The sequence below is a fragment of the Sphingobium terrigena genome, from assembly GCF_003591655.1.
GTDB lineage: Bacteria > Pseudomonadota > Alphaproteobacteria > Sphingomonadales > Sphingomonadaceae > Sphingobium > Sphingobium terrigena.
Window position 1 is genome coordinate 1 of record NZ_QVRA01000027.1, and the last position, 52,488, is coordinate 52,488.

Annotated in this window: 50 protein-coding genes; 38 read left to right on the top strand and 12 right to left on the bottom strand. The window is 62.1% G+C overall.

What is annotated here, in order from left to right:
- The first annotated feature begins 107 nt into the window (after positions 1 to 107).
- From D0Z70_RS25530 to D0Z70_RS20090, 3 genes are all read left to right on the top strand, one after another.
- A complete protein-coding gene (locus D0Z70_RS25530; protein WP_239019046.1) occupies positions 108 to 656 on the top strand; it encodes a hypothetical protein in 549 nt (182 codons plus the stop codon).
- Between the two features lie 167 nt (positions 657 to 823).
- Positions 824 to 1,285, top strand: coding sequence for a hypothetical protein (locus tag D0Z70_RS20085; RefSeq protein ID WP_119749553.1), 462 nt, complete (start codon positions 824 to 826; stop codon positions 1,283 to 1,285).
- A gap of 58 nt (positions 1,286 to 1,343) precedes the next feature.
- The gene (locus D0Z70_RS20090; RefSeq protein WP_239019047.1) at positions 1,344 to 2,381 is read left to right on the top strand and encodes a DUF5983 family protein; all 1,038 of its coding nucleotides are present in this window, start codon (positions 1,344 to 1,346) and stop codon (positions 2,379 to 2,381) included.
- Between the two features lie 45 nt (positions 2,382 to 2,426).
- On the opposite strand, the gene D0Z70_RS20095 is transcribed toward D0Z70_RS20090, so the two are convergent.
- Positions 2,427 to 3,815 carry a DUF6880 family protein gene (locus D0Z70_RS20095; RefSeq protein ID WP_119749557.1) on the bottom strand — a complete coding sequence of 463 codons (1,389 nt, stop codon included), beginning with the start codon at positions 3,813 to 3,815 and terminating at the stop codon, positions 2,427 to 2,429.
- Entirely contained in the window at positions 3,815 to 3,991 is a 177-nt protein-coding gene (locus D0Z70_RS25040; RefSeq protein ID WP_182914052.1) for a hypothetical protein, read from the bottom strand. Before D0Z70_RS25040 ends, D0Z70_RS20095 begins: the two co-directional genes overlap by 1 nt.
- A gap of 195 nt (positions 3,992 to 4,186) precedes the next feature.
- On the opposite strand from D0Z70_RS25040, the gene D0Z70_RS20105 reads away from it, so the two are divergent.
- The 9 genes from D0Z70_RS20105 (at position 4,187) to D0Z70_RS20150 (ending at position 13,193) form a co-directional block, all read left to right on the top strand.
- Positions 4,187 to 5,389 (top strand): ATP-binding protein, encoded by a 1,203-nt coding sequence (locus D0Z70_RS20105; protein ID WP_119749562.1) that lies wholly within the window; start codon positions 4,187 to 4,189, stop codon positions 5,387 to 5,389.
- A 12-nt stretch (positions 5,390 to 5,401) separates the two neighbouring features.
- Entirely contained in the window at positions 5,402 to 6,700 is a 1,299-nt protein-coding gene (locus tag D0Z70_RS20110; RefSeq protein ID WP_119749641.1) for a hypothetical protein, read from the top strand.
- A gap of 226 nt (positions 6,701 to 6,926) precedes the next feature.
- Complete coding sequence (locus D0Z70_RS20120; protein ID WP_239019048.1) at positions 6,927 to 7,907, top strand: hypothetical protein; 981 nt, start codon at positions 6,927 to 6,929, stop codon at positions 7,905 to 7,907.
- A gap of 416 nt (positions 7,908 to 8,323) precedes the next feature.
- A complete protein-coding gene (locus D0Z70_RS20125; protein ID WP_239019049.1) occupies positions 8,324 to 8,761 on the top strand; it encodes a hypothetical protein in 438 nt (145 codons plus the stop codon).
- A 325-nt stretch (positions 8,762 to 9,086) separates the two neighbouring features.
- A complete protein-coding gene (locus D0Z70_RS20130; RefSeq protein WP_119749566.1) occupies positions 9,087 to 9,557 on the top strand; it encodes a DUF736 domain-containing protein in 471 nt (156 codons plus the stop codon).
- Between the two features lie 88 nt (positions 9,558 to 9,645).
- On the top strand, positions 9,646 to 9,927 hold the full coding sequence (locus tag D0Z70_RS20135) for a hypothetical protein (protein ID WP_119749568.1): 282 nt from the start codon (positions 9,646 to 9,648) through the stop codon (positions 9,925 to 9,927).
- A 75-nt stretch (positions 9,928 to 10,002) separates the two neighbouring features.
- Positions 10,003 to 11,013, top strand: coding sequence for a DUF2493 domain-containing protein (locus tag D0Z70_RS20140; protein ID WP_119749570.1), 1,011 nt, complete (start codon positions 10,003 to 10,005; stop codon positions 11,011 to 11,013).
- 413 nt (positions 11,014 to 11,426) lie between these two features.
- Positions 11,427 to 12,407 (top strand): DUF2493 domain-containing protein, encoded by a 981-nt coding sequence (locus D0Z70_RS20145; protein WP_119749572.1) that lies wholly within the window; start codon positions 11,427 to 11,429, stop codon positions 12,405 to 12,407.
- 282 nt (positions 12,408 to 12,689) lie between these two features.
- Complete coding sequence (locus tag D0Z70_RS20150) at positions 12,690 to 13,193, top strand: hypothetical protein (protein ID WP_119749574.1); 504 nt, start codon at positions 12,690 to 12,692, stop codon at positions 13,191 to 13,193.
- Positions 13,194 to 13,210: 17 nt separating this feature from the next.
- Here the strand turns inward: D0Z70_RS20150 and D0Z70_RS20155 are convergent, their stop codons facing one another.
- Positions 13,211 to 13,447, bottom strand: coding sequence for a hypothetical protein (locus D0Z70_RS20155; RefSeq protein ID WP_239019050.1), 237 nt, complete (start codon positions 13,445 to 13,447; stop codon positions 13,211 to 13,213).
- A gap of 184 nt (positions 13,448 to 13,631) precedes the next feature.
- Here D0Z70_RS20155 and D0Z70_RS20160 point away from each other — a divergent pair, with 184 nt between their 5' ends.
- From D0Z70_RS20160 to mobF, 5 genes are all read left to right on the top strand, one after another.
- Positions 13,632 to 14,003: a hypothetical protein gene (locus D0Z70_RS20160; RefSeq protein ID WP_119749576.1), complete on the top strand. Its 372-nt coding sequence runs from the start codon at positions 13,632 to 13,634 to the stop codon at positions 14,001 to 14,003.
- 483 nt (positions 14,004 to 14,486) lie between these two features.
- Complete coding sequence (locus tag D0Z70_RS20165) at positions 14,487 to 14,813, top strand: hypothetical protein (protein WP_147418803.1); 327 nt, start codon at positions 14,487 to 14,489, stop codon at positions 14,811 to 14,813.
- 160 nt (positions 14,814 to 14,973) lie between these two features.
- On the top strand, positions 14,974 to 15,273 hold the full coding sequence (locus tag D0Z70_RS20170) for a CopG family transcriptional regulator (RefSeq protein WP_119749580.1): 300 nt from the start codon (positions 14,974 to 14,976) through the stop codon (positions 15,271 to 15,273).
- Positions 15,270 to 17,360, top strand: coding sequence for a type IV secretion system DNA-binding domain-containing protein (locus D0Z70_RS20175; protein WP_119749582.1), 2,091 nt, complete (start codon positions 15,270 to 15,272; stop codon positions 17,358 to 17,360). The genes D0Z70_RS20170 and D0Z70_RS20175 overlap by 4 nt, the downstream gene beginning before the upstream one ends.
- Complete coding sequence (gene mobF / locus D0Z70_RS20180) at positions 17,357 to 20,311, top strand: MobF family relaxase (RefSeq protein ID WP_119749584.1); 2,955 nt, start codon at positions 17,357 to 17,359, stop codon at positions 20,309 to 20,311. Before D0Z70_RS20175 ends, mobF begins: the two co-directional genes overlap by 4 nt.
- A gap of 1,458 nt (positions 20,312 to 21,769) precedes the next feature.
- Here mobF and D0Z70_RS20190 read toward each other — a convergent pair.
- The 6 genes from D0Z70_RS20190 to D0Z70_RS20220 form a co-directional block, all read right to left on the bottom strand.
- Positions 21,770 to 22,891: a hypothetical protein gene (locus D0Z70_RS20190; RefSeq protein ID WP_119749586.1), complete on the bottom strand. Its 1,122-nt coding sequence runs from the start codon at positions 22,889 to 22,891 to the stop codon at positions 21,770 to 21,772.
- Between the two features lie 237 nt (positions 22,892 to 23,128).
- Entirely contained in the window at positions 23,129 to 23,911 is a 783-nt protein-coding gene (gene istB / locus D0Z70_RS20200; RefSeq protein ID WP_119749590.1) for an IS21-like element helper ATPase IstB, read from the bottom strand.
- Positions 23,901 to 25,427, bottom strand: a complete 1,527-nt coding sequence (gene istA / locus D0Z70_RS20205; RefSeq protein ID WP_119749647.1) for an IS21 family transposase — start codon at positions 25,425 to 25,427, stop codon at positions 23,901 to 23,903. Before istA ends, istB begins: the two co-directional genes overlap by 11 nt.
- A gap of 89 nt (positions 25,428 to 25,516) precedes the next feature.
- On the bottom strand, positions 25,517 to 25,795 hold the full coding sequence (locus D0Z70_RS20210) for an FAD-dependent oxidoreductase (RefSeq protein ID WP_119749592.1): 279 nt from the start codon (positions 25,793 to 25,795) through the stop codon (positions 25,517 to 25,519).
- An 88-nt stretch (positions 25,796 to 25,883) separates the two neighbouring features.
- Complete coding sequence (locus D0Z70_RS20215; protein ID WP_119749594.1) at positions 25,884 to 26,831, bottom strand: LysR family transcriptional regulator; 948 nt, start codon at positions 26,829 to 26,831, stop codon at positions 25,884 to 25,886.
- Between the two features lie 96 nt (positions 26,832 to 26,927).
- Positions 26,928 to 27,911: an isopenicillin N synthase family dioxygenase gene (locus D0Z70_RS20220; protein ID WP_119749596.1), complete on the bottom strand. Its 984-nt coding sequence runs from the start codon at positions 27,909 to 27,911 to the stop codon at positions 26,928 to 26,930.
- Between the two features lie 247 nt (positions 27,912 to 28,158).
- Between D0Z70_RS20220 and D0Z70_RS20225 the strand changes: the two genes are divergently transcribed.
- Together D0Z70_RS20225 and D0Z70_RS20230 are read left to right on the top strand one after the other, a co-directional pair.
- A complete protein-coding gene (locus D0Z70_RS20225) occupies positions 28,159 to 28,701 on the top strand; it encodes a phosphoribosyltransferase (RefSeq protein WP_119749598.1) in 543 nt (180 codons plus the stop codon).
- Between the two features lie 141 nt (positions 28,702 to 28,842).
- Positions 28,843 to 30,456, top strand: a complete 1,614-nt coding sequence (locus tag D0Z70_RS20230; protein WP_275402229.1) for a gamma-glutamyltransferase family protein — start codon at positions 28,843 to 28,845, stop codon at positions 30,454 to 30,456.
- Here the strand turns inward: D0Z70_RS20230 and D0Z70_RS20235 are convergent.
- Complete coding sequence (locus D0Z70_RS20235) at positions 30,450 to 31,007, bottom strand: TetR/AcrR family transcriptional regulator (protein ID WP_147418804.1); 558 nt, start codon at positions 31,005 to 31,007, stop codon at positions 30,450 to 30,452. The genes D0Z70_RS20230 and D0Z70_RS20235 overlap by 7 nt on opposite strands.
- 63 nt (positions 31,008 to 31,070) lie before the next feature.
- On the bottom strand, positions 31,071 to 31,982 hold the full coding sequence (locus D0Z70_RS20240) for a LysR family transcriptional regulator (protein WP_119749602.1): 912 nt from the start codon (positions 31,980 to 31,982) through the stop codon (positions 31,071 to 31,073).
- Positions 31,983 to 32,210: 228 nt separating this feature from the next.
- Between D0Z70_RS20240 and D0Z70_RS20245 the strand changes: the two genes are divergently transcribed.
- The 6 genes from D0Z70_RS20245 to D0Z70_RS20270 are packed head-to-tail and all read left to right on the top strand — an operon-like array spanning position 32,211 to position 39,325.
- Positions 32,211 to 34,433, top strand: a complete 2,223-nt coding sequence (locus tag D0Z70_RS20245; RefSeq protein WP_182914054.1) for a TonB-dependent receptor — start codon at positions 32,211 to 32,213, stop codon at positions 34,431 to 34,433.
- A complete protein-coding gene (locus tag D0Z70_RS20250; protein WP_119749606.1) occupies positions 34,423 to 35,817 on the top strand; it encodes a nucleobase:cation symporter-2 family protein in 1,395 nt (464 codons plus the stop codon). The genes D0Z70_RS20245 and D0Z70_RS20250 overlap by 11 nt, the downstream gene beginning before the upstream one ends.
- A complete protein-coding gene (locus tag D0Z70_RS20255; protein ID WP_119749608.1) occupies positions 35,814 to 36,839 on the top strand; it encodes an isopenicillin N synthase family dioxygenase in 1,026 nt (341 codons plus the stop codon). The genes D0Z70_RS20250 and D0Z70_RS20255 overlap by 4 nt, the downstream gene beginning before the upstream one ends.
- 23 nt (positions 36,840 to 36,862) lie before the next feature.
- The gene (locus D0Z70_RS20260) at positions 36,863 to 37,846 is read left to right on the top strand and encodes an isopenicillin N synthase family dioxygenase (protein ID WP_119749610.1); all 984 of its coding nucleotides are present in this window, start codon (positions 36,863 to 36,865) and stop codon (positions 37,844 to 37,846) included.
- Between the two features lie 10 nt (positions 37,847 to 37,856).
- Complete coding sequence (locus D0Z70_RS20265; protein WP_119749612.1) at positions 37,857 to 38,249, top strand: VOC family protein; 393 nt, start codon at positions 37,857 to 37,859, stop codon at positions 38,247 to 38,249.
- On the top strand, positions 38,246 to 39,325 hold the full coding sequence (locus D0Z70_RS20270) for an aromatic ring-hydroxylating oxygenase subunit alpha (protein WP_220475676.1): 1,080 nt from the start codon (positions 38,246 to 38,248) through the stop codon (positions 39,323 to 39,325). Before D0Z70_RS20265 ends, D0Z70_RS20270 begins: the two co-directional genes overlap by 4 nt.
- An 86-nt stretch (positions 39,326 to 39,411) precedes the next feature.
- Here D0Z70_RS20270 and D0Z70_RS20275 read toward each other — a convergent pair whose 3' ends face one another.
- Positions 39,412 to 40,311: a LysR family transcriptional regulator gene (locus D0Z70_RS20275; RefSeq protein ID WP_239019052.1), complete on the bottom strand. Its 900-nt coding sequence runs from the start codon at positions 40,309 to 40,311 to the stop codon at positions 39,412 to 39,414.
- A 6-nt stretch (positions 40,312 to 40,317) separates the two neighbouring features.
- Here D0Z70_RS20275 and D0Z70_RS20280 point away from each other — a divergent pair, with 6 nt between their 5' ends.
- The 13 genes from D0Z70_RS20280 to D0Z70_RS20340 all read left to right on the top strand — a co-directional run bounded on the left by D0Z70_RS20280 (position 40,318) and on the right by D0Z70_RS20340 (position 52,369).
- Complete coding sequence (locus tag D0Z70_RS20280; RefSeq protein ID WP_239019053.1) at positions 40,318 to 41,436, top strand: isopenicillin N synthase family dioxygenase; 1,119 nt, start codon at positions 40,318 to 40,320, stop codon at positions 41,434 to 41,436.
- Positions 41,437 to 41,539: 103 nt separating this feature from the next.
- A complete protein-coding gene (locus D0Z70_RS20285) occupies positions 41,540 to 41,719 on the top strand; it encodes a hypothetical protein (protein WP_119749618.1) in 180 nt (59 codons plus the stop codon).
- Complete coding sequence (locus D0Z70_RS20290) at positions 41,716 to 43,083, top strand: AtzE family amidohydrolase (protein WP_119749620.1); 1,368 nt, start codon at positions 41,716 to 41,718, stop codon at positions 43,081 to 43,083. The genes D0Z70_RS20285 and D0Z70_RS20290 overlap by 4 nt, the downstream gene beginning before the upstream one ends.
- Positions 43,062 to 44,327 (top strand): allantoate amidohydrolase, encoded by a 1,266-nt coding sequence (locus tag D0Z70_RS20295; RefSeq protein ID WP_338054926.1) that lies wholly within the window; start codon positions 43,062 to 43,064, stop codon positions 44,325 to 44,327. The genes D0Z70_RS20290 and D0Z70_RS20295 overlap by 22 nt, the downstream gene beginning before the upstream one ends.
- Before the next feature lie 37 nt (positions 44,328 to 44,364).
- The gene (locus tag D0Z70_RS20300; RefSeq protein WP_119749653.1) at positions 44,365 to 45,552 is read left to right on the top strand and encodes a pyridoxal-phosphate-dependent aminotransferase family protein; all 1,188 of its coding nucleotides are present in this window, start codon (positions 44,365 to 44,367) and stop codon (positions 45,550 to 45,552) included.
- A complete protein-coding gene (gene puuE, locus D0Z70_RS20305; RefSeq protein WP_119749624.1) occupies positions 45,549 to 46,430 on the top strand; it encodes an allantoinase PuuE in 882 nt (293 codons plus the stop codon). The genes D0Z70_RS20300 and puuE overlap by 4 nt, the downstream gene beginning before the upstream one ends.
- An 8-nt stretch (positions 46,431 to 46,438) precedes the next feature.
- Positions 46,439 to 46,819 (top strand): oxalurate catabolism protein HpxZ, encoded by a 381-nt coding sequence (gene hpxZ / locus D0Z70_RS20310; protein WP_119749655.1) that lies wholly within the window; start codon positions 46,439 to 46,441, stop codon positions 46,817 to 46,819.
- Entirely contained in the window at positions 46,819 to 47,286 is a 468-nt protein-coding gene (gene uraD, locus D0Z70_RS20315; RefSeq protein WP_119749626.1) for a 2-oxo-4-hydroxy-4-carboxy-5-ureidoimidazoline decarboxylase, read from the top strand. Before hpxZ ends, uraD begins: the two co-directional genes overlap by 1 nt.
- Entirely contained in the window at positions 47,283 to 48,698 is a 1,416-nt protein-coding gene (locus D0Z70_RS20320) for an FAD/NAD(P)-binding protein (RefSeq protein WP_119749628.1), read from the top strand. The genes uraD and D0Z70_RS20320 overlap by 4 nt, the downstream gene beginning before the upstream one ends.
- Positions 48,695 to 49,027, top strand: a complete 333-nt coding sequence (uraH, locus tag D0Z70_RS20325; RefSeq protein ID WP_119749630.1) for a hydroxyisourate hydrolase — start codon at positions 48,695 to 48,697, stop codon at positions 49,025 to 49,027. Before D0Z70_RS20320 ends, uraH begins: the two co-directional genes overlap by 4 nt.
- A gap of 4 nt (positions 49,028 to 49,031) precedes the next feature.
- The gene (locus D0Z70_RS20330; RefSeq protein ID WP_119749632.1) at positions 49,032 to 50,036 is read left to right on the top strand and encodes a bile acid:sodium symporter family protein; all 1,005 of its coding nucleotides are present in this window, start codon (positions 49,032 to 49,034) and stop codon (positions 50,034 to 50,036) included.
- A gap of 33 nt (positions 50,037 to 50,069) precedes the next feature.
- Complete coding sequence (locus D0Z70_RS20335) at positions 50,070 to 51,182, top strand: S-(hydroxymethyl)glutathione dehydrogenase/class III alcohol dehydrogenase (protein WP_119749634.1); 1,113 nt, start codon at positions 50,070 to 50,072, stop codon at positions 51,180 to 51,182.
- A gap of 20 nt (positions 51,183 to 51,202) precedes the next feature.
- Complete coding sequence (locus tag D0Z70_RS20340; RefSeq protein ID WP_119749637.1) at positions 51,203 to 52,369, top strand: NAD(P)/FAD-dependent oxidoreductase; 1,167 nt, start codon at positions 51,203 to 51,205, stop codon at positions 52,367 to 52,369.
- Positions 52,370 to 52,488: the final 119 nt, after the last annotated feature.

The following is a 52,488-nucleotide window of genomic DNA, read 5'->3' on the forward strand; positions in this document are numbered from 1 at the left end:
ACGGACGGACCCGCTCCCACTGCTCGTCGCTTAATCCGTGTCGATCCAAGATGGCGCTCCCTTCGCCAGTCTTGAATCCGATCTGCGCGGAAAAGGGAATCCCCTAATTGTCCACAGGCCTTAATCCAGCCGGGAATGAAGGGGACGGGCTCAGATCGAACCGGACCGAAGTCCGCAATCCTGTCCTGGCCCTTCCAACTGCCCGTATCCTCGCCGCTATCGATCCCGATACACGGACAGTCCTTGCATGGCTGCTTCGTGATCTTCAGCAGGACGCACGGTCGAAATCCCGGCAAAGCTGGGATCGGCGCAAGGCGTTCACGGCTGCTTACTGGGCAGCGGTTGCGACTTATGCGGGCCACATCCGGCGCGCCCTTGGCGGAGCAGGCAGCGATCGCGTCAGGATGTTGCTGCTGGTGCGCCAGCCGGGATTTCCGGATGTTCCGGCACACGATTGGGCCGACGCCTCGCGCTGCTATTGCGACCGGCGCGATCGCTATGGTCTGGGCGTCAGCGAATTCCCCGAGGGCGAACTCGCCATCGGCGACAGGGTTATCGCCCGGATCAGCTATAATGGCCGGATCTGGCTGGCGGGACCGTGGCACCCTGGCGACAAGCCGCTCTACGACAATTGGAGCGCGGCATCCGCCCCATGATCCCGGCTAACCAGCGCTCCAGCCTCTAGCTATCCGGCACCGCGTTGGGCCCGCGCCCGTCACAGGGTGGGATCTCTCAGGGACATGGCCGCAAAAGGAGAGGGGGAATTGGTGAGGAAGCCGGGCGGCAGAATGCCGCCATCCCCTCACCAACAGGAGATTCTCCGATGGACATCATCGCTTCACGGACGCGTATAACCGGGTCGACTCCTCGCTATTCCTATCGCGCGCTGGTCCTGTTGGACGAGATCGATCCCGCGCGCCGGCATCGTGTCGCCATCCTGCATGTCCAGACCCCGGCCGTCCGTCTGCCCTGTACCCGGATCGCCGACACGATCGCGCCTGATCGCTGGTTCGAGCGGAACCTTGCCGTCCCCTGCGGTCTTGCCGCCCGGCTCAATCTCGTCGGCAGGCGCGTCGAAGCCATAATCCTGCAATCTATCTTCCCCGAGATGGTGACCCACTTGGCACCGCTCGCGCTTCTGCTCGACCACGATCCGGGAAGTGCCGTTCATCGGATCGCTACCATCGACCTCAATGCCGCCTTCGATGCCATCGCTCCCCGTCTCGACATGCTGATGGCCGCCGATCTCGGTCTCTACCAGGGCGCCAACCGCCATGCCGCCTGACACGGGAACTCTATCCACGAACCATTACACGCTATCCCATCTCGAAGCGGCTGCTTGTTTGTGGGACGCGGTCCTTGAGTTGCGCGACCGGCCCGATGCCGAACCGCGCGCGATCGAACGAGCACTGGCGATCCGCAAATCCTTCGACACCCTGGGGGCCGCCGCGCTTCGCCTCATCGTCGTGGGCTGGACCGATGCGGTCGATGCGGCCTGGTACAGGGAGCAGGAAAGCCGACCGTTCTCCTTCGACTGGGGCTTCGTTCCACAGTGGCTATCGGAGAAGATCGACTGGTCGGATCCGCGCCAGCCTGTCATCCGGATGCATCACCCTTCCCAGCATATCCGCGAAGGAGAGAGCGGTGTCGTTCACGAGGGATCACGCGCGCAGCCCCCTGTTTCCGATCCTTGGCACGACCATCGCGCGCTCTTGGCACGCGCCCGCGCTGCGCTGGAAAAGCCGGCCGACCTCACTGTCGACAACTGCGATGCCCTGATCAAGGACATCGGCCATGCCGAGAAGCGGCTGTCGGCCTCTCCCTTGCTCTGGCCGATCGATGTCCACGTCGCGGTCATCGAACACCGGCACGGCACGAACCTGCATGTCGCTCTCGATGCAAATGCGCTTGATACACAAGTCGCTGCCTATTGCCGTGAATGGTGGAGGGAGATCGGCGACGACGGGGATCCGCACAGTCTTTCAGACAGGGATATCATCGAGACCTATTTCGACGATCATCCCCATGAGAGCTGTTCCATCGATCGCGTCATGTTGGAACCGCCGATAATCCCCGATCGCATCCCGGAACACCCCGAGACCGGAACCTATTGTGTCCTGTCGACCGCGCATCTGACCTTTCAGACCGCCGACCGCCTCGACAAATGGGCGTCCTGGCCGCCAAGCGAGCGTCCGATCGATATCGCCGCCTCGGTTTATGGCTGGTTCGTGCCGACGCGCGAGCTGGCCGACGATCGCCGCGCGCAATTGCCGGAGGATCTGCTCAGCCTGATCGCATTCGGCCGGGATCGGGGCTTTCGTTTCGTGCTGCTCGATTGTGACGCATGCAGTGTCGATGACCTGCCGGTCCATGACTGGTAGAGCATAGGATACCCGTTTCTGCGCCGCGCCATGGGCACCGTGCCGTTAGAAAGGAATCTGGCTCCAGAAGCCCACCTTCCTTCCGTGGCTCTTGCGCAGTTGATCGACCCAGTCGGCATGGCGCACGATCTCCGCTGTGCCATCTATGCGGTCAGCAAGTTTGCCCGCGGCCACGAAATCCCGCACGGCATAAGGATAATATTTTGAAGCGCCCCGATCGAGGACGCCAGTGACCAGTCGGCGGTAGAGAAGGGCGGCACCGACCGGATCGCTCGACGCCAAGGTTTCGGCGCAGGGCCGCAGGACGTCATATGCCCGCCCATCCAGCCGATCGATCCGATCCCGGATCAGCTTGCCGGCTCGTTGCAGATCCGGCCACTCCACGAGAAAGGCGAGCGCGCTGATGCCCGCTTCGAACGCCATTGCTTGGTTGAGCGCCTGCTGCTCCGCGTCCAGATCCTCGAAATCGGGCAGGTACTTAAGCCAGTCGCGCAGCGCTGTGCCATCAAGCCAGCGATCGAAAATCGCCTTGCGCTGCGCCTGCGCGTCTTCCCTGCGGCCCAGGGCCATGAAAGCTCGCAGCTTGAGGTCGGCAAGCTCACGCTCGATATGCCCGCGCTCGGTAGGTGCGTCGATCCAGCCGAGTGCTTCCTCGACGCGTCCATGCGCGATCAGCCGCTCAGCGACCTTCGCGTTGAGCAACGCATTCCGCCGCTCAGGATCGACTGTGGCGATATAGGCATCGACATCGTCATCGAGGTCGGCGAGTTTTGGCAGCAGCCAGCCGGCCTTATAGTCGAAGCTGCGCCGTTCCGTCCCTGCTAGCGATGCCTGACGCTCCAATAGCATGTGCCGCAATGCCGCCCGGCCCTCCTTGCCCAGCGCAGGGGAGGCGGCCTCGGGCAACGCATCGAACACGCCGTAGCCGTCGCTCTCGATCAGCCCGAGAATGACAGCAGCAAGGATTTGTGGTTCCGGCGCTCCAGGGCGGCACCAGAGTTTCCCCAGATCTTCACCGCCCTGCCGAAACACATCGCCGAGCGCACCGCTGCTGTCATCCGCGCGTTCGAACACCGGCTCGGCGAGGCTGAGAAACAGGCGCATCAACTCGACCGCCTCCACCGGCGAGGCTTCAGCAAGCGGCCCTGTTATGCTGGCGCGCAACTGGTCGAGTTCCTGGGCGAGCGGCCGCACCTTGTCCCATTCGATGAAACTGCGCGACCGGCGGATGGCCTTAAGGCGCTTCCCGATCTCATGTGCCAGCGCGCCGCTGTCGTCCTTTGCTGCCATCTCCATGCGCGCGGCACGCGCAAAGATCGGATCGGCCTCGGCCTGGTTCAGCACCAGCCGCGCCAGCCGGGCCGCACCCAGGCTTTCTAGATTTTCGAGCGTCAGTTTGGTCGAACTGCGCGAGGCCTTCCCTTTTCCTGCCATCAACCGTCGTCTCTCCCCGCCGCGCGCTCGACGGCGATCAGCGGCAACAGCATTGCGTGCAGCGAGTCTTCCGCACGCGCCCGGCGTGAAGCGTCTGTGGAAGCGAGATCGCGGCGTATCCAGTCAGGCAAGCGGCGAAGCAATTGGGTCAGTTTCGAATCCGTGGAAGCAGTCATGCCCGTCTCTTTGCCGCAACGACATGCGTGTGAAAACCGGAACGTAAATCTGTCCGCCATGCAGTCCGACCGGAGGGAAGGGGGTGAATGGAAGCGAGGGCCCAGTCGGACAGCCCGGAAGGAGATCATCATGATGCTTCCCGCCACACTCAACATGAACTGCCGTCTTGGGCGGCGGGCGAAGGAGCACGCCCGATGAACATCGCTACCAGCAATTTCACGCGCGACGCCCGCGTCCCGCTCGGCCATTGCTCGACGGGCCAACTCGAACTCGACCTTGGCAAGCTCATGTCCGGGCGCTGCCTGATCCAGGGATCGTCCGGCGCCGGTAAGAGCCAGACGCTGCGCCGGATCGTCGAGGAAGCCTTCGATTATCTGACCACGATTATCATCGATCCGGAAGGCGAGTTCGCCAACCTTGCGGCTCATATCGGTGCCATAACGGTGATTGCTCGCGACTATGCCAATGATGGGCTGACCGCATTGGCGCTTCGGACCCGCCAGCACCGTATCGCGCTGCATCTCGATCTCACCGATCTCGAACCCGATCATCGCATCGAGAAGTCCGCCGCCTTTTTCGCCGGCCTGCTTTCGGCGCCGCGCGAGCATTGGGGCAATACGGTGCTGGTCTGCATCGACGAGGCGCATCTGCTCGCGCCGCATATGGCCGCCTCGGCGCGCGATGCCGAAACTCGCCGCCTCGGCGTCGCCACGCTCACCGACATGTGCGCGCGCGGCCGCAAACGCGGGATCGGCACGATCGTCGCCACCCAGCGATTGGCCAAACTCGCCAGTTCCGTCGTCTCCGAACTGCACAACCATCTGATCGGGCTGAATGTCTTCGACCGTGATGTCGCGCGGGCCGCCGATCTGCTCGGCTTCGGGAGCGACCAGGCTGCGCTGCTGCGCCAGCTTCCACCCGGCGAGTTTTTCGCCTTCGGGCCTGCGCTGGCGGCAACACCTGTGCTGGCAAAAATCGATCCCACTATCACCCCGCATATCGGGCGAACGCCCGACCTGGTCGCCGCTGCCGATCTCGATCCCGACGAAAGCCGCAGCCTGCTTGACCTCGATGCCTTGCGCGAGGTGGCGCCGGCACGAACGAGCGCGATAGCGATGCGCGGCCAGCGTGCGCTCGACGCCTTTCTCCTCGATCCGGCCGCGCCTGCCGCCGCACGGATCATTGGCGCACTTGGTAACATAGCGCCCAACGCCACCACGGCCGACGATCTTGCCCGCCATCTGGCGCTGTCGGCCAACGACATCGACGCTGGGCTTGACCTGCTTGCTGCGATCGGCGCCTCCGACACAATGCCGCGCGGGGATACGCGGATCGCGCGTCTGTCAGCACGGCTGCGGCTGCGTGTCGTCGACACGCCCGTTGTTGGCCTTGTGTGAATGGAGATCGCCATGGACCAGCCGTTTTTCGATCTCGACGCGGATATCGTCGAACTCGTTCCCTTCGTACCCCTACCTATGGCGCTCGACACCGCGCCGCTTGCCGAACTGGCCTTCCGCGCGGACGCATGGCTTCCCGATGAGACAAAGCGATTGCGCGAAGCCTTCGCCGAAGATCGCTCGATCGACGAGATTGCGGCCATGCTTGGCAGGCCCTGGGCAGGTGTCGCCACGCGTATCCATGATCTTGGCCTGCGCCGTCATTCGCGGCGGTCCTGGACCGATTGGGACGACGAGGAGATGGCACGCTGCTATGCGCACGAACCGACGGCAACGCTGGCCGCCCGGCTAGGCCGTGGTGTAAGTGCCCTCTATGCCCGCGCACGGCTGCTGGACCTGTCGGAGCCCGGATCCCCACCCTATAGTGGATGGGAAGATGCGCAATTGCGCGCCGGCTACGAGAAGGGCGTTCCTGTCGCCCAGGTCGCGAGCCTGATCGGCCGCCCGTTCACCGGCATCATTTCCCGCGCATCGACATTGGGCCTGCGCCACGCCTGTCAGCCGGACGACTGGAGCGACGCGGAAATGATCCGTGCGCTCGAACTTGCATCGACCGGCGCACGCTATGTCGCCATCGCGCAGCTTCTGACGGCCGAAGGCTTTCCAGCCCGCAACGGTCGCAGCCTTGGCCAGCGCCTGCGCAAACTGGGCTATGGTCGAGGCTGGGGCCGTCCCTGGATTGCTGAGGAAGACGAGCTTCTGCACCATGCCTATACGACAGGCGCAAGCCTGACGCCGCTGCGTGAGCGCTTAGGACGCAGCCCGCATTCCATTCGCTGGCGTGCGGAAGCGTTGGGTTTGCGTGGTACCCATGTCCATCGGGATGGTTTCCGGCAGGGCCCTGTCTGGACGGCCGAGGAAGAAGCCCGGTTGAGAGCGGACTATGGCAAGGTGCCCACACGCGCAATTGCCGAAAACCTGGGTCGCGGTGTGCGCGCCGTCCTGTACCATGCCAATCGGATGGGCCTCACGCACGGCTTCATGCGCGCGTTCATCCCCGCGGAGGATAGGGCAATTCGTAATGCCTGGACTTATGGCGTGTCGATGGTCGACGTCGCCCAGGCGCTTGGCCGCGATCCTGCCGTCATCGGCAAGCACGCCGCGCGTATCGGCTGCCGGTTCAACGATCCGGCGAGGCCCGCCCGAGGCCCCAGGACCCGGCGGGCAAAGCGAACGCCTGTGACGCTTGAGAGCCTGCTTGCGCTCGAGCCCGCTGCAGCGGTCGATGCCCATCTTCCGTTCGCCGCCTGACCCTGTCTCGCATGGAGGCCATGATGCCGCTGCCCGATCTGCCCGCCCGATTGTCGCCTTGTCGTGGCCGTTTATGCTCGTTCGATCACGCCTATAAAATCGCCCTGAATCTTCGCGGGGACACGGGCGTCCCCCATTATGTCGTCCGGGGGATCCTGCCCCTGCAGGCCTATCGGGTAACGACAAGGCCGCCGGCCTGGCCGGACCGCTGGCTGGCGATGGTTGCATGAGCGCGGGCAAGTGTGCGCCCGTCGTCGCGGCATGGGGCGCGGGCACCAACTCCACTGCGATGATCATCGAACTTGTCCGCCGCGGCGAAATCCCTGACATGACCTTGCTGGCGGCGATGCCGGAACAGCCACATACCCGCCGGCTCATCCCCGTCTTCCGTCAGTGGATGGACGATCACGGCGTTTCCAACGAGATCGTCGAATATCAGGCCCGGTTTTTCAAACATTGGCCGCCTTACACTTCGCTGCTCGATGCCTGTTTGACGAATGGCACCTTACCGTCGATCAGCTTCGGCCAGCATAGCTGCAGTGCCCGTCATAAAATCTCGCCCCAGGATAAATGGGTCAAGGCCTGGCCGCCGGCACAGCATGCCTGGGCCAGCGGCCACAAGGTTGTTCGCTTGATCGGCTATGACTGCTCAACGCGTGACAATCAGCGCTACGCCCATCGCGAAGAGCATATCTCGGACCTCTATGAGTACAGATATCCGCTTCGAGAGTGGGGTTTCACCCGCGAGGATTGCGAGCGCATCATAGCTGAAGAGGGCTTGCCTCCGTTCCATAAATCTTCCTGCTTCTTTTGCGGAGCCATGCAGATTTCAGAGGTCCGCGCGCTTCCGCGCGAGGAGTTGCGCCTCATCGTTCTGCTTGAAGCGCGGGCCGCACCGCGGCTTCGAACCGTCGAAGGTCTATGGCGCAAATCGACGAAAAAGCGTCCCGGATCGATGTCCCCGAGATCGATGCGATCATTGCCAACGCTCCCCTCGATCTTCTCGAGTTCCAGCGGGCTGCCGCGGCCGTGCCCATCGAACAGCGATCACATATCCAGACATGGATCGAACGCTTCAACGCGGGGCTGGCATATTCTTCAGATACTGCCAACGATCCGGACGACGTCAGAGATGCAGGTTGATGTTTCGGCCTTCATCTTTGGAGGGCGGGAAAGGGCGCATTCCAATGACATAGACCATGCCTGATCCCTGGCCTGATCGGCTTGAAGGCTGTCATTTGTGTTGAATCATTGTATCCGGTAACCTGGCAGCATTCGGACGCGCCGACTGCACTATCTCGATAGAGGGAACAGGCTGGAACATGGGAATGACCCCCGATGTCTGACGCGCGGCAAGCCAGCCTTTTTCCCGAGGATGATCTGCCGTCTACCCGCCGAGGTACGTCCGCCCGCCACGCCGGCGAATTTCAAGCAGAACCGGAAAGCCGGCCCGCCTCGATTCAGCTTGTGCTTCGACGCCATGGGAGACTTGGGATCTGGGTCAAGAGCATGCGGCAAAGGCTTTCCCGCTGGTTATGAGTTGTCCATCCCCCGATGCGTCTTTCTGACGATCTCGCGATAAACCGACATTTTTATGCACGGGCTATCGCGACCCTGCCCGATGTGCTGCTGATCGATGTTTCCCCGGCCTTTGCGTCTACCAGCCTGCCACTCGGGCGCTATTATCCCGTAATCCTGGAGACCATCGAGGAGCGGCAGGAGTTCGAGGTTTTCCTCGAGGCAGATCGACCCGGGCCGATCGTGCCCGATCTGCTCGATCGCAGAGCGTCCGCGCTCACCACCATCGATATCGTCTTCGCGCTCTTCGATCCCGCCATTACGGGCTGGCCCTGGCTTCTGCTCTGCCATTGGCCCGCCGATCATGTCGCGCTGGCGGCAGATCAGGGCGATATGTTCGCGCGCGGCGCCTACACCATCGAGATATTCCCAGATTCCGCCGCGCGGGCCGCCGCCATCAGCCAGTTGCTCGCGATACTGAGGACGCACCAGTGTGTGCAGGTGGTTCAGGTCACACCCACAACGCCGGCCGGAACCGCCTGATCCTGCGACGCGCCCCGCTACAGGCACTCCCGCGACCGTAGCGCCGGCGCGGCTACCGCCGCGGCTCCAGCCTCGCTCCCCAACCCATCTTCGGCCCCGCACCTTCCACCCCGGCTCCGCGCCATGCCGTGGTGGTCACGCAGAGTTGTGGGCGGGGCGCGGCGTTGCGTGTGGGGCAGGCGGGGCGGCGTCGCGCCAGCGGGAACGGGAGCGCCGGGCCGCGAACGGGCGGCGCGCGGGGCGAGGGCGGGATACAGAGGAGAGAAGGGCCGGGGAGGGTGTCGCCGGAAAATGGATTTCGAGCGACATTCGAAAGGTCAAGACGATGAACATCGGTGAAATCTTCAATCAGAACGGCCGCCTGACGGGCTCGATCGCCACCCGCACGATCGATCTCCCCCGCATCGGGCTCCGCAAGGTCATGAGCGAGAATGAGAAGGCGCCTGTCTTCGAGATCCTCGCACTTAATGTCGCGCGTCGCTGGGTTCAGGTCGGCGCACTGTGGGAGGCCGCCTCGAAGCGTACCGGTGAGGTGTTCCTCGCCGGCAACATCGACGACCCCAGCCTGCCCGAACCGCTGCCGATCGCGCTCTTCCCGGCCGATCATGGCGGTTACATGGTCGCTTGGCGGCGCGACACCATGCGCTCCGACTTCGGGGGCGGCATGGGGACCAGCCGCACCAATTATGACGATCGCGGTCCGCGCGATCAGGGCGGCTTCGGCGACAGCACCGCGGGCGCCGACGGCGAGCTGACCGGTGCCGGCGCGCCGTTCGGCGAGGAGGACCCGTTCTGATCACCGGTTGATCGGACCAGGTTCCGGGCCGGGGAGGCGTCAGGCTTCCCCGGCCCATTCTTTTTTCTCTCGACTGAGGAGACAGCCCATGCCGCTGCCTTCGTTGCACGATCTCGCCCCGTTGACCGATCTCTCCGCGCTCTGCGCCGTGATCATGGCCAGTCCCGCCATCCGGGATATGCTTTCACCACCTCTTTCCTTTGCGGCCTGCGCTCCGGAGATCCCGGCCGGGGTCACCTGCGGCGAGATCATCGCCGCCATTTACGACCTGCTCGAGGGCACGCCCTTCGCCCCGCATGCCGCCGAAATCGTCGGAGCCGTCCTGACGCGCTCCGCCGCCTTCGTCGGCATCCAGGCGAGCATGCACTGATCCGACACCATGGGGGGCGGGACGCCAGCGCGTCTGCGCCCCCTTTTTCTTTTTTACATGAAAGTGAGAAGTCCCATGACCCAAGACCGTTCGCGCAGCATCAGCCGCTTCGCAGACCTTCCGGCACTGATCGCCGAGATGACGGAAACCCCGGAATTCAGGCGCGCCTTCGGCGATTCCATGCCGCTTTCGATCATCAGCCCGGGCGATGAGCCGGGCGAGCACGATATGCCCGAACCGCTTCACGCGCAGGCCGACTGCGCGGGGGTGATCGCCACCATCTTCGATCTCCTCACCGATACCCGCCTCGACGCGCTCGCGCCCGAGATCGCATGGGGTATGGTCAACAGCTTCCATTTCGTTGCCGGCAAGCTCGAGCGACAGGAGGACATGCTGGCCGACGAACTGCGCGACATGATCCGTCGGACGGAGCCTTCGGAGGTGTTCAATACCGAACTGGAGGAGAAGCAGCTGCTGTGCCAGTCGCTGAGTGAACAGCGCGAGGCGGTCGAGTGCATGCGCGACTATGCCGCCGAAACCTTTCATGCACTTTCGGGCCGTCCATGGTCTCCCGCACGTGGGTCGCGCGTCTCCAAGGTGGCGACCGCCACGCAGGTGTCGATACAGGATTTCCTGCGCGCGCGGGAGCTTGCGACACGCGAGCGGTACCGCCCCAGAGGACCGATCGTCATCGCCTCGGGCCATGCGGAATGGCATGACTGGCAACTCCTCTGGGACCGGCTCGATACTATCCTCGAGCGCATCCCGCACATGACGCTAGTAACGACCGCGCAGCGCAAGGGCTTCGATGCGATCGTGGCCTCATGGGCAGGCAGTCGCGACGTGCAACTCGTGACCTATTCGCTGACGGGTTCGGGGCGCGGTGCACCCTTTGCCCGCAATCGCAAGCTGGTGGACCTGAAGCCTGTCGAAGCCTTGCTGGGTGAGGGATCGGGCATTCAGGCCAACCTTTATCAGGCCCTGCGTAAGGCAGGCGTTCCGATCCATGCCTTCCGTAAGGCGGATCAGGCTCCGGTCGAAAAGGTCGCTCCACCGCAACGGGGTCGGTTGCGTCGGGCGGCGTAACATCCGCGAACTTCATTCATTCTGTCGGGGGGCGGCGCTGCGCGCTGTCCCCGCTTTTATGCTGGAGATGTTGGTCGAGGCGAGAGAACAAGGGGTGCCAGTTCTCCCCCGAGAGGCGGGCGCCAGGAGGCACCCATTTGCGAATCAGGGGCATCGAGCCCCAGCTTCGCAAAGCCTCTTCTCTCTCTCAAGAATTCCAATGGTGGCACGGGACCGCGCCGGCCTCAAGGACGACGGGGCCCCACCATTTTTTTGGGCGGGTCCAGCGGCGCGCTTCCTCTGCGATGACGGTGGCCGCCCAAAAAAATCGTGACCCCCATCGCCGGCTGCGCCGGTCGCTGCGCGATCCTTGACCCCGCCGCTCGGAGCCCGTGCCCAAGGGGGGACCTCTTTCGTTTCAGCAGGAGGTTCCAATGACGAATATCAACCGCAGCGTCCGCCCATTCTCCGACATCGCCGAATTCATCGCGCAGGAGACCACGCCCACCACCGACGACTTCCACGCCGCCTTCACCTCCGACCTCGACGGCGTCCGCATCGGGCGCGGCGAGGAGGAGATGGCAACCGACATGCCTGATCCGACCGAAGCACAGCTTGCCGTCGAACTCGTTGTCACGACACTCTTCGACGTGTTGCGGGACACACGGTTGCAGCCCGCCGCCGAACGCCTCGCATGGGGCATCGTCAACAGTTTCCATCACGTCGCCGACCAGTGGCAGGGCCAGGCCGACAAGGCGATGCGCGATGTTCAGGACCTGCTGCGGCGCGCCGACGGCAGCGAAATCCACGGCGTCGAACTCGAGCAGGCACGCGATGAACTCGAATATCTCGACGAAGCCACCGACGCGCTGCGGTGCATGCGGGATCACGCCGCCGACGTCTTCCACACCGAAACCGGGCGGCCGTGGTCGGCGCCCAAAGGGTCGCTGGTGTCGAGCAAGCGCACCGCCTCGGTCATAGCCGCCACCGACTTCCTCGCCGCCCGCCGCCAGCGCCGAACCGACGCGCACAACCCACAGGGGCCCATCGTGATCTTCTCCGGCGGAGCGGACTGCTGGTTCGACGACCGCCTCATCTGGGGCAAACTCGACGAAGCGAAATCCCGAAATCCGAAGATGGTGCTGGCCACGACGGCACAGGACAAGGGGTGCGACGCCATGGCCGCGGCGTGGGCCGCCTCCCGCAAGGTGAAGCTCATCACGTTCCGCCTCAGTGCGAAGCTGGGGAAGCGGGCGGGGTTCGTACGCAACGAGCAGATGGTTGGATTACGCCCCGTCGAAGCGCTGGTCTGCGAAGGATCAGGTCTGCAATCGCACCTCGCGCGTCTTGTTAGGGAAAAGCGTATCCCGGCGCGGTTCGTCACGCTCAGCGATCAGGGATGGGAGGCGCAGTGAGTTATCCCAAGAGGATCGGTCCGGTTCACCGGGCCGGTCCTCATTTCTTTTTCTCGAGCGTCACACTCGCCCCCGCTCAGGGACCCGCAAGCGGGCCCGTCGCGGGCGCGATGCGGAACCGCCAGGGCGGTCCCGGCCTCCTGCGCGCGGCTCCGCCGTGCTCGTCGCAGGGACACCCTTCGGGTGCCGTTTCGGCAGGGATGGTCGTGCCTGCAACGTCCAGCCCTACAATCAGAGGAGAGGAGGGACGGGGAGGGTGGCTCAATTGAGGAGATCAAAGCCATGACCGAACACACCCCCTCCCATGCCGGCGTCTTCGTTTCGGGATCACTTTCGATCGCATCGCTTCCCGAACCCGTCATCGAGCGTATCAGTGGCATTCTCGATCGCCGGCTTCCTATCCTGATCGGGGACGCGCGCGGTGCGGACCGTGCCGTCCAACGCTTCCTTGCCGATCGAAATATCGATTCCGTCGCGGTCTATTGTTCAGGCGGTGGACCTCGCAACAATGTCGGCGTATGGTCCGTGCGAAACATCCCTTCCCTCGGCAGGAAAGGCACCGCCGCTTTCCATACCCCCAAAGACAAGGCGATGGCGAGGGATGCATCCTGCGGTCTTGTGATCTGGGACGGTCGCAGTCGGGGAAGCCTTGCCAACATCCATCGACTGGCAGCGCGGCGATGCTTCATTCTTATCTGGCTCACGCCGGAAGAGCGGTTCATCACCCTCCGGTCCGATTCCGACAGGAGCGCGTTCCTCGAAGCGCACCCCTGCCGGCATCTTTGACAATCCGTTTCGGTACATCAGGTGGCTGGCGACAGTCCCTTGAGCGCTGTTAACGCGCTGCCACCACCGACCCGGATCGCGTGCGTCAGAAGCTCGCGGAACTCCCGTTCCGTGAGTTTCTCGACGGGGAGGTCATTCACGATCGCAGCATATTTGCCGCGCAGGGCGCTGCGGGCACTTTCCAGGTCCTGCGTCAGCTTGCGCTGACGCGCTTCCAGATCGGCAAGCCGATCCCTTTCCGTCATCTTTGGCATGTCCATCGTCCTTCCCCGATGGCCTGCCCGTCGCGCCGCATTCTGCCAGAGTCACTGTGCAAGGCAAGGGGCGATCGACGCTTTTAACGGCACCGGCGACTGCAAACTGCAGCTCCCTCCTTCCCACGATCTCATCTTCCCATCGTTCCTCCCGTGCGCAGGCAAGGGAGGCAAGGAGACGGTCATGTCCACCACCGAACCCCACCTCGATCGCTTTGTCGAACCCAATGACCCCGATTACCCGGCCGCGCAGATCAGAGGTTTCGCGCTCATCCGCCAGATTGAGGAACAGGTCAGACGGGCGGATCACTATGCCGGTTGCTACACTGGCTACACCGACCCGGTGACTCACGACCTTGTCATCACCGGCGAATGCGACGCTGATTATGATGAGGCGACGACCAAGGCCCATGATCTGGGCTGGATCGCCGCGACCTCAAATGCCTATTTAATCCTCAAGGCACAGGGGCGGACCGACGAGACCGCGCAGATCGTTTACAACGCCCATCATAATATTTTCCTCAGCAATCCGGAGCCTCCATGCCCGGGCGAATAGTAGCGAATGACTTCCGGGGTCGGGCTCGCGTCCGGCCCCTTTTTTGCTTGCAGGGAGCCCCACCCATGGCCTTTGTCCCTCAAGCCGCTGCGGCGGTGAACACCAATCTCCAGAAGCAAGGTTGCCCCGCGCCTTCCGGCACGAGGCTGCGCAGCGCGAGCGCGCTGCGTAAGGCGGGACGCACGGCGCAAGGCCGTTTTGTAATGGACCCTACGCACGGGTGCTGCGGTCACATTATGACCTGAAAACATTGAGATAAGTCTGTATCACACGTCTTACGGCGATCCGGCGGGCTGTAGTACGCGGAACACCGGGCCTACTTGGTCCAGCCTATCTTATTGAAACGACTTCGGGAATTTCGTGATACGCGTCGCACGTCATTCCTGATCCCGGAATGCTATGGCGCAGGAACCGGCGGGGTGGCGGCAGTTGAATCGTGGCCGAATTCATGGTCTCTTCGCGGCGGTAGAAAGGATATCGCTCATGGCTGAATTGAACGAGGAATATATCAGCGATCTCCGCCAGGCGGTGGTCAAGGCCATCTGCGAAGTGTCGGCGCAAAGGCAACAATCCCCGGCAGCGGGCAAGGGGAACACCCTCTATATTGGCTCGGCCGAAGTCTGTCAGATGCTCACCATTCTGCTGAGTGAGTTTCTGGAGGGCGTCCCTGGTCTCGATACGCCCAGCGAGGTGCGGCGCATGTCGGACGTCGTGGCCAAGAAGATCAGACTGGGGATTGGAGAGATCCGTCGGCACCGCGAGGAAACAGGCGGAACGCCGCTGCCGTCCATCATCATCAGAGGCAACTGATCCAGGCAGTCCCGCCCTGTCCTTGTCCCCACGCAATCCCCCAGTACTTATTCTCTGAATGAATCTGGTAAGCGGGCAGCTTGCGCCGATATTGCCATTCCGGTAAAGTGCGCTTGCTTCATGACACTTTCGAAGGTCTCCGGATAAGGAGGCCTTTCACTTGCCCAAGCTTAATTTCCGCCTCGATGAGGCGCTGCATGCCGCCTTAATGCGCCGTGCGCACGGTGCGAACCTGTCCTTATCGGGCTTCATTCGTCAGCTACTCGAGCAGGCGGTCGATGAGCGCAAGCGCTACGTCTTCTCTTCCCAGGATGAGATTCTCGCCACCTCGATCCAGATACTGTCGATCGTCGCGACATCGGTCGGCCAGCAATCTCCCAGGGTGCTCGAACAGGGCATGGCGCAAGCCCGGATGATGCTCGCCGAACGCGGCCTGCTTGGTGGGGAGGATGCCTCGTGAGCATCTTTCGCAACGATACGCTGGGTTCCTGGACGCGCGGCGGGCAGGCGATCGTCCACAACGTCCGCATGACCACCCAGGTCTTTTACCAGACCATATTGGCCGGCTTCATCATCTGGATCATCGGGGCGCTCTGGTATGCGTTCGAGAAGTCGACCGAATATGAGCGGTTCGTTCTGATCAAACTGGCGGAGGCCACGATCAAGGTGGATGCGGCCGGTGGCACCAATGATCCGGTGCAGTTTCGAACCCCCGAAGGCCAGGCATATTGGACCTCGGCGGACTGGCTGGTCGCCTCCACCCTCGCGAAAAAGACGCTGCATGCTTTCGAGGGCTATCTCCTGCATGGCGCACTGCTCTCGGGCTTGTTCACCTTTGTCATGCTCGTCTGGGCATGGTTCTACTTCACGCGGACGGGCAGGGGGCTCGGCTCAAACGAATATCTGCGTGGTGCGCGCTTCGGCACCATCCGGCAGGTGAAACGTGCCCTCTGGCGACAGATCAAGGGACCGCTGGTGATCGGTAATGTTCCGGTGCCTGAGGCCTATGAGCCTGAGCATATCCTGCTCTGCGGGGCGCCAGGCACCGGCAAGACCAACCTCATCGTCGGCATGCTGGACGGCATCCGCAAATCGGGCAGGCGCGCCATCGTGTATGATACGGCCGGCACCTTCGTCGAGAAATTCTATCGGCAGGGCACGGACATGCTGCTCAACCCGCTCGATCAGCGCACGGCTCGATGGTCGCCCTGGGTCGATGTGCCGCGCGACTATCATTACGATCAGATCGCAGAATCGACAATTCCCGACAAGCATGGCGATCCCTTCTGGGCTAAGGCGGCGCGGGGAACGCTGGTCGCGGTCATGCGCAAGCTTGCCCGGCAAAAGCATACCTATGTCTCGGTCCTGCTCGACAGGCTCTTGCGTTCGAAGCTCAAGGATCTGGCTGCCTTCGTCACCGGAACGGACGCGGCCGCCTTCATCAGCACCGAAGGCGAACGGACATCCGCCGGCATCCAGGCCGAACTCGCCTCTGTGATGCGCAGCTTTGGCTATCTCGACGATACCGAAGACGGCTTCTCGATACGTGACTGGGTAGAGAAGGGCGCGGAAGGAAGCTGGCTCTTCATCACGGTGAAGGCCGATCAGCTCCCCTCGTTGCGCCCATTGATAACCGTCTGGCTCGACATCGCGATCAGTGCAATCATGAGCTTGGCGCCCGATCGCGGCCGACGGCTCTATTGCGTGATCGACGAACTGCCAACGCTACATAAGCTGCCGTCGCTCTCGGACTTCCTCGCCCGTGCCCGCAAATATGGCGGATGCGGCATATTGGGCTTCCAGTCCTATCCCCAGCTCAAGGCAACCTACGGCAAGGAGGATGCTGCGGCGATCACCGGCTATTGCTCGACCTGGGCGGCGCTGCGGGCGAATGACACGGATACCGCCGAGCATGTCTCGATCAACCTCGGTCAGGTCGAACAGGTCGAGGCCAATGAGGGCATGTCCTATGGTGTCAACGACATGCGCGATGGCGTCAACCTGTCGCGTATGCAGGTGACGCGGCCGCTGGTCATGCCGACCGAAGTTACCAACCTGCCCAATCTGGTGGGCTTCCTGCGCTTCGGCCGCAATTTGCCCGTGGTCCGGTTCGACAGCAGGTTCAACGACGTGCCATCGTTGGGACCAGCCTTCCTCGAACGCACGACACCCCCCATTCAGATCGACAAGGCCAGGACGCTTGTTCGCATCGCCCATGCCGAAGCGCGTGTCCGTGAAGTAATAGAGCGAGAAGCCGCGCAGGCGTCTTCGCCAGTGACAAATGGCCAGAAAGAGCAGTCGAAGCCACCGGCATCTTCAAATCCGGCTGCGATGCCGCCATCGCAGCCGGATCTGTTCAAGCCTCCATCGCCGCATATCGATCCGCAGCGCGTAGAAGATATATTGCTGAATGAAGAGAATGCCGAGCTTCCAGCACCTGCGCGCACCCTTTGGACGATCCTTGCCGGCAAGCAGGGGGAAATCCGGTCCGACCTTGTCCAGCACGGCCGTGACGACGGACCGCGGGAACGGGCGAGGCCGGCATGATCCAGCCCCAGCGTCTCCATGGCAAGCCCGCCAATATCGCCCGCTATTATACGGTCGGCGATTATTACACCAAGGGCGGCAACGAGCCGTCCGAATGGGGAGGAAAGCTTGCGGCGGACCTCGGCCTCTCCGGCGCTGTCGATCCGAAGCTGTTTCGCGACCTTCTTGCCGGAAAAGTCGGCGATCAGCAACTCGGGCGGCACCGTGCGAATGGTGAGATCCAGCATCACCCCGGCTGGGATTTCGCCGTCAATGCGCCCAAGTCGGTGTCGATCATGGCGCTGGTGGCGGGCGACGAGCGCGTGCTTGCCGCCCATGAGAGAGCGGTGACCGCAGCTATCTTCTATCTGGAGGAACAGGCGCAGTTGCGCCGCCGCGAGGAAGGCAAGATCGTTCACGAAATGACGGGCCGGATACTGGTCGCCCGCTTCACCGAGCATGGCAGCCGGGAACTTGATCCGCATCTTCACACGCATCTTGTCGTCCTCAACATGACCAACCGCGAGGACGGCGATTCCATGGCAAGCTTGGAAAGCCGGGTGATGTATGGTGAGCAGCGTGTCGCGGGCCAGATCTATCGCAATGCGCTGGCCTATAGTTTGCGCGAAGCAGGTTATGAAATCGATGCCGATCCTCGTTCCGGATTATTCGAGATACGAGGCGTTCCGAAAGATCTGATTGATCAATTCTCACAGCGCGCCGAGGCGATCGAAGACCATGCGCGCGAGTATGGGTTGGTTGGCCAGAAAGCCCAGCGTGCTTCCTTCTACGCCACGCGTAAGGCGAAGGTGAAGATCGGTAAGGAGGAACTCAGCGCGCAATGGCATCAGCGGACCGGTGGCCGTCTCGAGACGCTGCACAAGATCGCGGACGTGGCGCACGGACGGGACGGGGGACATCTTCCGCCCACCGAACGCGAAGCATCGCGGGCCGTTCTTTTCGGCCTGGGGCAACTGGAGAGTGCTGAGGCGGTCAATAATCTGGGTAACATACTGCGCACCGGTCTCGCCGCGCATGTCGGTGAGGTCCGGCTCGATGATATCCGCCCTCGGATCGAAAAGCATGAGTTGGCGCATAAGTTGCTATCGACCCATGAGCCGACCGGTGACAGGATGCTGACCCGTGGGCGCACCAGCCGCAAGTCCTGGCGACTGGAACTGGCGCTCACCCAGCATATCGCGCTGGGCCTCGACGATGGACGCCCGATCGCGTCGAGCGATCGCTTACTGGCCGTGCTTGAAGGCACATCGCTCAACAAGGAGCAACAGCGCGCGCTGGTCGAGACGGCGCTGACGCGTGATCGCGTTACCGCCATCCACGGCGTTGCAGGATCCGGCAAATCGACCTTGGTGCGGATCCTGGGAGAAGCAGCCGAGCCGGGAACGACGCTGATTGCCCTGGCCCCCACATCGTCGGCTGCTGCGGAACTGGGAAACAAGGCAAAGATTGATTTTCATACCGTCGCCAGCTTCGTGGCGCGGGGCGGGCAGGGGATCACTGAACGGCATGTCCTGGTGCTTGATGAGGCCGGACAATTGGGCAATCGTCAGGCCCAGCGGCTGCTCGAAATCAGCAGGGCAACAGGCGCGCGGCTGCTGTTCCTCGGAGACGAAAAACAGACCGGCGCGATCGAACAGGGCAAGCCCTTCTGGTTGATGCGAAGGTTGGGCTTGCCGACGGTTGAGTTGACGCAAGCCGTTCGGCAGGAAACCAAATCGATCAAGGCCGCCGTTACCGCCGCCCGCGGGGGTAACTTTGCCGAGGCGCTGGCCAGGCTCGATAGTGTCAGCACCGTCGATGACAGTGAAAAAATGGCCGAGCAGGCCGTCAATGCCTGGATACGGCTTAAGTCGGAATCACGGGCTGGCACCAATATTCTTGTCCTCGACAATGCGACCCGGCTCATCATCAACAACAAGATTCGCGAAGCGCTGAAAGACGGGTGGGGCTTGGCAGCTGATGATAGCTTGCTTTCTATCCTCGCACCGGCAGGCCTCACCGATATCGAAAAGCATATGGCCCGCTTCTACGGAGCGGGGCAGGTGGTGCGCTTCGATCGGGACATCGCCGGCCTCGGTGTTGCGCGGCACGCCGATTATCGCGTCGCAGGGTTCGGACGTGAGGCCAATGGTCGGCATGTAGTGCGTTTGGTCGACGAGCAAGGGCGCGTCGTCCGCTGGGACCCGCAGACGACGAAGGCGGGGCACATCAATGTGTTCAATCCCGAAGAACGGCACGTCGCCGAGGGTGACCGGATCCAGTGGCGGCTCGTCAATCGAGAATTGGGCCTACGCAATGCCGAGCGCGGCACCGTGGAAAAACTTGATGGCCCCCTAGCGACGATCCGCTGGGATCGGAACGGGCATGTGCAGCAGGTTAATCTGTCGCAACACCGGACCTGGGATCATGGCTATGCAGAGACCATATATTCCGCGCAATCCAAGACCTATCCGCGCGTATTCGTGCTGGCACCGGTCGAATCTCCATTGGTCAATGCCCAGAACTTCTACACGGCCATTACCCGCGCGGCATTTGGCGCGCGACTCTGGACCAACAATGTCGAGGAACTGATTGCCAAGCTTGAGCGCCGATCAGGGGAAAAGACGTCTTCGTCGGAAGGGTTGGGTCGGCTGAAGACTGACCGCGTAGATATATTCTCGAAACGCCGGGAACAACATTTGGCAAGTATGCGGGCCGAGCAAGAGCGAACCCGAACGGAGCGGCGCGATCGGGCGCTCGAGCGACAACTCCACTATCGTGATCGCGCACCCCGTGGCGCGGCCGAGCATCTCGCCGAAGGTGCCCGGAGCATCGCGCAGCTTCTCGACAGGTTCCTTGAAAACATTCTCGACAGCGCGCGCATGGACGCAAGAGCGCCGATAACCGGCATCGACCGGGAAAGCCAATTTCCTGCGGCTCGCCCTGAACCCTCCCATGGTCCTGAACGATGAGGTTACTGCCTATGTTTCCTTCCCTGTTCGCTGTTGGTCATTATCAGCTACTACCGCGTCATCGCTCGCGGCGGTGTCAGGCAAGGACGATGGCGTTGCAATTGTGCGGAGTCGATTGGCAACAACAGCCACAAGTGCTCTATGCCCGCCTTAGAGCACTGGACCCACCCGCGTTTCGGGAACTCCGACCGGCCGCCTTCAACCGGCCTATTCATATGGCGGTTCGCAACGGCCGATATACCGCGGATGTCAGGATCAACGATGCTGACTGCTGGATCCAGGCGAAACGTTGCGGAGGTGCCATCCTGCCTGACTATGTCACGGCGTTCGATACGGTAGGTCAGAGCCGGAGAAGGCAAGGCATCTTGATCCGTATGGGTCCACCCGGACCTCACAGCCGGATATCCGTCGATCATAGCGTCACATGGGATAAGGTTACAGAGCGAAGCCGGACCCCGAAACGCTCCTGGAGGGTAGGATGGGTAGGATGATGACACACCGAATCCCCAAGCTGTTATGTACGGCAATCATCAGTATCGCATTGTATAACGCTCCTGCATTTGCAAAGCCCGCTGACGCAGAAGACCTGCGAATTTCCTCCTGCATTCGGCAAGCCTCGCTTGGTCAGCCTTGGTTGGAGAAAACGCTCTGGGGACTACGCGATCAGGAGGCGGGCTGGATCGGCGCTGAGGTTCGTAACCGCAATGGCTCTCATGATCTGGGACCACTACAGATCAATAGTTGGTGGATACCTCGCATCGCTGCGCTTGTTGGGCGTTCGCCTGGCCAGGTTCGATATTGGCTGCGTTTTGATCCCTGCTTCAACGCGGAGGCTGCACGGTGGATCTTCTTGTCCGCCCTGCGCTCGACCGGCAATTACTGGAAGGCGATTGGCATCTATCACAGTCCGACGACGTGGCGGCAGACGCGCTATCTGAATTCTGTGGCTCGCCATATACGGACCAGATTTGGGAACGCAGTCTTTCGTCCTGTATAGACGGACGCCGCCTTGATTTTTCCTTTACCAAGCTGACCGTATGGCTCGTACTGGGCTATGTATACGATCGCTATATCGGACGAAGGCGGTGAAGCCGATTCGAGCCCTCATATCGGCCCAGACTGCGGTGTTGACCGATGATGCCGTTGCCGAGCTGCAAAGCACCGCAGCAAAATGATCCATCCGCTATCAAATTATACAGAGACTATGAAATTATAGGATAGGATATATAGATTGAAACTCAATATTAGTTACGCAGAAAAAGGGAGTTATTAGCGCGATATTCTAAATAATCATAGTTTTAGTTAATGAAATATTCGATGGGCATCTGGTGTAGAGGCTCAATAATTGCAGTTATCACAGAAGCGGATTTGACGCCTTTCTATAAGGTGGGTATGTGCATCCCGGCGGAGGGCAGGGGGGCGGTGAGAGGATGGACAAAAACGTACGCTAACGCTTGTTCAGAGCGCTTTCAGGGTGTGGAGCAGTAAGTGTGAAGCCCGTTTGATCGCGCCATCGTAACGGCCGAACGCGAACGCCACCGCCTCTGTCTGCCTCTGGATCATGCCGGAATGCCGCTCGAACGCCCGATCGACTGCGGCGAGAACATCGTCGGCACCTGATGCGACCTCTCCCAGATGCCAACCGGCATAGCGTGGATCGTCCTGCCAGCTTACGTCATGGGCATTGATGAAAGCGACCGGTCGAGGCGTGGCGATAAATTCGTAAAGCTGGCTCGACATGTCGCCCAGATAGAGGTCGGCCGACCTCGAATAGGTCATGTCGAAGAGCCGGGGAGAATCCAGATCGACGGCGATGTGCCCCGGCACGGCAAGTTCAAGCCATTGCGCCCGTGCTGCCCGATCCAGGTTCTCGAACGCGCGGACGTGGGGAGCGAAGACTAGGTTATATCGCTCCTGTTCGCGGAAGCGGGCGATGACATCGCGAGCGATGCCGATCGAAGATAGCGCGGGATCGAAATGGGGATTGTACAAGACGGTCGGGCGATGATTATCGAACAATCGTGGCCCAGCTGGCAAGGCCTGCAGATAGTCCATCTTCACATAGCCAATGGCCGAGAGCCGCTTCCGGTCCAGGCCCTGCGCGACGGCTCGCTCGATGTCCTTCTGTCCGGGCACGAAAATGGCGTCGAAGGCTTTCCGCCTCGCTTCGGAAGATGGCGCGCGATCACCGGCGCCGTGGCGGAAATGCACCAGTGGACGCCGCCATCCCAGCCACCGCAAGGCAGCCGAGGTTCGCTCCGGGACGATGATGGCCTCAGAATTGCGGGCTAGCCATCGGATCCGCGCCAGCAAGGGGCCTTTCGCCGCCGAGCGGATGCCCGTCACGCGCGCTGCGATCCTGCCTGCCCAAGGCCAGGCGATCTGCGTCACGGTCATCGCGCTGGCTTTCATCGCCGCGCCCACCGCGCCCAGGGCGGCGGCAGTACGGTCGTCGGCGCAAATGCAGCAGACTGTGATATCCGGATGACTCAGGCTGAGTTCGGCAGCGACTGGAGCGAGATGCAGGACCTGATGCTCCCCTCCAATAAAGATGAAGGCGAGATTGTTCAAAATCGTCATGACTTATCCAGTGATCGCGCCTTTCGAGCGAGAAGCTTCTGTCCGTCCGCCCGGATTTCCCCTTTCGGCGTGACATGTCGGTAGAGTGTCTGCCGGGTGATGCCCAACTCGGCGCATAATTCGGCGACTTTTGTCTCTGGCTTCCCCATCGCGTGTTGATTGCCACTGAGAACTGACCCGGGATTTCCATCGAGAAGTGACCCGGGTGGATATATGTCTCCCGGTGCGGGGGTGGGGTCAAGTGGGTGATTTTTCCTTTCGAGTCTTGGGTGCGGCGGCACTGCTTGCCCTGAAGCGGAAGCTGTCGTTTCCGGTTTCCAGGATGTGGCAGTGGTGAGTAAGGCGGTCGAGCAGCGCCGTGGTCATCTTGGCATCACCGAACACGCCAGCCCACTCGGAGAAGCTCAGGTTGGTGGTGATGATGACGCTGGTGCGCTCATAGAGCTTGCTGAGCAGGTGGAACAGCAGGGCGCCGCCGGATGAACTGAACGGCAGGTAGCCCAACTCGTCGAGGATCACGAGGTCGAGGCGCAGCAGCCGATCGGCGAGCTGGCCGGCGCGGTTCAGAACCTTCTCCTGCTCGAGCGCATTGACCAGATCGACCGTTGCGAAGAACCGCACCTTCTTGCGATGATGCTCGACGGCCTGGATGCCGAGAGCCGTGGCGATATGGGTCTTGCCAGTACCGGGCCCACCGATCAGCACGACATTGTTGGCCCCGTCGATGAAGTCGCCGCGGTGGAGTTGGCGGACGATGGCCTCGTTGACCTCGCTGGAAGCAAAGTCGAAGCCGGTGAGGTCTTTGTAGGCCGGGAAGCGGGCCGCCTTGGTCTGGTAGGCGATCGAACGGACCTCGCGCTCGGCCACCTCCGCTTTGAGCAACTGGGACAGGATCGGCACGGCGCCATCAAAGGCCGGTGCCCCTTGCTCGATGAGGTCTGCCACGGCCTGGGCCATCCCGTACATCTTGAGGCCGCGCAGCATGACCACGACGGCAGCGCTGGCAGGATCATGACGCACGGGCGGTCTCCCTGTTGCGCAGCGCATCGTAGCGCTCGACGTTGGCCTTGGGCTCACGCCGCAGGGTCAATGCCTGCGGCGCATCGACCTTCGGTGGTGTGCCGGCTTTACCGTCGGTCAGCCGGAGCAGGATGTTGAGGATGTGGGTCTTGGTCGGCACGCCGGCATCCAGTGCGAGCTCGACCGCGCAGAGGACCGCCTGTTCATCGTGCTGAAGGACGAGGGCGAGGATCTCGGCCACCTCCCGGTCACCACCCGGGCGCTTCAGGAGATGGCCCTGCAGCCGACGGAAGGCATCGGGCATCTCCAGGAACGGCGCTCCGTTGCGCAGGGCGCCTGGCTTGCGCTGGATCACCGCCAGATAGTGGCGCCAGTCGTAAACCGTCCGTCCCGGCGAGTGATGGGACCTCTCGATGATCCGCTCATGCTCGCACAGGATCCGGCCTTCCGCGGCGACGACGATTCGGTCCGAGTAGACGCGCAGACTGACTGGGCGGTTAGCGAAGGAGGCGGGTACACTGTAGCGGTTGCGCTCGAAGTGGATGAGGCAAGTCGGCGAGACCCGCTTGGCGTGCTCGACGAAGCCATCGAAGGTTCGGCCCAGCGGCATCAGGCTGGCCACCTCGTCGGCCCAGACATCGGCGATCACGCCGGGCATGACGCCATGCTGGATCTGGCCCCATTGCTCGATACAGCACTGTTCGAGCCAGGCATTGAGTGCAGGAAGATCGGGGAAGCACGGCAGCGGCTGCCAAAGCCGGCGCCGGGCATCCTGGACGTTCTTCTCGACCTGACCCTTCTCCCATCCGGCGGCGGGATTACAGAACTCTGGCTCGAACAGGTAATGGCTGGCCATCGCCGAGAACCGGGCATTGACCTGGCGCGCCTTACCCGCGCCGATCCGGTCGACCGCGGTCTTCATATTGTCGAAGATCCCACGTCGCGGTACTCCGCCCAGAACCCGGAACGCCTGGGCCAGGGCATCGAACAGCATCTCGTGGGTCTGAAGCAGGTAGGCCCTCACGATAAAGGCCCGGCTATGCGACAGCTTGCTGTGTGCGACCTGCAGCTTGGTCCGTTCCCCGGCGATGATCGCCCAGTCTTCGCTCCAGTCAAACTGGAAGGCTTCCCCCGGCATGAACACGAGCGGCACGAAGGTGCCCCGACCACTTGTCTGGGCATCGCGTTGCCGGTCAACCTTCCACTCTCGGGCAAAAGCCGCAACGCGGTTGTACGAGCCGTCATAACCGAGCGCTACCAGATCGGCATGCATCTGCCTGACCGTGCGCCGCTGCTTGCGCGAGCGGCCAGCCTCGACCCTGAGCCATCCTGACAGCTTCTCGGCAAACGGGTCCAGCTTGCTCCGCCGATCCGGCACCTTGAACTGCGGCTCTACCGTGCCGGCCCGCAGGTACTTGCGGATCGTGTTCCGGGACAACCCGGTGCGCCGCTCAATCTCCCGGATCGGCATCCCTTCCCGGAAATGCCACCGGCGGATCACACTCAATAACGCCATGTCGATCACTCCATGATCCCCCGACTGCCAAGCCAGAGGACGATCAGAACATGGGTCAAATCTCAGTGGAAATTACGCCCTCTCCCGGGTCAGTTCTCAGTGGCAATCAACACCCAGACGCCTTCAAAGCCTTCCCGGCTGGCATCGAGGATGACCACGTTGGTTACGCCCCGACGCTTCAGTTCGAACGCGGCCGCCAGCCCGCTTTGACCGGCTCCGATGATGACTACATCGGGCATGACCTGACCCTCGTGAGAGAGTGGAAAGACCCAAGGCTTGGTCGCGAAGACCATCGTGGAAAGGTCGTGGTGAACTTGCGCGGTGAGAGCTTCAAGCCGGCCGGCCGCATCGTCCATATCGGTGAGCATTTGTCTGCCATCTCCAATGTCGTTGGGCCCGACCCTAGAGACTGAGGCAGGGGCGCATAGCGCCGAATGGAAGGCGAAATGTTGCGATTTAGGGGACAGGGTGGCGCCAGCGATCGAGGGTTTCAGCGAACGGCTTGAGTGCCTGGACCATCGTCTGAGTGAGGACAGAGCCGGCAATCGAAGGGCTGCGCGTTAAATGCGTCCAGATGCAAAGCTTCACTTCCGGGACCTTCGGACCGGCAAGCGGAACGAAAGCGAGAGCGTCACGCCCGAGTTCGGTTAGCAGGCCGACGGGGCTGCGAACCGCGAGGCCAAGACCTGCCAGCACCAGCGACAGGACATTGTCCGACGAACTGGATTCGATGAAGGGACGGTGCCGGCTTCCCTCGGTCATATGTCGATTGATCTCGCTCGCTCCGCCATAGCCAGCACCGCCTAAAATCATGCGTTCCCCGGCAAGATCGACGAGCGTCATCGACGACTTTCCGGCAAAGGGATGGTCGCGCGGCATGACGACGCCCATTGGCACAGCAGCGGCGCCCATCAGGCGAATGTCGCGGCGCATCGGAGGGCCCATGGTCAGTCCCACATCCACCTCGCCCGCTGCGATCAGATCGAGAATGACCGACGCGCCGTGAACACTGATCGAGTAGGTGACGTTCCGGTACCTGGCTGCGAATTCGACAAGCTGTCGCGTTACGAAGTCGCGGCCGATACCGTCTTCGCAAGCGATACGGACATGCCCCCGGCGGAGCGCCCGCATGTCGTCCATATGGTCGATCGCTGTTTCGAGATTGCGTTCGAGCGTCTGAATATAGCCGTAGAGAACCTCGCCAGCCGAGGTGAGCTTCACGCCGCCTGCAACGCGGTCGAACAGCCGCACCTGCAATTGTTCCTCAAGTTTGAGGATCTGACGATTGACCGCGGAAGGCGCTGTCGAAAGGGCTTCGGAAGCTTGGCGCATCGAGCCGGCGCGCACCGTCTCGGCAAAGTAGCGCAAGGCAACGAGATGAACATGGACAAAGCTCTGAGACATCCGCCGGTCAGCTCCCGATGAAGCAGGGATGGACACCCTGACCAGCGCGTTGACGCGGGTGACGCAATGGACAGATCGCCGCTCGCCCCTGCGCCATCAGGCGGCGAGGCCATAAGTTTTGCGGTACATGTCGGCGATATGGCCGCCGACGGTGGTTGCGGGATATTTGGGCTCGGCGCCGTCTTCGAGGAGCGTAGGTGCGCAGCGGACCTCGTAGAAATAGCTCGGGTCGAAGAAGGTCGGGACCGAGAAGCGGTCGCGGCCGCTATGATTGTTGAGCACCCGGTGCATATTGGCGTGATAGAGGCCGTTGGAGAGGACGCGGACCATCTCGCCCAGATTGATGACGAAGGTCCCGGGAATGGGCGGCGCGGCGATCCATTCTCCAGCGGCATTCTCGACCTCGAGCCCGCCAATGTCGTCCTGGAGCAGGATGGTGATCATGCCCCAGTCGGTATGAGCGCCGGCGCCCATCTGGTTGAAGGCTGCATCCTCGGGCTGCGGGCCATAGCGCAGCAACCGGCTGTTGAAGAGCGGTTCCTCGAGGCCTTCGGCGAAGAAATCCTCCGGCAGATCGAGCGACAGCGCCAGCAGGGCCATCAGATGGCGACCGACCCGAAACATTTCGTCCACATAGGCTTCGTAGCGTTGGCGGAATTCGGGACGGCCGTTCGGCCAGACATTTGCACCACAATTCGGAACGCCGGCCAGAACATGAGGGTGGTCGGGGGCCAGGTCGCAGCCAATCTGGAAGCCCTCCTTGAGATCGGGCGGCGATCCGTCATCGAGGGTTTGAAGGCCCGGCGCTTCATAGCCTCGCAAGCAGGGCGACTTGCGCGCGTCGAGAGCCACCTTCTCAGCCAAGGGCAACGCGAAGAACTCTCTGGCCAGTGCCAGCTGGCCTTCAACCAGGTCGGCCGGAACTCCGTGATTGCAGATGTAGAAGAAGCCGGTATCGCGCGCCGTCTTGTGGATTTCCCAGGCCACAGCCTTCCGAGCGTCGATATCCTTGGAAAAACTGGGTGCCAGATCGATCACAGGAATGGTATCGGCTGGCTTTGGCGGCGTATAGATGATCATGGCGGATCTCCACAAAGGCGCCACGACTGAAATGATCCTGACGCCCTCCTTTTCGGTTCCGGCCTTGGTTTCAGATAATGCTGATCCGATCCATTGCAGAATAGAGCGCCCTCTGCTCGCAAAATGCGAACAGGGCGCCTGGCGGCGTCAAAGCCGCCCGTGACCCAGTCAGCTCAGGGCGTGATTGCATCCGGTTTTCCAGATCGGTAAGGGGCGATGCTTTCATCATCACCATGGGCAGGCCGGGATGACTGACAGCAACGCAATCCAATTCAAACGGATCAGCTATGAGCGTTTCCTCGAGGATATCGAGTCGATCGCCCAGCAGCTTGAGGCTTCGAGATGGAGGCCGGACTTCATTGTCGGGATCGGGCGTGGCGGTCTGGTGCCGGGCACCTACTTGTCCCACCGCACCGGATTGCCATTGCTGTCGGTCGATCACTCCTCAAAGGTGCACGAGTTCGCGGAAGCACTGCTGGTTCACATCGCGGGCTGCGCGAACCGCGGTGAACGCTATCTGTTCGTCGACGATATCAACGATAGCGGCAAGACACTGTCCTATCTGCGCAGCGTCGTGGTCGATCAAGGGTCTGCTGACAACGTCCGGTTCGCCGTCCTGATCGACAATGCCAGCTCGCGGGAGAGGGTCGATTTTTCCGCGCAGACCATCGATCGATCCACCGAGAAGGACTGGTTCATCTTTCCTTGGGGCGCCGTGGCGACGCGAGACGCCTGGCTTGAAGACGCTCAGGAGGATCCGGACAGGCTCGGCCTTGCTCCTCAGATCTAGTTTTTACCGAGCCGGACAAGCCGCTCACTTTTCGGCATCACCTCGCTCCTCAAATTATTCTTAGGGCATCGCGCAACATCGTGCAGCTTAAGCGCTCGATAGGCGGCGGAGACTGGGGACGATGAGTTTGAGGGAAAGCGCATGATGCGTCCGCACAAGTTGGCAGTGCCAGAGGCTCACGCAACACAGCAGGGCTATGGAGGGATCGCGACAGCACCCCATAGTCTGGCTTCGCAGGCCGGACTGGATGTCCTCAGGGATGGCGGTACAGCGGTGGAAGCCTGTGTGGCGATCGCGGCCACCCTTGCGGTCGTGTATCCACACATGACCGGCATTGGCGGCGATGGCTTCTGGCTCATCCATGATCCGGATGGGTCCATCCACGCGATCGATGCCTGCGGGGCGGCGGCCTCTGCCGCTGACCTGGCCTTTTATGATGGGCTTTCCGCGATTCCGTGGCGCGGCCCAATGGCCGCCAATACGGTGGCCGGTACTATTTCGGGCTGGCAGCGGGCGCTTGAAGGCGACGAGGGCACATTGAGCCTGGGACGCCTTCTGCGCGACGCGATCGACCTTGCTCAGAACGGCGTCGGGATCACCCAGGGAGGGGCTGCGATCGCGATGGCGAAACACGCCGAGCTGTCGATCCAGCCTGGTGCCTATGCAAGCATCTTCGAACCCTCTGGCCGGCCCCTGCGCCAGCATGAGCAGCTGAGGCAACCAGCCCTGGCGAAAACCTTGCGCCAGCTCGCCCATGACGGACTGGACAGTTTCTATCGTGGGGATTTGGGTCAGCGCATCGCGTCCGATCTTCACAGACTGGGTAGCCCGCTCAAGCTTGAAGACCTCCAGCGGCACAGTGCCTCGGAGCCGAAGCCGCTGCAGATTCAGGTTAGCGGCGCAACCCTGTTCAATACTACGCCCCCGACCCAAGGCCTGGCGTCGCTGCTGATTCTTGCGCTCTACGATCGCCTCCCGAAGGCGGACGCCGAGACGTTCCAGCATCTTCACGGTCTTATTGAGGCGACCAAGCAGGCCTTTCTCGTGCGCGACCAGTTCGTGGGCGACCCAGCCTATATGCCGGTTTCACCGCAGGCCCTCCTCGATGACCAGGCTGGACTGCAGGCGATGATCGATGCGATCGACCCCGATCGTGCCCTTCGATGGCCGCGACCGTCTGCACATGGGGACACGACTTGGTTCGGCGCAGCAGACAGTCGCGGGCAGGTGGTGAGCTGCATCCAGTCGACTTATTTTGAGTTCGGGTCGGGGGTCGTGCTTCCGGACACCGGTATCACCTGGCAGAATCGCGGAGCCAGCTTCACGCTGACGTCGGATGGCCCCAATGCTCTCAAGCCTAGACGGAAGCCCTTTCATACCTTGAACCCCGCCCTGGCAATGTTCGAGGATGGCCGAGTAATGGCCTATGGAACCATGGGCGGAGAGGGGCAGCCGCAAACGCAGGCGGCACTTTTTAGCCGATATGCCTGGCACGGCGTTGCACTTCAGGACGCGATCGACCGGCCCAGATGGCTCCTTGGACGGACCTGGGGTGAGCAAAGCACCACGCTCAAATTGGAAAGCCGCTTCGATCCGAAGCTTGTCGAGCAGCTCCGTGCTGCCGGTCACGATGTTGAGATGGTCGAGCCGATGACCGCGACCATGGGCCACGCCGGTGCAGTCGTTCGCCACCCCGACGGGTTGATCGAGGGCGCGACAGATCCCCGGTCGGACGGAGCCGTGGCGAGCTACTGAGGGGGGAGTCCAGCCTCGCCGGTCATGGCCTCGATGTCGCCGAAGATCTCACGCCAGAGCGTATCACTCACCGGGAATTGCAGGACATGCCGCAGGAAGAAAAGCCCTTCCGAGGCGAGGAATGCCAGACGAAGACGGGCCTCTTCCCCGGTGCTCGCCGAGAGATCACCAACGCGTTCAGAGCACCATTGCGTCGCCACCTCGCTACGGTCGCCCGCACCAGCCATGCCAGCCAGAAGCGCCGCGATCCTAGATTGAGCTTGTGCGTCCTCTGATGCCGTGATGGCGATATGCGCGCGGACCTTTGCCGCGATGCTTGCGTCAGGGCCGGCGCGTGCTTCGAACCGCGATCGTTCAGCATCGCTCGCGCGGTCGAGCAGGGCATCCAACAACTCCTGCTTGCTGCGGAAGATCGCCTGGACACTGGACTTTGGTACGTTGGCAACCGCTGCCAGAATTCCGAAGCTCAACGTCGCCGGACTTGATTGCGCGATGATCGACTGCGCGGCTTCCAGGAGTCGGTCGCGGCTGAGTTCCTTTGGTCGTCCCATGAATAACTCCATTTCCATACGATCGTACGGAAATGGCGTGGGTCTTGTAAAGAGGGCAGGGGATCACACGACCGGGACGTCGCGCCGATCCATCGCTGTCGCGAAATTCTGCATCAGCAAAGACGCGGGAACGGACAAGGTCCGGCCGGACGCGCAGATGATCGACAATGTAGACAATTCGATCCTCTCGTCGGCAAGTGGGACGAAAACGAGCGTCCCTGCATCTATCTCGCTCAGCGCATCGAACGCAGTGAGCCATCCGGGACCGACACCCCGCGCGACGAGCGCCTTCATCACGCTGATGCTGTTGGCTTCGGCGATCGCCCGTGGCGCGCCACCGACATGTTTCGACCAGGCCACTTCGAGGACCCGGCGCAGCGACAAGGAGTCGCTCGGCATAACCAAGGGAAGAGTCGCGGCCTCGTGCAGCTTGATTTCCGTTCGATCCGCGAGAGGGTGATCGGGGCGAACGATCAGTCCGAGCCGATAGATCATCGTCCGCTCGATCCGGATTGTCGGGTTATTGGGCGGATTGAAGGTAACGCCGACGTCAATCTCTCCTGCCAGAACCTGGTCGACCACTGCTTGAGCGCCGTGCACGTCGAGGCGGACCTCGATCGCCGGATAAAGCGTCCGAAAATCGGCAATGACCGAGGTCACGAATTCGATCGCTCCTTCGACGAGGCCGATTGCGACCTTGCCGCGGCGTAGCCCGACCAGATTGTCGATCTCCGAGCGGATGCGCTGAAAATCGCGACGCCAGCGCCGCACGCCATCGATGAGAAGTTCCCCGGCCGCTGTGAGTCGCATGCCGGTGGGCGTGCGCTCGAAAAGCTTGGCGCCGACCTCTTCCTCAAGCTGGATGATCTGCCGGTCGACGGCGGAGGGCGCAATATGGAGCACGTCGGCCGCCCGCCGGAGCCCACCTTTGCGGGCGACTTCGTCGAAATAGATCGCTGCGCGGCCGATGAGCATGGTTAACCTTTCTGTCCTGATTCTGCGAACAACCTATGCTGTAATCTGCGATGGATGTGGACAGGGATCAATGCAAGAAAGCTCGAAATTACAAAACACGGGGATGGAACATAACCGAGGCTGGCCGGGACGGCGCCTCTCGGAAGGGGACATTTGATGCGCGTTGGTTTGGTTCGAACACGACTTCTGGTTGGCGCCGCAATGGCGATTGCAATGACTGTTCATGGGGTGGCGCATGCCGAGCTCGCTGACGAAGCGGAGCAGGCTTCGCCCGCCGACGCGGAAGATACGGGCGAGATCGTGGTGACTGCCGAAAAGCGCGAGACGACGCTGCAGAAGGCACCGCTCGCAATCACTGCGCTGTCGCCGGCCGCGCTCGATCAGTCGAACATCAACCAGCTCATCGACATGAACGGCTTCGTGCCAGGCCTGACCGTCGCCAACAGTGGCAGTTTCGTGCGCGTCGTTTCGATCCGCGGTATCGGCTACGAGGCCTCCGACAATCTGAGCGCACAGCCGGGCACATCCTTCCACGTTGATGGCGTCTACATCGCCAGCCCCTATGCCCTGCAGCAGGATTTCCTCGATCTGCAGCGGCTTGAGGTTCTGCGCGGACCTCAGGGAACGGTGTTCGGTCAGGCTGCGACCGGCGGCATCCTGAACGCGATCACGGTCAAGCCGACCACGACGGATGTCGAAGGATCGGGCGAGGTCGAGCTCGGCAATTATAATTTCGTGCGGGCGACCGGCACGCTCAACGTGCCGATCAGCGACACGCTCGCCATCCGCGGCGCGATCCAGCGCTACAAGCGGGACGGCTACGCGCAGCAGACCGGTTTGGGCGCACCCTACGGTCTCGATGACGCTGACCGTATTTCGGGCAAGGCCACGCTGCTCTGGACGCCGACGGACAATTTCTCCGCGCAGCTGACGGCCCAGTATTTCGAGGCGGATGAACATGGCGCGGCGCAGAAGAACGTCAATGATCCCGATCCCGATCCGCGTCGCATTTCGCAGGACTATCCGAACCAGTATCGGCTCAAATTTTTCCTGACTTATGCAGATCTGCGCTACGATTTTGGCTTTGCCACCCTCAAATCGCTGACGTCCTATCAGCGGACTCGCAACTATAATCAGATCGACGTCGATCGCCTCGACTACAAGACCTTGGGCTATTATGATAATCAGCCCTACTGGAATAACAGCGTCAACGCGATCAGCCAGGAGTTCAATCTTAGTTCGAACGGGAACAGCCGGCTCAGCTACATTCTGGGTGCCTATTTCCTGTATCAGAAGCTGGGGCAGGACATTCTCGAATATGTCGGCACGGATCAAAATCCGACCTATAATCTGACCCTCCCGCTGACCTTCGCGAACTTCCCGTACAATCTGAATTACGCGCTCAATTCGAGCCAGAAGCGGTACAGCTATGCAGGCTTTGCGCAGGCCAAATATGAACTGACCGACCGGGTCAGCGCCACCCTCGGCCTGCGGTACAATCATGATAAGTTCGACAGCAGCAACAGCACGCTGTTCAACATCTATGCACCCACCGTCTACGCATCGACGAGCGAAAATGCGCTGACCGGCAAGGCGGAGATCGACTTCCAGGTTACGAATACAAACATGCTCTATGCGAGCGTGTCTCGCGGCTTCAAACCCGGCGGCGTCAGCAACAACAGCACGCCTCTGCTGGTCCCGCTGACCTATGAATCGGAAAAGGTCTGGGCCTATGAGCTCGGTTCGAAGAACCGTTTCTTCGGCGGCAAGGCGACGTTGAATGCGGCTGCCTTCTTCTATGACTATCGCAATCTGCAATATCAGATGGAAGACCCGGTTCCCTATCAGGGCGGCGTCGCAAATGTGCCAAAGACCCGTATCTGGGGCGCCGAGGCAGAAGGCAGCGTGCAGGTCACGCCGTCGCTGACCTTCGACGGCAATGTGACTTATCTCGATGGCGAGCTGATCGGCGACTATATCACGCTGGATCCGTCCCGCGCGCATCAGGCCACGCTCGACGCGGCTGCGCTCGGCTTTGGTCCATTCGATGCCTACACGATCAATCTGCGCGCAACGCAGGTACGAAACACCAATGGTAACAAGCCGCCGAAACTGCCGAAATGGCAGGGAACGATCGGCGCGACCCATATGCTTCAGCTGGGATCCTTCGGGTCGCTCCGCACCCATGCCGAAGTTATCTATCGCGGCAAGTTCCAGTACCGCATCTTCAACGATGGCGCGCGCGACATCGTGCCGCACTATACGCAGGTCAATGCGAACATCACGCTGAAGCCGGCCAATTCGCGGTTCACGCTCGCACTGACCGCGACCAATCTGTTCGACGAGGACGGGATCGCATCGCGCTATTCCAATCCGTTCGGCAGCTTCACGACCAGCGACATGTACATTCCGCCTCGCCAGGTCATCGGGTCGATCAAATATGAGTTCTGAGCTGATCGATCAGCAGTCGGTTGACGCCGTACCGCCGCTTCCGCGTCTGAGCGCGCTGGCTTTCCAGCATGTTCTGACAATGTATGCCGGTGCGATCACGGTTCCGTTGCTGATCGCATCATCTCTCCACCTGTCCGCAGCCGACACGGCCTTCCTGGTGAGCGCCGATCTGTTCGCCTGCGGACTGGTGACCCTCATCCAGTGCCTCGGCATTGGTCCGGTCGGCGCGCGCCTCCCTGTGATCATGGGCGTAACCTTCGTCGGGGTCATGCCGGCGATTGCCATTGCGAGCCAGCCCGACCTGGGCTTGCGCGGCGTCTATGGCGCCGCGATCGCTGCGGGCTTGATGGTTCTGCTCTTCGTCCCGTTGATCGGCCGGTTGCGCGGTGTGCTGACGCCCACCGTAACGGGCACGGCCATGCTGCTGATCGGACTTTCCCTGATCGGTGTAGCGATTGACTGGGCGGCCGGAGGCACCGGTGCCGCCGATTATGGATCGCTTCGGCATCTCGGCCTTGCGGCCCTAACCATCGCGACCATCCTCCTTGTCACGCGCTTCGGCAGTCCGTTCCTGTCAAACTGTGCCATTCTTATCGGCATGATGTTCGGCTATGGCGTCGCGGCGGCCATGGGCGATGTCAATTTCGCGGACGTACAGTCGGCTTCGGGAATCGAACTGGTCACGCCCTTCCACTTCGGAATGCCGATTTTCGACCCTGCCGCGATCGCGTCGATGATGGTCGTGCTGATGGTCACGCTGGTCGAATCGAGCGGGATGCTCACCATGCTCGGTGACATTGTCGGGCGGCCCCTGACGGCGCGCGATCTGTCGCGCGGCCTGCGTGCGGACTGCATGGGCGCTGTGGTCGGCGGTCTGTTCAACAGCTTCCCTTACACATCCTATGCCCAGAATATCGCGCTCGTCAGCCTGACCGGCGTACGCAGCCGCTTCGTCTGTGCGGGCGCGGCCCTCTTCATGATTGCCCTGGCTGCGCTTCCCAAATTGTCGGCGATCGTCGCGGCGATGCCACCCTCGGTCCTCGGCGGAGCTGCCCTCGTCCTTTTCGGCATGGTTTCGGCAACCGGCATCAGGTCGCTCGCCGCGGCCGGGCTCGACAAATCGAGGGAGGAGCTCCTCATCGTGGCGATCAGCCTGTCAGTGGGCCTCATTCCGACACTGTCCGACAAGTTCTTTGCCCAATTGCCAGCCGCGCTGAGCCCGTTCACCCACAGCGGCGTCCTGCTCGGGATCGTCACGGCGATCGCGCTCAACCTGCTGTTGCGCAATGGCCGGGATCGGACGCAGATTTCAAACCAGACAGGCGGCGTGAGTCACGCCGTGCTCCCGGTGACCATCGCCGGTGACGACAGGAGACTAGCATGAAATTCGATGGCAGCGTAGTTCCGATCATTGATCTCACGCCCGCGCGGACGGGTGATGAGGCAGCGAAGGAGGCCGTCGCGGAACAGGTCGGCGCAGCCGCCCGGAGCATCGGCTTCCTCGTGGTGTCCGGTCATGGGGTCCCGATGGACGTGATCGAGAATGTCTCGGACGAAAGCCGCAAGATCTTCGATCTCTCGCCCGACGGAAAGGCCCGCTATCGCTCGCCGGATCCGGCCATCTACCGGGGCTATTTCGGGATCGAGACCGGCAATCTGGCGAGCACGATCGGCGAGGAAGAAGCCAAGCCGGATCACCGCGAATATTATAATATCGGCCGCTTCGATATTGACGAGACCGATCCCTATTTCACGTCGGAGACGGCGAAGCGGATCTTTCACCCCAATATCTGGCCCGACGCCGATGTGCCCGGCTTCAAGCCGGCGCTGGTCGCTTATTATCATGAGATGGAGAAGCTGGCGGAGCTGCTCATGGAGCTCTGTGCGCGCGCGCTCAAACTGCCGCCAGACTGGTTCGCCGACAAGATCGACAAGCACATCACCAACATGGTGATCAGCAATTATCCCGATCAGCCCGAAGAGCTCGAAGCGGGTCAGCTGCGCGCCGGCGCACACACCGATTATGGTGGGCTGACCATCCTCAAGACCGAGGATAAGCCTGGCGGTTTGCAGGTCCAGACATCCGATGGGCGGTGGGAGCCGGTTCCGATCGTGCCGGGCGCCTTCATCATCAACCTTGGTGATCTGATGGCCCAGTGGACCAATGACGAGTGGGTTTCGACCATGCATCGCGTGATCAATCCGCCGCGCGATCAGGGGATCGGAAGCCGTCGCCAGTCCTTGGTCTTCTTCCACCAGCCCAATTATGATGCGGTCATCGAGTGCATCCCGACCTGCACCGAGACGGCGCCGAAATACGCCCGCACCACGTCGATCGACCATCTGGAGATGAAGATGAACCAGATGAACGACACCCCGAAATTCAAGGAGAACGAGGCGGCCTGACGGCCTCTCGCTGGAGACATGGCATGATCGTCTACACGCCTGCAAAACCGGCCGATTCGATTCCGGTGATCGATCTGGCGCCCAGCTTTTCCGAGGATGCGGCTGCGCGGAAGGCCGTGGCCTGGGAAATCCACAAGACGGCCCGCGACACCGGCTTCTTCTATATCAAGAACCATGGGGTTGCGCAGTCGCTGATGGACCAGCAACTCGAACTTGCGCGCGAATTCTTCAGTCTTCCGCTGGAGGAAAAGCTGAAGACGGATGCGCGAAACTCGGCCTGCACGCGGGGTTATGAAACGCCAGGCCTGCAAACGCTCGATGACGGATCTCCGCCCGATCTCAAGGAAGGCTTTCTGATCGGCTGTGATCTCGACGAGACCCATCCCTATGTCCAGCAGGGCATTCCGAACTGCGGACCGAACCAGTGGCCGGACCGACCCGCGGACTTCAAGCAGCGCTATGAAGCCTATGTGGATGAGATGTTCCGGGTCGGTCGCCATCTGATGGCCCTGCTGGCGCTGTCGCTCGACCTTCCGGAGGATTTCTTCGACGAAGGCCTCGAGGAACCGCTCTTCAACAGCCGGTTGCTGCGCTATGGCCCGCAGCCCGAGGATGCAGCCTTCAACCAGATGGGCGCAGGCGCTCATACCGACTGGGGCATGATCACCATCCTGCTCCAGGACGACATTGGCGGGCTCGAGGTCGAGAATGCCGCTGGAGAATGGATCGCCGCGCCGCCCATCCCCGGGACCTTCGTCATCAATCTGGGCGAGATGGTCCGCGTCCTCTCCAACGGCCTCTATCACGCCAATATGCACCGGGTGCTCAACAATCATAGCGGCCGCGACCGCTTCTCGGTCCCGACCTTCTTCGACCCGAGCTATTTCTACGAGGTCCGCTGCGCACCCACGCTCCTCGAAGACGGCGCCGAGCCCAAATATCCCGCAACCACCGTCGGCGGCCATATCGCCGACATGTATCGCAAAACTTACGGCCTCGCCGCTTGAGGAACTGACTATGGTAGCGCTTGCCTATACGAATATCTTCACCGCCGACATCGATCGTCTGGCCGAATTCTACAGTGCGCTGTTCGGCTTCACCGAGATCGTGGAAAGCCGGTCTCCCATCTTTCGCGGCTTCACAACCGGAAGCGCATCGCTTGGTTTCAGCGGTCCCGGTGCGTTTGATCTCCTCGGGCTCACGCCCCAGGAAGGGCCTGGCGATCGGGTGATGCAGACCTTCAACGTCGAGAACAAGGACGAAGTCGATGCCTATTCGACAAAGGCCGTCGAACTCGGTGCGTCGATCGTGAAGGAGCCGTTCGAGACCTATTATGGCTGGTACCAGTCTGTGCTCCGGGATCCCGACGGCAATTGCTTCCGGGTCAACTATCCGGGGGCGCCGGCGTGACTTTGGCGACGCCCATAGCCGAGGCCCGCGTCGATCGGATCGATGTGACGGCGCCGCGGCACCTCCGGATCACCCGGCCAAGAGGATGCACCTATCCCGATGGCGACTGGGAAGTCCTTGCACGACGGTGGTTCGCCGTCGCGCGGGTGCAGGACATAGGCGACAAGCCGGTCGGAACCCGGCTGCTCGACGTGAAGCTGGTCGTCTATCGAACCGAGCAGGGCCTCCATGTCGCGCGCGATCTCTGTCCTCATCGCGGCGTGCCGCTCAGCATGGGCTGGGTGGAAGGCAATGAGCTCGTGTGCGCCTATCATGGGCTTCGGTTCGCGACAGATGGCCGCTGCACCCGGATTCCAGCGCAGCCGAACGTGGTTCCGGGCGATCGCTTCCGGGCGACGGTGCTGCCGGTGGTGGAACGCTATGGTCTGGTCTGGACCTGCCTCGATTCCGAGGATGGCATCGCCGTTATTCCGGATTTTCCGGAATGGACGGATCCCGCCTTCCAGCCCATTCTCTGTCCGCCGGTCAGTATGAACGCCGCACCAGGCCGGCAGGTCGAAGGCTTCATCGATGTGGCCCATTTCGCCTGGGTCCATCACGAAGCCTTTGCCGATCGGGACAACAGCGTCGTGCCGCTCTACAAGACGCGCAAGACGGATTATGGCGTCCAAAGCGAGTATATCAGCAACGTCAGCAACTTTCCGAAGGGGCTGCAGCATCTCGAGCCCGAAGGGTTCATGTGGCGCCGCGTGTTCGATATCCATCCGCCCTTCACAGCGTTTCTGCGGGTTGATTTTCCCGACGATGGCGTTCTTCGGATCATGAATATCGCGACGCCTGTCTCGGCCCACGAATGCACGCTGTACGTGCCGTTGGTGCGCAATTTTGACAAGACCGGCTCGCTCGATGATGTTTACGCGTTCAATGCTCAAATCTTCGCGGAGGACCAGGCCATCGTCGAGGCACAGTCGCCCGAGGATCTTCCTCTGGGCGTGGACGATGAGGCTCACTTCGCCGCCGATCGCTCTTCGGTCGCCTATCGCAAGGCACTGAAGGAGCTCGGTCTGACGGGCTAACGCCCGGATCGCCAATTCAGGCAGCTCGGAACGAGGCTGTTCGCAGGAGGGCGGACGGCGGCCCATAGGTCGTCGTCCGCTTTCGTTTAGAAGGCAGTATCCCCCTCACGCGCGGCATGCAGCCCGATTTCCGCAGCGATGATGTCGGCGAGAGCATGAACCGCGACCGGCGGGTTGCGAGCGGCGCGCACATATACGCCCAGATCGGATCGGAGCGGCATAGGCTTCTTGATCGGAACATGGACAAGCTGACCATGCGCCAGTTCGCGTTCGATCCCGATCCTGGTCTGAAAAGCCACCCCGAGCCCGCGCAGCGTCAATTGCTTCGCCAGCTCGACCGAGCTTGTCTCGATGGCGGGTACTGGCAGCTTGGCATAGGCCTTTGCGAGCTGCTGACGGATGGAAAGTTCGGACTTCGGAAGGATCAGATTGTGGCTGAGGCAGGCTGAGACCGAAAGCGCCTTGTTCGTCGCGAGGGGATGGTCCGGCGGCACGACTGCGCCAAGATGGAAGGACGCGACCGATAGCTGTTGCAGATCCGAGCTTCGGTCGAGACTGAAGGCCACGCCCAGATCGACGTCGCCGGACACCAGCGCCTGAGGAATCGCTCCCGATCCCATCACGTTGATGCCGATCGTGACGCGCGGGAAGCGTTCGCGGGCCTTGGCCAGCACATTCGGAATGAGATCCGAACTCAGGCCCTCGACGGCGGCGATTTCCACATGGCCGGTCCGCAGGCCCTGCAGCGCCTCGAGCTCAGACCGAACGCGCTCGGCATCCTGGAGCACCTCGATCGCATGGCGGGCGAAGGTCGAGCCGGCATGGGTGAGCTTGAGCCCGCTCGGAAGTCGCTCGAACAGCGGCGTTCCCAGTTCTTCTTCAAGTTTGAGCAACTGGCGGTTCACAGCCGAAGACGCGATATTGAGCCTTCTGGCCGCCTCGCGAACAGAGCCTGCCCGTCGGATCGCGTCGAAATAGACGATCATCGGCGCGTGGATTCGACGGGCTCTGCTGCTCATATTCGCGAGATGGCCTCAAATTGCCGACGAGGTCAATGTCCTCTTCTCGGCATCACCCCAGGCGAAACTCTGCGCTTTTTGAGCTCGTCTGCCTGCGCCATTCCCGCGTCGTCGGAACCAGGGAGTGCAGACGCGATGACGACCTCAGCAATCAGCCTGCCCATCGTCGATGTAGAGCCGCTGCTGTGCGGCTCGATGCGCGATGCGACGGGCGCGGTCGCCGCGATCCGGTCAGCCTGTCTGGACAAGGGCTTCTTCTACTGCGTTGGCCATGGCATTTCCGCGGATCTGCGACGAGCCGTCTTTCAACAGTCCGAAGCCTTCTTCTCCCTTTCCGAGGCCGAGAAGCTGAAGGTCGACAAGCGCCAGTCACGAGCCAATCGCGGCTATGAGATGTTGCGTGGGCAGACCCTGGAACCCGGCACACCGCCCGACCTGAAAGAAGGCTATTATATTGGTGCGGAGGTCAGCGACGATGATCCGCGCGCCGCGCGCCTCATCAATGTCGGGCAAAATGTCTGGCCGGAGCCCTTGCCCGACTTCCGCGCCGTCATGGAGCGCTATTTCTCCGAGATGAGCGCGCTCGCCTCCGTCCTCCTCAGAGGGCTCGCTTTGTCCCTCGATTTGCCTGGCGATCACTTTTCGGAGTTCGAGTGCGATCCGCTCGCGACCCTCAGGCTGCTGCATTATCCCCCGCAGCCGGCTGTGACCGCGCCGGGCGAGAAGGGGTGCGGTGCGCACACGGATTTTGGCGGGATCACGATCCTGATGCAGGACGAAATCGGCGGACTGCAGGTTTGGGACAATGGATCGCAGACCTGGATCGACGCGCCGCCAATCCCCAATGCGTTCATCGTCAATCTCGGAGACCTGATGGGGCGGTGGACCAACGACCAATACCGTTCGACTCTCCATCGGGTGATCAATGGATCAGGGCGCGAGCGATACTCCGTGCCATTTTTCTTCTCGGGAAATCATGATTATCGGATTGAATGCCTGCCGACCTGCAGGGTCGCTGGCGAGGATCCGAAATATCCGTCGACGACCGTCGATGCCCATATCCGCCAAATGTATGCCCGGACCTACGCCTAATGCGTGTCCTGATCGCAAATCGGCATCACGGTTGCCGAAAAATTGATCTTTCCGCGCGCAGCGGTTCGTCGTCAGGTTCGCGTCTCTCCTTGAAGGAACGGCCATGACGGACGCGCAGCAACTTGAAGAGATGAAGGCCCTCGCCAAGGGGGTCGGCATCGATATTCCCACGCCCTTCGCCGCGGGGGTGCTCACCAATCTCAATCTACTACGGCGCCACGCAGCGATCGTCGACCAGGCTGACCCCGTCGACCTCGATCCTGCAGAGCTGCTCATCCCATGACGCTGCGCAGCGACATTGAAGCTGTCAATTCAGGCGCGCGCACGGCTGCGGCCTGGCTGGAGCAGTCCCTCGGCTGCACGTCGGCAGACGAGGGTCTTAATTGCCTGACGGCCGTGTTCGCGGACGAGGCACGAGAGGCGGCTCAGACGGTCGACCTCGCGCCTTGCGGCCAGGTTCTGGCCGGCGTTCCGTTCGTCGCGAAGGATCTGTTCGATATTGCCGGCCGCACAACCATGGCGGGGTCGATCCTCAATGCCGAGCATGCACCGGCCGGCGCCGACGCGACGGCCGTCGCCCGGCTCAAGGCGGCCGGCGCCGTCCTGGTCGGGCTCGCCAATATGGACGAATATGCGTACGGCTTCAGTACCGAAAACCATCATCTAGGTCCGACGCGCAATCCGCATGATCCGACCCGGATCGCCGGCGGCTCTTCGGGCGGGTCGGCCGCCGCCGTCGCCGCAGGCATGGTGCCGATCTCTCTCGGTTCGGATACCAACGGGTCCATTCGAGTCCCGGCGTCGCTCTGCGGCATTTTCGGCCTGAAACCGACATTCGGCCGACTGTCGCGTGCGGGGACCTTTCCGTTTGTCGCGAGCCTCGACCATATCGGTCCCTTCGCGCGCTGTGTCGACGACATCGCGCTCGTCTACGATGTGCTGCAGGGTTCCGATCCATTTGATCCCGCCTGCGTTGATCGCCCCTCCGATCTCGCCGGAACGCTGGATCGCAGCATCGGCCGAACATTCAAAGTCGGCTTGCTCGACGGCTGGTTCAGACAGGGCGCCACCACCGACGCATTGGCGGCAGTGGAAAAAGTCGCCACTGCGTTCGCAAATCTGCGATCCGCAAACTGGGCTGGCGCTGAGGTCGCGCGCTCGTCCGCCTTCTGCATGACGGCGATCGAGGGTGCTAGTTTCCATTTCTCCCGGTTGAGCCGCCAGGCGGCAAGTTTCGATCCGGCGGTACGCGATCGCCTGCTGGCAGGCGCGCTCATGCCTGCCCATCTCGGTCAGCAGGTCCGTCGGGTGCGGCGCAGCATGATTCAGGAGGTCGACCGGCTCTTTCGGGATTTTGACCTGCTCATCGCGCCTGCCACGCCGTGCAGCGCGCCTCGCATCGGAGAGGCCACGATCGAGATCGACGGCGTCGAGGTGCCTGTTCGTGCCAATCTCGGCATCTATACCCAGCCGGTCAGTTTCGTCGGCTTGCCGGCCCTGGCATCGCCGGTCGACCTACCCGGCATGCCTATCGGGGTGCAGCTGATCGCGGCGCCGTGGAATGAGCGCGTGCTTTTGCAAGCTGCAGCCTGGCTCGAAGATCGAGGCATCCTGGCCTCACGGCCTTGCCCGGTTCCGGAGGCGTGATGTTGTCCGGCGGGGAGAGGGCGGTCGCGCGCTGCGATCAGCTGGGGAAAGCCCCTTATAGCGACATGGCTGAAGGCCTGTTCCGATCCTATCTGTCCCCGGCCTATGTCGCTGCCCAGCGCCAGTTATCTGCCTGGATGGAGCAGGCGGGCATGACCGTACGGATCGATGCTGCCGGAAACATGATTGGTCGTTATGAAGGGCAAGAGGCTGGCCCGCCGCTTGTGATCGCCAGTCATCTCGACAGCGTGCGTGATGCCGGGCGCTATGATGGTCCGCTTGGCATCATGCTCGGCATCGAATGCGTCGATGATTTGCGCGAACGGCAGGTTCGACTGCCCTTTCCAATCGAGGTTTATGCCTTCGGCGACGAAGAGGGCTCGCGCTTTCCGGCGGCCATGTTGACCAGCAGGGCCGTCGCGGGCTCGCTCGATCCCGCCATGCTGGCGATCGAGGATGCTGCGGGCGTCAGTCTCGACACGGCCCTCAAAACCTATCCGCTTCGAGAGCTGAGCAGCGCCCGGTTCGCGGATGCGCGATCCTCCGGCATTTTGGGCTATCTCGAGGCTCATATCGAGCAGGGGCCGGCCCTTGAGGCCGCGAACCTTCCTGTCGGCGTTGTGACCGGCATCGCGGCGCAGCTGCGCTATAAATTCACGGTCCGCGGTCGGGCTGGACATGCCGGCACCAATTCGATGCGGCTCCGCCGCGACGCGCTGGCGGCGGCCGCCGCCATGCTGCTCGCCGCCGAGAGTCTTGCCGTCAATCATGGGGACGGCGTTGTTGCGACCGTTGGTCAGCTCGAGGTGAGGCCGGGCGCTCCGAACGTCGTGCCTGGCGAGGTGCGCTTCACGCTGGATGTGCGGGCACCGACCAACGACCGACGTGATGCGGTCGCGCAGGAGATCATGGCCGCATTTGCTGCGGTCGCCCGGTCGCGCGACGTCGCCTTGTCTCGCGAGGCGCTGCAGGATCTCGCGGCAAGTCCTTGCGATCCGGACTGGACCGACCTGCTCGCCAGCGCGGCGCTGGACCTGGCGGTGCCTTGCGACCGGCTTGTTTCTGGCGCGGGGCATGACGCGATGATCATGGCGGCGCTCGGGCGCACCGCCATGCTCTTCATCCGATGCGATGGCGGCATCAGTCACAATCCGGCCGAGCAGGTCAAGGCGGACGACGTCGAAGACGCCCGGCAGGTCATGATCAGGTTTATCGAGAAACTGGGGGATAATTTCCGTGATTGAACAGTTCGGCGAAATCGATCCGCCCCAGCGTCTGCTCATGGGGCCGGGCCCGGTCAACGCTCATCCCCGTGTGCTGCGCGCCATGTCGGCGGATCTCCTGGGCCAGTTCGATCCTGAGATGACCAGCTATATGAACGAGGTCATGGCACTCTATCGCCCAATCTTTGGGACAGAGAACCAGTGGACTTTGCTCGTCGACGGGACAGCGCGTGCCGGTATCGAAGCGGCGCTGGTATCTCTGGTCGCGCCCGGCGACACGGTTCTGGTTGTCAATTTCGGGCGCTTCGGGCTTTTGCTCTCGGAGATTCTGCAGCGGATCGGGGCAAAGATCGAAACGGTCGAGGCGCCGTGGGGAGAAACCGTGCCGCTCGACGCGATCGAGGCGGCCATCCAGCGGACCGGTCCAGCACTCGTCGCCTCGATCCACGGCGATACATCCACGACGATGGCCCAGCCGCTTGATGGCTTTGGCGACTTGTGCGCGCGTGCCGGTGCCCTTTCCTATGTGGACGCGACCGCGACGATCGGCGGGATGGAAATCGCGACTGATCGCTGGGGCGTCGACGTAGTGAGTGGCGGCCTTCAGAAATGTCTGGGCGGCCCGTCCGGCTCGGCGCCGATCACCATTTCGCAGCGCGCCGCCGCTTATATCCAGCGTCGTAAACATGTCGAACAGGGCATTCGCCGTGACGATATCGAGGACGGGGAAGGGCCGCTGATCGGCTCAAATTACTTCGATCTCGCCATGATCATGGATTACTGGTCGGACAAGCGTCTCAATCATCATACCGAGGCGACGACGATGCTCTACGGAGCCCGTGAATGCGCGCGGATCATGCTCGCTGAAGGTCTCGACGCCCGCTACGCGCGGCATCGGGCGGCCGGAGGCGCGATGACGGCTGGCCTGCGCGCTATGGGTCTGAGCCTGTTCGGAGACGACCGCCACCGCATGACCAATGTAACGGCCGTGCATATCCCCGATGGCATCGATGGTGAAACGGTCCGGCGCAAGATGCGCGAGCATTTCGAGATCGAGATCGGAACGGCCTTCGGCCCGCTGGCAGGAAAAGTCTGGCGGATCGGCGCGATGGGCTACAACGCCCGCAAGCATAAGGTTCTGCTCACGCTAGCCGCCCTGGAGGCCGTGCTCATGGGCGAAGGCCTGCGGCTTCCTGCAGGAGAAGGTGTCACTGCCGCCCTCGCGGCTTGGGAGGCCTCCCAATGAGCCGCGACCTTGTCGGTTATGGGCAGACGCCGCCTGACCCAAATTGGCCAGCCGGCGCGCGGGTCGCGGTTCAGTTCGTGATCAACTATGAAGAAGGCGCCGAAAACAGCGTTCTCAATGGGGATAAGGGCTCTGAGAGCTTCCTTTCGGAAATGGTTGGTGCCGCCAGCCATCCGGACCGTGCGATGGCGATGGAAAGCCTCTACGAATATGGCAGCCGCGCTGGCTTCTGGCGGCTGCATCGGATCTTCACCGAGCGGGGTATCCCGCTGACGGTGTTCGGCGTTGCGCAGGCACTGGCGATCAATCCGCAAGCCGTGGAGGCGATGCTTTCGGCTGATTGGGAAATTGCCAGCCACGGCCTGCGCTGGATCGATTATCAGACCGTGACGGAGGAGGTCGAACGCGCCCATATCGCTGAGGCGATCGCGTTGCACACCACTCTCACCGGCAGCCGTCCGCTCGGATGGTATCAGGGCCGTACCTCTCCCAACACCGCCCGTCTCGTCGCTGAGGAAGGGGGCTTCCTCTACGACGCTGACAGCTATGCCGACGACCTTCCCTACTGGGATCGGCAGCATGGCCGGGCTCAGCTGATCGTGCCTTACACGCTCGACGTCAACGATATGAAGTTCGTCGCGTATAATGGGTTCAGCGAAGGCGAGGCGTTCTTCCGATATCTGCGCGACACGTTCGAACAGCTCCGCGAGGAAGGCGGCCGGATGATGTCGGTCGGCCTTCACGGTCGGATCGCCGGCAAGCCGGCGCGTGCTCGGGCCGTCGCTCGCTTCCTCGATCATGTCCTGTCGACGAGCGATGCCTGGATCGCCCGTCGGATCGATATCGCACGCCACTGGATGAAGGAGTTTCCGGCATGAGTGCCCAGATCGAAATCGATCAACCCGACCGTCTCGCGGAGGTCACGGCGGCCTTTTACGACTATGAGCGCGCCCTCATGACGGACGATGTTCCCGCCATGGATCGGCTCTTCCACGACGCACCGACGACCAATCGATACGGCGTTGGCGAGGTTCTCTACGGCATTGAAGAGATCAGGGACTTTCGCAAGGGGCGGGGCGGATCACCGCAGCGAACCCTCGGTAAGGTCTCGATCACAGTCTATGGCGACAGCTTCGCCACCGCCGACGCCGAGTTTTTTCGCGAGAACAGCGATCGACGTGGCCGGCAGACCCAGAGCTGGGTCCGGTTCGCCGATGGCTGGAAGGTCGTCTCCGCACATGTCAGCCTTGAGGGGAGCACCCACTGATGGAGCGGTCGGCCTTCATTCATCGCTATGGCGCGCTGTTCGAACATTCGCCCTGGGTGGTGGAGCGTGCCGCCGATCGGCCTCGCACCGATGACCTTCATGGCGATCTGATGAGAGTCGTCGAGACCGCGACGGGAGACGAACGCCTCGCGCTCGTTCGCGCGCACCCTGAACTCGCCGGCAAGGCGGCTGTCGCGCGTGAATTGACCGCCGCATCCGCGGCCGAGCAGGCCTCAGCGGGACTGGACAGCCTCACGCAGGCGGAGTTCGACCGGTTTCATCAACTCAATGCAGCCTATCAGGACAGGTTCGGCTTCCCCTTCATCATCTGCGTTCGGCGGACCGACAAGGCAGGCATCCTCGCGGCGATGGAACAGCGCCTCAACAACGAGCGGGACACCGAACTGCAGACGGCCATCACGGAAATCGGCGAGATCGTTCGCTTGCGCCTGAAGGATCTGCCATGACCCTGGAGCTTCACAACGCGCGCGTCCGGCATGATTTGCAGTGCTTGAATTACGGCGGCCCGGATTGGTTGCCGCCGGCTCGCCATGCGGATGGACATGTCTATGATGTGGTGATCGTGGGCGGGGGCCAGAGCGGGCTCGGAGCCGCGTTCGGTCTCTTGCGGGAACGCGTCTCCAATATCCTCGTGATCGACGAGAACCCGGCCGGCTTCGAGGGGCCTTGGGATACCTATGCCCGGATGGTGACATTGCGCACCCCCAAACAGCTGACGGCCATCGACTATGGCGTGCCGTCGCTGACCTTCCGCGCCTATTGGGAAGCGATGCACGGGAGCGATGGCTGGGATGCGATCGACAAGATCCCCCGGCGCGACTGGATGGATTATCTGCGCTGGTATCGGGATATATTGGGCTTGCCGGTCAGGAACGAGGCGCGCCTCGACCTGATCGAGCGCGCTGATGGCGGATTGTTCCGACTGCGTCTGGCCGATGGCGATATGCTACTGGCGCGCAAGATCGTCCTTGCGACCGGAATTCAGGGGGGCGGGCAGTGGCACACGCCGGCGATGATCGTCGATGCGGTTCCCAAATCGCGCTACGCGCACACCTCGGAAATGATCGATTTTGGCGCGCTGCGCGGCAAGAAGGTCGGCATCCTCGGCGGTGGGGCCTCTGCGTTCGACAATGCCCAGTTCGCGCTCGGCGCGGGTGTCGGCGAAGTCCATGTCTTCGTTCGGCGTGCGTCGCTTCCAACCGTGAACCCGATCCGGTTCATGGAAGCCTCGGGCCTGATCCCGAGATTCCCGGCGCTCCCCGACCCGGTCAAATATCGGATGATGGTGAGCTTTTTCGATCGCAACCAGCCACCGACCAATGACACGTTCCAGCGGGCGCTGGCGTCCCCGGGCTTTGAGCTTCATCTCGGCAGCCCCTGGCTCAATGTCGAAGCATCCGATGGGGGCGTGACGGTCACGACGCCCAAAGGGCTGCAGACCTTCGACTATCTGATCCTGTCGACCGGTCTAGTCACCGACCCGGAATTGCGGCCCGAACTGCGGCAATTCGCCGGGAAGATCGCGCGCTGGTCGGACCGGATTTCGGCGCCCGCCTCCGAGCGCAATGCGCTCGTCGATGATCATCCCTATCTGGGACCGGCCTTCCAGTTCCTAGCAAAGGACCCGCAGGATCAGGCCACGCTCCATGGACTCTTCGCTTTCAACTATTCCGGTCTGATCAGCCTCGGTCTGTCGGCCTCGGCCTTGTCCGGTCTGAAGCAGGCCCTGCCGCGCCTCGTGGCAGGCGTATGCGATCAGCTCTTCCTCGATCGACAGGATGAGGTGGTGTCCGCCTATCTCGCTTATGACGAGCCCGAGTTTAACGCCTGCGGTCAGAATGCGCAGGTGGCGGCATGACCTTGTCCACGCACATCCTCGACACGATGCACGGCACGCCGGCGGCAGGACTTCGGGTCCGGCTGAAAAAGGGCAATCTCGTCCTCTTCGAGGGTCTGACCGACCAGGATGGACGCTGCCCCGATCTCAGGGCGACGGCGGCAGGCGTCGGGCTCTTCTCCCTGACCTTCGAGGTCGCTGATTATTTCGTCTCTCGTGGTGTTGAGCTGCCGAACCCGCCCTTTCTCGATCATGTCACGATCGACTTCGGGATCGCCGATGCAGGCGCACATTACCACGTGCCGCTCCTCGTCTCGCCTTATGCCTACTCGACCTATCGGGGGAGCTGAGCGAATGAAGGCTTTGCTGTCATTTTTCGAACCCTTCATCCTGATGCTCCTGGCCACCGTCGCCTTGGCGAGCTTTTTGCCAGCGCAGGGGCAATGGCGCGACGTGGTTTCGATCGTCGCCAATGCCGCGATCGTGCTCCTCTTTTTCCTGCATGGCGCGAAACTCTCCCGTCAGGCGATCATCGATGGCGCCAGGCACTGGCCCCTGCATCTCGCCGGGCTCGGACTGACCTTCGGCCTGTTTCCGCTGATTGGTCTTGCCTTCGCGCAGCTGCCGCTGTTCGATGGTTCGCTCCGGACCGGCATCCTTTTCCTCGCCGTCCTGCCTTCAACCGTGCAGTCCTCGATCGCCTTCACGGCGATGGCGCGGGGCAATGTGGCGGCGGCTGTGTGCAGCGCATCCTTCTCGAACCTAGTCGGCATCTTCCTGACGCCGCTTCTGGTTGCCTTGTTGATCCATGCGGATGGTCCTGCCGGCATTTCCTGGGATGCCGCCAGAACGATCATTCTTCAATTGCTGCTCCCGTTCATCGCAGGTCATGTTCTGCGTCCCGTGATTGGGGGCTTTGTCGCCCGGCACAAGCCGCTCGTGACCGTGGTCGATCGCGGCTCGATCCTGCTCGTCGTCTACAGCGCCTTCGGCGCCGCCGTCCTCAACGGGATCTGGACCATGGTGAATGGCAGCGATCTCCTCGCTCTGGGCGCGCTCTCGCTGACGCAGCTTGCGATTGTCTTGGTGCTGGCCTGGAACATCGGGAAGTGGCTGGGCTTCAAGCGCGAGGATCGGATCGTCCTGCTCTTCTGCGGGTCAAAAAAGAGCCTGGCCTCGGGCGTACCTATGGCCGGGGTCTTGTTTCCGGCCGCGACGGTCGGTTTGGTGATCCTGCCGCTCATGCTGTTTCACCAGATCCAGCTGATCATCTGTGCCGTTCTTGCACGGCGTCTGGGAGAGGAGCCGCCAGCGGCACACGCTCCGTTGCCCGACGACAGCGGGATCGCAGCCGCCTGAATTCGCGAATGATTTCTTTCTTGGAGTGATATTATGAAGACACGCGCCGCCGTTGCGTTCGAGGCGAAGAAGCCGCTTGAGATCGTCGAGCTGGACCTGGAAGGGCCCAAGGCCGGCGAGGTTCTGGTCGAGATCATGGCGACCGGCATCTGCCACACCGATGCCTATACGCTCGACGGTCTGGACAGCGAGGGCATCTTCCCGAGCGTGCTGGGCCATGAAGGCGCCGGCATCGTGCGCGAGGTCGGCGCGGGCGTCACCTCGGTGGTGCCGGGCGACCATGTCATTCCGCTCTACACGCCGGAATGCCGCCAGTGTAAGTCCTGCCTCTCGGGCAAGACGAACCTGTGCACCGCCATCCGCGCCACGCAGGGCAAGGGCCTGATGCCGGACGGCACGACCCGCTTCAGCTACAAGGGCCAGCCGATCTTCCATTATATGGGCTGCTCGACCTTCTCCAACTTCACCGTCCTGCCCGAGATCGCGGTCGCCAAGATCCGCGAGGACGCGCCGTTCAAGACCAGCTGCTATATTGGCTGCGGCGTGACCACCGGCGTCGGCGCGGTGATCAACACCGCCAAGGTGCAGGTCGGCGATAATGTCGTGATCTTCGGCCTGGGCGGCATCGGTCTCAACGTGATCCAGGGCGCGCGCCTTGCCGGCGCCAACAAGATCGTCGGCGTGGACATCAATCCCGATCGCGAGGAGTGGGGCCGCAAGTTCGGCATGACCGACTTCCTCAACTCCAAGGGCATGAGCCGCGAGGAGACGGTTGCGGCAATCGTCGCGCTGACCGACGGCGGCGCGGACTATACGTTCGACGCGACCGGCAACACCGAAGTGATGCGCACCGCGCTCGAAGCCTGCCATCGCGGCTGGGGCACCTCGATCATCATCGGCGTGGCCGAGGCGGGCAAGACCATCGAGACGCGCCCCTTCCAGCTCGTGACCGGCCGCAACTGGCGCGGCACGGCCTTCGGCGGCGCCAAGGGCCGCACCGACGTGCCCAAGATCGTCGACATGTACATGACAGGCAAGATCGAAATCGATCCGATGATCACCCACGTCATGGGCCTGGAGGAGATCAACACCGCATTCGATCTCATGCACGCCGGCAAGAGCATCCGCTCGGTCGTCGTCTTCTGATTTCCGGCGGGGAGGGGCGCATGTCTTTAGATCATGGCGATGTCGTCATCGTCGGCGCGGGCCACGGTGGTGCGCAGGCTGCCCTCTCCCTGCGGCAGCTTGGTTTCGAGGGCTCGATCCTGATGATCGGTCGCGACGAAGAGCCACCCTATGAACGTCCGCCGCTCAGCAAGGATTATCTCGCCGGGGAAAAGGATTTCGAGCGGCTGTACATTCGTCCACGGCAAAGCTGGGCCGAGAAGCAAATTGAGCTTTGTCTTGGGGCCGAGGTGGTCGCGGTCGATGCAGATGCCCATGTTGTTCACCTGAAGGACGGTCGGGCGGTCTCCTATGGACAGCTGGTCTGGGCCACGGGCGGCGAGGCCCGAACCCTAAATTGTCGGGGTCATAGTCTGGAGGGTGTCCATACTGTCCGGCATAGGTCGGATGTTGACCGGATAAAGACCGACTTGTCGGCCGGAGCTTGGCAGGTGGTTGTTGTTGGTGGCGGCTATGTGGGGCTCGAAGCGGCCGCAGTCCTCACCAAGCTTGGTTGCCAGGTAACGCTCGTCGAGGCCTGCCCTCGCGTTCTCGCGCGTGTCGCTGGCGAACAGATTTCCGCTTTTTATGAGGCCGAACATCGTCGCCAAGGCGTCGACCTGCGGGTCAATGCTGAGGTCACTGCATTGCACGGTCAAGACGGCCGGGTCTGCAGTGTCGAACTTGCGGGGGGTGAGGTGATCCCGACCGATATGGTGATCGTCGGGATTGGGATCGTCCCTTCGGTGGCGCCCCTCATCGGAGCAGGCGCGCAGGGTGGCGCAAATATCGATGTCGACGATCAGTGCCGAAGCAGCCTCTCCGACATATTCGCGATTGGAGATTGCGCTGCGCATGTCAGCAAATTTGCCGGCGGCGTCCGGCTGCGCATAGAATCCGTCCAGAACGCCAACGACATGGCGAAAACCGTGGCTCAGGCGATTATTGGCATGCCTGCCTCCTATGCGGCTACGCCCTGGTTCTGGTCGAATCAGTTCGATCTCAAGCTGCAGACCGTCGGGCTTTCGATCGGCCATGACGAAGCTATTCTCAGGGGCGATCCAGCATCCCGCCGCTTCAGTGTGATTTACCTCAAGGCCGGCACCGTCATCGCCTTGGATTGCGTCAACGCAACGCGCGATTATGTGCAGGGCAAGCGTCTGGTGTAAGCGCCGACGGAAGGTGGCGTTGACGCGGCCTGTCAGGCTTTTCGGCGTGTCCGTGGCGCCCATTTTTTCGCAAGCGCTTCCAGCCTTGCCTCGATCAGGGGGATATCGGGCTTGGCGTT

Excerpts from the sequence above, each read along its gene's own strand:
- puuE (WP_119749624.1), top strand. The coding sequence starts at position 45,549 with ATGAGCCGCGACCTTGTCGGTTATGGGCAGACGCCGCCTGACCCAAAT.
- D0Z70_RS20240 (WP_119749602.1), bottom strand. The coding sequence starts at position 31,982 with ATGCTCATCGGCCGCGCAGCGATCTATTTCGACGAAGTCGCCCGCAAA.
- D0Z70_RS20320 (WP_119749628.1), top strand. The coding sequence starts at position 47,283 with ATGACCCTGGAGCTTCACAACGCGCGCGTCCGGCATGATTTGCAGTGC.
- D0Z70_RS20165 (WP_147418803.1), top strand. The coding sequence starts at position 14,487 with ATGGCTGAATTGAACGAGGAATATATCAGCGATCTCCGCCAGGCGGTG.
- istA (WP_119749647.1), bottom strand. The coding sequence starts at position 25,427 with ATGGCGTTATTGAGTGTGATCCGCCGGTGGCATTTCCGGGAAGGGATG.
- D0Z70_RS20160 (WP_119749576.1), top strand. The coding sequence starts at position 13,632 with ATGTCCACCACCGAACCCCACCTCGATCGCTTTGTCGAACCCAATGAC.
- D0Z70_RS20265 (WP_119749612.1), top strand. The coding sequence starts at position 37,857 with ATGGTAGCGCTTGCCTATACGAATATCTTCACCGCCGACATCGATCGT.
- D0Z70_RS20145 (WP_119749572.1), top strand. The coding sequence starts at position 11,427 with ATGACGAATATCAACCGCAGCGTCCGCCCATTCTCCGACATCGCCGAA.
- D0Z70_RS20210 (WP_119749592.1), bottom strand. The coding sequence starts at position 25,795 with ATGCTCACCGATATGGACGATGCGGCCGGCCGGCTTGAAGCTCTCACC.
- D0Z70_RS20085 (WP_119749553.1), top strand. The coding sequence starts at position 824 with ATGGACATCATCGCTTCACGGACGCGTATAACCGGGTCGACTCCTCGC.
- D0Z70_RS20235 (WP_147418804.1), bottom strand. The coding sequence starts at position 31,007 with ATGGGACGACCAAAGGAACTCAGCCGCGACCGACTCCTGGAAGCCGCG.
- D0Z70_RS20120 (WP_239019048.1), top strand. The coding sequence starts at position 6,927 with ATGAGCGCGGGCAAGTGTGCGCCCGTCGTCGCGGCATGGGGCGCGGGC.
- D0Z70_RS20340 (WP_119749637.1), top strand. The coding sequence starts at position 51,203 with ATGTCTTTAGATCATGGCGATGTCGTCATCGTCGGCGCGGGCCACGGT.
- D0Z70_RS20330 (WP_119749632.1), top strand. The coding sequence starts at position 49,032 with ATGAAGGCTTTGCTGTCATTTTTCGAACCCTTCATCCTGATGCTCCTG.
- D0Z70_RS20150 (WP_119749574.1), top strand. The coding sequence starts at position 12,690 with ATGACCGAACACACCCCCTCCCATGCCGGCGTCTTCGTTTCGGGATCA.
- D0Z70_RS20095 (WP_119749557.1), bottom strand. The coding sequence starts at position 3,815 with ATGGCAGGAAAAGGGAAGGCCTCGCGCAGTTCGACCAAACTGACGCTC.
- D0Z70_RS20110 (WP_119749641.1), top strand. The coding sequence starts at position 5,402 with ATGGACCAGCCGTTTTTCGATCTCGACGCGGATATCGTCGAACTCGTT.
- D0Z70_RS20230 (WP_275402229.1), top strand. The coding sequence starts at position 28,843 with ATGATGCGTCCGCACAAGTTGGCAGTGCCAGAGGCTCACGCAACACAG.
- D0Z70_RS20190 (WP_119749586.1), bottom strand. The coding sequence starts at position 22,891 with ATGACGATTTTGAACAATCTCGCCTTCATCTTTATTGGAGGGGAGCAT.
- D0Z70_RS20300 (WP_119749653.1), top strand. The coding sequence starts at position 44,365 with ATGGGGCCGGGCCCGGTCAACGCTCATCCCCGTGTGCTGCGCGCCATG.
- D0Z70_RS20215 (WP_119749594.1), bottom strand. The coding sequence starts at position 26,831 with ATGTCTCAGAGCTTTGTCCATGTTCATCTCGTTGCCTTGCGCTACTTT.
- D0Z70_RS20250 (WP_119749606.1), top strand. The coding sequence starts at position 34,423 with ATGAGTTCTGAGCTGATCGATCAGCAGTCGGTTGACGCCGTACCGCCG.
- D0Z70_RS20255 (WP_119749608.1), top strand. The coding sequence starts at position 35,814 with ATGAAATTCGATGGCAGCGTAGTTCCGATCATTGATCTCACGCCCGCG.
- mobF (WP_119749584.1), top strand. The coding sequence starts at position 17,357 with ATGATCCAGCCCCAGCGTCTCCATGGCAAGCCCGCCAATATCGCCCGC.
- D0Z70_RS20335 (WP_119749634.1), top strand. The coding sequence starts at position 50,070 with ATGAAGACACGCGCCGCCGTTGCGTTCGAGGCGAAGAAGCCGCTTGAG.
- D0Z70_RS20290 (WP_119749620.1), top strand. The coding sequence starts at position 41,716 with ATGACGCTGCGCAGCGACATTGAAGCTGTCAATTCAGGCGCGCGCACG.
- D0Z70_RS20105 (WP_119749562.1), top strand. The coding sequence starts at position 4,187 with ATGAACATCGCTACCAGCAATTTCACGCGCGACGCCCGCGTCCCGCTC.
- D0Z70_RS25040 (WP_182914052.1), bottom strand. The coding sequence starts at position 3,991 with ATGACTGCTTCCACGGATTCGAAACTGACCCAATTGCTTCGCCGCTTG.
- D0Z70_RS20225 (WP_119749598.1), top strand. The coding sequence starts at position 28,159 with ATGACTGACAGCAACGCAATCCAATTCAAACGGATCAGCTATGAGCGT.
- D0Z70_RS20220 (WP_119749596.1), bottom strand. The coding sequence starts at position 27,911 with ATGATCATCTATACGCCGCCAAAGCCAGCCGATACCATTCCTGTGATC.
- uraD (WP_119749626.1), top strand. The coding sequence starts at position 46,819 with ATGGAGCGGTCGGCCTTCATTCATCGCTATGGCGCGCTGTTCGAACAT.
- D0Z70_RS20135 (WP_119749568.1), top strand. The coding sequence starts at position 9,646 with ATGCCGCTGCCTTCGTTGCACGATCTCGCCCCGTTGACCGATCTCTCC.
- D0Z70_RS20260 (WP_119749610.1), top strand. The coding sequence starts at position 36,863 with ATGATCGTCTACACGCCTGCAAAACCGGCCGATTCGATTCCGGTGATC.
- D0Z70_RS20285 (WP_119749618.1), top strand. The coding sequence starts at position 41,540 with ATGACGGACGCGCAGCAACTTGAAGAGATGAAGGCCCTCGCCAAGGGG.
- D0Z70_RS20140 (WP_119749570.1), top strand. The coding sequence starts at position 10,003 with ATGACCCAAGACCGTTCGCGCAGCATCAGCCGCTTCGCAGACCTTCCG.
- D0Z70_RS20275 (WP_239019052.1), bottom strand. The coding sequence starts at position 40,311 with ATGATCGTCTATTTCGACGCGATCCGACGGGCAGGCTCTGTTCGCGAG.
- uraH (WP_119749630.1), top strand. The coding sequence starts at position 48,695 with ATGACCTTGTCCACGCACATCCTCGACACGATGCACGGCACGCCGGCG.
- D0Z70_RS20130 (WP_119749566.1), top strand. The coding sequence starts at position 9,087 with ATGAACATCGGTGAAATCTTCAATCAGAACGGCCGCCTGACGGGCTCG.
- D0Z70_RS20155 (WP_239019050.1), bottom strand. The coding sequence starts at position 13,447 with ATGCCAAAGATGACGGAAAGGGATCGGCTTGCCGATCTGGAAGCGCGT.